The sequence below is a fragment of the Streptococcus huangxiaojuni genome (assembly GCF_040930515.1).
Lineage (GTDB): Bacteria > Bacillota > Bacilli > Lactobacillales > Streptococcaceae > Streptococcus > Streptococcus huangxiaojuni.
In genome coordinates this window covers 1-57,671 of the sequence record NZ_JBFQEG010000010.1, presented here as the reverse complement: position 1 = coordinate 57,671, position 57,671 = coordinate 1, and the positions used below count along the sequence as shown (strand labels likewise).

General features: G+C 43.5%; 44 protein-coding genes and 1 pseudogene. 5 read left to right on the top strand and 40 right to left on the bottom strand.

Features of this window, described 5'->3' with window-relative positions:
* Nucleotides 1-1,189 precede the first annotated feature (1,189 nt).
* Complete coding sequence (locus AB3329_RS06940; RefSeq protein ID WP_368395077.1) at nt 1,190-2,851, top strand: Rqc2 family fibronectin-binding protein; 1,662 nt, start codon at nt 1,190-1,192, stop codon at nt 2,849-2,851.
* A gap of 104 nt (nt 2,852-2,955) precedes the next feature.
* Here the strand turns inward: AB3329_RS06940 and budA are convergent, their stop codons facing one another.
* From budA to AB3329_RS06915, 5 genes are all read right to left on the bottom strand, one after another.
* Nucleotides 2,956-3,675 carry an acetolactate decarboxylase gene (gene budA, locus AB3329_RS06935; protein ID WP_368395076.1) on the bottom strand — a complete coding sequence of 240 codons (720 nt, stop codon included), beginning with the start codon at nt 3,673-3,675 and terminating at the stop codon, nt 2,956-2,958.
* Nucleotides 3,676-4,578: 903 nt separating this feature from the next.
* Complete coding sequence (gene alsS / locus AB3329_RS06930) at nt 4,579-6,255, bottom strand: acetolactate synthase AlsS (protein WP_368395074.1); 1,677 nt, start codon at nt 6,253-6,255, stop codon at nt 4,579-4,581.
* 178 nt (nt 6,256-6,433) lie between these two features.
* A complete protein-coding gene (locus tag AB3329_RS06925) occupies nt 6,434-7,672 on the bottom strand; it encodes a hypothetical protein (protein ID WP_368395098.1) in 1,239 nt (412 codons plus the stop codon).
* Between the two features lies 1 nt (nt 7,673).
* Complete coding sequence (locus AB3329_RS06920) at nt 7,674-8,846, bottom strand: AI-2E family transporter (RefSeq protein WP_368395073.1); 1,173 nt, start codon at nt 8,844-8,846, stop codon at nt 7,674-7,676.
* A gap of 407 nt (nt 8,847-9,253) precedes the next feature.
* Nucleotides 9,254-9,736, bottom strand: coding sequence for an NUDIX hydrolase (locus AB3329_RS06915; RefSeq protein ID WP_368395072.1), 483 nt, complete (start codon nt 9,734-9,736; stop codon nt 9,254-9,256).
* Nucleotides 9,737-10,309: 573 nt separating this feature from the next.
* On the opposite strand from AB3329_RS06915, the gene AB3329_RS06910 reads away from it, so the two are divergent.
* Nucleotides 10,310-11,329, top strand: a complete 1,020-nt coding sequence (locus tag AB3329_RS06910) for a lactonase family protein (RefSeq protein WP_368395070.1) — start codon at nt 10,310-10,312, stop codon at nt 11,327-11,329.
* 201 nt (nt 11,330-11,530) lie between these two features.
* Here AB3329_RS06910 and rfbB read toward each other — a convergent pair whose 3' ends face one another.
* The 15 genes from rfbB to miaA all read right to left on the bottom strand — a co-directional run bounded on the left by rfbB (nt 11,531) and on the right by miaA (nt 27,346).
* A complete protein-coding gene (gene rfbB / locus AB3329_RS06905; RefSeq protein WP_368395096.1) occupies nt 11,531-12,577 on the bottom strand; it encodes a dTDP-glucose 4,6-dehydratase in 1,047 nt (348 codons plus the stop codon).
* Between the two features lie 491 nt (nt 12,578-13,068).
* Nucleotides 13,069-13,662 carry a dTDP-4-dehydrorhamnose 3,5-epimerase family protein gene (locus tag AB3329_RS06900; protein ID WP_368395069.1) on the bottom strand — a complete coding sequence of 198 codons (594 nt, stop codon included), beginning with the start codon at nt 13,660-13,662 and terminating at the stop codon, nt 13,069-13,071.
* A complete protein-coding gene (rfbA, locus tag AB3329_RS06895) occupies nt 13,662-14,531 on the bottom strand; it encodes a glucose-1-phosphate thymidylyltransferase RfbA (RefSeq protein ID WP_368395068.1) in 870 nt (289 codons plus the stop codon). Before rfbA ends, AB3329_RS06900 begins: the two co-directional genes overlap by 1 nt.
* Nucleotides 14,532-14,700: 169 nt before the next feature.
* Nucleotides 14,701-15,798, bottom strand: coding sequence for an NAD(P)/FAD-dependent oxidoreductase (locus AB3329_RS06890; protein ID WP_368395066.1), 1,098 nt, complete (start codon nt 15,796-15,798; stop codon nt 14,701-14,703).
* A gap of 442 nt (nt 15,799-16,240) precedes the next feature.
* The gene (locus AB3329_RS06885) at nt 16,241-17,029 is read right to left on the bottom strand and encodes a Nif3-like dinuclear metal center hexameric protein (protein ID WP_368395065.1); all 789 of its coding nucleotides are present in this window, start codon (nt 17,027-17,029) and stop codon (nt 16,241-16,243) included.
* Nucleotides 17,016-17,699 (bottom strand): tRNA (adenine(22)-N(1))-methyltransferase, encoded by a 684-nt coding sequence (locus AB3329_RS06880; RefSeq protein ID WP_368395064.1) that lies wholly within the window; start codon nt 17,697-17,699, stop codon nt 17,016-17,018. The genes AB3329_RS06885 and AB3329_RS06880 overlap by 14 nt, the downstream gene beginning before the upstream one ends.
* A gap of 320 nt (nt 17,700-18,019) precedes the next feature.
* On the bottom strand, nt 18,020-18,697 hold the full coding sequence (locus tag AB3329_RS06875) for a DnaD domain-containing protein (RefSeq protein WP_368395062.1): 678 nt from the start codon (nt 18,695-18,697) through the stop codon (nt 18,020-18,022).
* A 96-nt stretch (nt 18,698-18,793) separates the two neighbouring features.
* A complete protein-coding gene (gene metA, locus AB3329_RS06870; protein ID WP_368395060.1) occupies nt 18,794-19,714 on the bottom strand; it encodes a homoserine O-acetyltransferase MetA in 921 nt (306 codons plus the stop codon).
* A gap of 105 nt (nt 19,715-19,819) precedes the next feature.
* On the bottom strand, nt 19,820-20,338 hold the full coding sequence (locus AB3329_RS06865) for an adenine phosphoribosyltransferase (RefSeq protein ID WP_067065177.1): 519 nt from the start codon (nt 20,336-20,338) through the stop codon (nt 19,820-19,822).
* Between the two features lie 222 nt (nt 20,339-20,560).
* Nucleotides 20,561-22,765 carry a single-stranded-DNA-specific exonuclease RecJ gene (recJ, locus tag AB3329_RS06860; protein WP_368395058.1) on the bottom strand — a complete coding sequence of 735 codons (2,205 nt, stop codon included), beginning with the start codon at nt 22,763-22,765 and terminating at the stop codon, nt 20,561-20,563.
* The gene (locus AB3329_RS06855) at nt 22,762-23,520 is read right to left on the bottom strand and encodes an SDR family NAD(P)-dependent oxidoreductase (RefSeq protein WP_368395057.1); all 759 of its coding nucleotides are present in this window, start codon (nt 23,518-23,520) and stop codon (nt 22,762-22,764) included. The genes recJ and AB3329_RS06855 overlap by 4 nt, the downstream gene beginning before the upstream one ends.
* Nucleotides 23,517-24,446 carry a ribonuclease Z gene (gene rnz, locus AB3329_RS06850; RefSeq protein ID WP_368395056.1) on the bottom strand — a complete coding sequence of 310 codons (930 nt, stop codon included), beginning with the start codon at nt 24,444-24,446 and terminating at the stop codon, nt 23,517-23,519. Before rnz ends, AB3329_RS06855 begins: the two co-directional genes overlap by 4 nt.
* Before the next feature lie 14 nt (nt 24,447-24,460).
* The gene (locus AB3329_RS06845) at nt 24,461-25,099 is read right to left on the bottom strand and encodes a cystathionine beta-lyase (RefSeq protein WP_368395054.1); all 639 of its coding nucleotides are present in this window, start codon (nt 25,097-25,099) and stop codon (nt 24,461-24,463) included.
* Nucleotides 25,092-26,333, bottom strand: a complete 1,242-nt coding sequence (gene hflX, locus AB3329_RS06840; protein WP_368395052.1) for a GTPase HflX — start codon at nt 26,331-26,333, stop codon at nt 25,092-25,094. The genes AB3329_RS06845 and hflX overlap by 8 nt, the downstream gene beginning before the upstream one ends.
* 125 nt (nt 26,334-26,458) lie before the next feature.
* Nucleotides 26,459-27,346 carry a tRNA (adenosine(37)-N6)-dimethylallyltransferase MiaA gene (gene miaA, locus AB3329_RS06835; protein ID WP_368395050.1) on the bottom strand — a complete coding sequence of 296 codons (888 nt, stop codon included), beginning with the start codon at nt 27,344-27,346 and terminating at the stop codon, nt 26,459-26,461.
* Between the two features lie 145 nt (nt 27,347-27,491).
* Between miaA and AB3329_RS06830 the strand changes: the two genes are divergently transcribed.
* The gene (locus AB3329_RS06830) at nt 27,492-27,668 is read left to right on the top strand and encodes a DUF3042 family protein (RefSeq protein ID WP_116878570.1); all 177 of its coding nucleotides are present in this window, start codon (nt 27,492-27,494) and stop codon (nt 27,666-27,668) included.
* 127 nt (nt 27,669-27,795) lie between these two features.
* On the opposite strand, the gene AB3329_RS06825 is transcribed toward AB3329_RS06830, so the two are convergent.
* From AB3329_RS06825 to AB3329_RS06795, 7 genes are all read right to left on the bottom strand, one after another.
* Nucleotides 27,796-28,413, bottom strand: a complete 618-nt coding sequence (locus tag AB3329_RS06825; protein WP_368395049.1) for a TipC family immunity protein — start codon at nt 28,411-28,413, stop codon at nt 27,796-27,798.
* Between the two features lie 55 nt (nt 28,414-28,468).
* Nucleotides 28,469-29,077: a TipC family immunity protein gene (locus AB3329_RS06820; RefSeq protein WP_368395047.1), complete on the bottom strand. Its 609-nt coding sequence runs from the start codon at nt 29,075-29,077 to the stop codon at nt 28,469-28,471.
* Between the two features lie 53 nt (nt 29,078-29,130).
* On the bottom strand, nt 29,131-29,745 hold the full coding sequence (locus AB3329_RS06815; RefSeq protein ID WP_368395046.1) for a TipC family immunity protein: 615 nt from the start codon (nt 29,743-29,745) through the stop codon (nt 29,131-29,133).
* Nucleotides 29,746-29,760: 15 nt separating this feature from the next.
* The gene (locus AB3329_RS06810; RefSeq protein WP_368395045.1) at nt 29,761-31,395 is read right to left on the bottom strand and encodes a hypothetical protein; all 1,635 of its coding nucleotides are present in this window, start codon (nt 31,393-31,395) and stop codon (nt 29,761-29,763) included.
* A complete protein-coding gene (locus AB3329_RS06805) occupies nt 31,385-31,909 on the bottom strand; it encodes a hypothetical protein (RefSeq protein ID WP_368395044.1) in 525 nt (174 codons plus the stop codon). Before AB3329_RS06805 ends, AB3329_RS06810 begins: the two co-directional genes overlap by 11 nt.
* Nucleotides 31,910-32,081: 172 nt before the next feature.
* A complete protein-coding gene (locus tag AB3329_RS06800) occupies nt 32,082-32,357 on the bottom strand; it encodes a TIGR04197 family type VII secretion effector (protein WP_368395042.1) in 276 nt (91 codons plus the stop codon).
* Nucleotides 32,358-32,659: 302 nt separating this feature from the next.
* Nucleotides 32,660-35,332 carry an AAA family ATPase gene (locus tag AB3329_RS06795; protein ID WP_368395041.1) on the bottom strand — a complete coding sequence of 891 codons (2,673 nt, stop codon included), beginning with the start codon at nt 35,330-35,332 and terminating at the stop codon, nt 32,660-32,662.
* Nucleotides 35,333-35,605: 273 nt separating this feature from the next.
* On the opposite strand from AB3329_RS06795, the gene ald reads away from it, so the two are divergent.
* A complete protein-coding gene (ald, locus tag AB3329_RS06790; RefSeq protein WP_368395040.1) occupies nt 35,606-36,703 on the top strand; it encodes an alanine dehydrogenase in 1,098 nt (365 codons plus the stop codon).
* Nucleotides 36,704-37,786: 1,083 nt separating this feature from the next.
* Here ald and AB3329_RS06785 read toward each other — a convergent pair.
* Entirely contained in the window at nt 37,787-38,431 is a 645-nt protein-coding gene (locus AB3329_RS06785) for an alpha/beta fold hydrolase (RefSeq protein ID WP_368395038.1), read from the bottom strand.
* A complete protein-coding gene (locus AB3329_RS06780; RefSeq protein ID WP_368395037.1) occupies nt 38,422-39,174 on the bottom strand; it encodes a PHP domain-containing protein in 753 nt (250 codons plus the stop codon). The genes AB3329_RS06785 and AB3329_RS06780 overlap by 10 nt, the downstream gene beginning before the upstream one ends.
* A gap of 234 nt (nt 39,175-39,408) precedes the next feature.
* Here AB3329_RS06780 and AB3329_RS06775 point away from each other — a divergent pair, with 234 nt between their 5' ends.
* Nucleotides 39,409-40,554: a cobalamin-independent methionine synthase II family protein gene (locus AB3329_RS06775; protein ID WP_368395036.1), complete on the top strand. Its 1,146-nt coding sequence runs from the start codon at nt 39,409-39,411 to the stop codon at nt 40,552-40,554.
* A gap of 108 nt (nt 40,555-40,662) precedes the next feature.
* On the opposite strand, the gene AB3329_RS06770 is transcribed toward AB3329_RS06775, so the two are convergent.
* The 11 genes and pseudogenes from AB3329_RS06770 to AB3329_RS06720 all read right to left on the bottom strand — a co-directional run.
* Nucleotides 40,663-41,526, bottom strand: coding sequence for an alpha/beta fold hydrolase (locus tag AB3329_RS06770; protein WP_368395035.1), 864 nt, complete (start codon nt 41,524-41,526; stop codon nt 40,663-40,665).
* A gap of 148 nt (nt 41,527-41,674) precedes the next feature.
* The gene (addA, locus tag AB3329_RS06765; protein WP_368395033.1) at nt 41,675-45,310 is read right to left on the bottom strand and encodes a helicase-exonuclease AddAB subunit AddA; all 3,636 of its coding nucleotides are present in this window, start codon (nt 45,308-45,310) and stop codon (nt 41,675-41,677) included.
* Between the two features lie 419 nt (nt 45,311-45,729).
* Nucleotides 45,730-48,972, bottom strand: coding sequence for an ATP-dependent nuclease subunit B (rexB, locus tag AB3329_RS06760; protein WP_368395032.1), 3,243 nt, complete (start codon nt 48,970-48,972; stop codon nt 45,730-45,732).
* Nucleotides 48,973-49,610: 638 nt separating this feature from the next.
* Nucleotides 49,611-52,016, bottom strand: coding sequence for a phenylalanine--tRNA ligase subunit beta (gene pheT, locus AB3329_RS06755; protein WP_368395031.1), 2,406 nt, complete (start codon nt 52,014-52,016; stop codon nt 49,611-49,613).
* Nucleotides 52,017-52,035: 19 nt separating this feature from the next.
* The gene (locus AB3329_RS06750) at nt 52,036-52,551 is read right to left on the bottom strand and encodes a GNAT family N-acetyltransferase (RefSeq protein ID WP_368395029.1); all 516 of its coding nucleotides are present in this window, start codon (nt 52,549-52,551) and stop codon (nt 52,036-52,038) included.
* A gap of 137 nt (nt 52,552-52,688) precedes the next feature.
* Nucleotides 52,689-53,732 carry a phenylalanine--tRNA ligase subunit alpha gene (gene pheS / locus AB3329_RS06745; protein ID WP_368395027.1) on the bottom strand — a complete coding sequence of 348 codons (1,044 nt, stop codon included), beginning with the start codon at nt 53,730-53,732 and terminating at the stop codon, nt 52,689-52,691.
* 327 nt (nt 53,733-54,059) lie between these two features.
* Nucleotides 54,060-54,920 carry a DNA/RNA non-specific endonuclease gene (locus AB3329_RS06740; RefSeq protein ID WP_368395026.1) on the bottom strand — a complete coding sequence of 287 codons (861 nt, stop codon included), beginning with the start codon at nt 54,918-54,920 and terminating at the stop codon, nt 54,060-54,062.
* A gap of 750 nt (nt 54,921-55,670) precedes the next feature.
* Entirely contained in the window at nt 55,671-55,859 is a 189-nt protein-coding gene (locus tag AB3329_RS06735) for a DNA-directed RNA polymerase subunit beta (protein WP_067062834.1), read from the bottom strand.
* A gap of 5 nt (nt 55,860-55,864) precedes the next feature.
* The gene (gene murA, locus AB3329_RS06730) at nt 55,865-57,133 is read right to left on the bottom strand and encodes a UDP-N-acetylglucosamine 1-carboxyvinyltransferase (RefSeq protein WP_368395023.1); all 1,269 of its coding nucleotides are present in this window, start codon (nt 57,131-57,133) and stop codon (nt 55,865-55,867) included.
* 63 nt (nt 57,134-57,196) lie between these two features.
* The gene (locus tag AB3329_RS06725; protein WP_368395022.1) at nt 57,197-57,433 is read right to left on the bottom strand and encodes a DUF1146 family protein; all 237 of its coding nucleotides are present in this window, start codon (nt 57,431-57,433) and stop codon (nt 57,197-57,199) included.
* A 56-nt stretch (nt 57,434-57,489) separates the two neighbouring features.
* A pseudogene (locus AB3329_RS06720) lies at nt 57,490-57,671 on the bottom strand (hypothetical protein); the annotation flags it as partial.

Here is a 57,671-nt window from a genome sequence, read left to right as displayed (position 1 = left end):
TCCCGCAGCGTTTAGCCCGTGTTCAATTCACAAGATACAAAGCCCGTCTAAAAATCCGTATGAAAATAGGGGATGGCAAGTGATGCTGGCATCATGCTGACAGCCATCTTTTTCACTAGGATTTTAGGGCGTGTTCAATTAACAAGATACAAAGGGCGTATAAAACGCAAAAGGAAAATAGGAAACCGACGCTAGGTCGCTAGACCTTAGACGGTTTATCTTTTTCCCGCAGCGCTTAGCCCGTGTTCAATTCCATCAAGATACAAAGCCCGTTTAAAGAGCAAAGCAAAAATGACGGTAAGCTCGAAATCTCCGATTTCGCAGACGCACCCCTGCCAAGACGACTAGGGAGTGGGACAGAACCCCAGACCACAAAGTTCGTTGTCCCACCCCCGCAAAGCCTAGTAGGCAATTTAAAGCTTTGAAAAAGCGAATAAAGTGCCACTAGGCTACTGCGTCTTGCACATAACACTATAAACAAACATTAAAGCCTATTTTTAAAATCATCCTTCAGACGTTTACGGCTGGCGGTAAGTCCGAAATTTGTGATTTCGTCGGCGCATCTCTGCCAGGACGACTAGAAGAGGGCAATGAAAGTTTCCAACTTTCAAATTGTTTCTAATCTGTTCTGCAAGTCTCAGATTTTGCTAAGCAGGCAGAGAAAGATTTGCTGCCCGGAGTGGGCAGAATCCGCAGCAGCTGTCCTTCAGCCTTGCTCCCCTCGGCTTTTGTTTCTTTCTTTTTTCATCAAGAACAAGCCTTTGCCAAAAAGAAAAGCGCTCAGTAAGAAAATCTCACCACGCGCTTCTGTTTTCAGACTAAGACTCAAAGCGCATAGATACCATTTAGAATGTATTCTAAAAGCCGTATCTATGCTGCTACATAAATACAAGCTTACCTATGCCAACTTTGCCACGCTGTTAACGTTTGAACCGCCATTACCTTAGTCTTCCTTTCTGCCTTTTTTATTATTATATCCTAAATTCTGAAAATTGCAAGCGGTTTTTCAAATGTTTCTAAAAATCGGACTAAAGAGAGCAAAATAAGTATTTTAGCTGGTCTTATGATATAATAAGACCAGCTAAATTTTAGAGAGGAAAGATGGTCAGGCCTGATTGTCGTCACTTTTTGTCAGTCAGGACAGATAGCTTTTCACAAGAGCTTTCGCCATATTTTTGGTGCCCCAATTATGTCTTTTGACGGCTTTTTTTTACATCATCTAACAAAGGAATTACAGGAGCAGCTCCTTAACGGCCGTATCCAAAAGGTTAACCAGCCTTTCGACCGGGAGCTTGTCTTAACCATCCGCAATAATCGGCAAAATTATAAGCTTCTTCTGTCTGCTCACTCGGTATTTGGGCGTATTCAAATCACTGGGACAGACTTTCAAAATCCGCAGACTCCCAATACTTACACCATGATTATGAGAAAATATCTGCAGGGAGCGGTTATTGAGCGGATTGAGCAAATTGAGAATGACCGTATATTAGAAATCACTGTTTCAAATAAAAATGAAATCGGCGATGCCAGCAAAACAACGCTTGTGGCTGAAATTATGGGTAAGCATAGTAATATCATTCTGGTTGATAAAGGTCAGAATAAAATCATTGAATCCATCAAGCATGTCGGTTTCTCCCAAAACAGCTACCGGACAATTCTGCCCGGTTCAGCATACATTGCACCGCCAAAATCTGATCAGTTCAATCCTTATGAGATCGCTGATGAAAAACTGTTTGAAATTCTGCAGACACAGGATTTAACAGCTAAAAATCTGCAAAAGATTTTTCAGGGTTTGGGACGTGACACGGCTGAGGAATTGTCAGCCTCCCTCACAACTGATAAGCTGAAAACATTTCATGCCTTTTTTCAGCGCAGTTTAGTTCCTAATCTGACAGAAAAAGGCTTTTCTGCCGTTCTTTTTGCCGACTCAAACCAGACTTTTGCCAGTCTTGGTGAGCTGCTGGATTATTTTTATCAGGAAAAAGCAGAACGGGACCGAGTAGCAAAGCGGGCTGGAGAGCTCATTCACCGCGTCCAAAATGAAAAAGATAAAAATAAGAAAAAACTTCTTAAACAACAAAAAGAACTGGCTACAACCAATGAAGCGGAAAGCTACCGGCAAAAAGGTGAGCTGCTGACAACCTATCTTGGTCAGGTTCCAAACAATCAGGATTATGTCGAGCTGGATAATTATTATACAAATGAGAAAATCAGAATTGCTTTGAATAAAGCTCTGTCTCCCAGCCAAAATGCTCAGCGCTACTTCAAAAAATATCAAAAATTAAAAGAAGCTGTCAAGCACTTAAGGGGAGTGATTCAGCAGACTAAGGACACTATTACCTACCTCGAAAGCGTGGAAACTGCTCTTAATCAGGCGTCTCTAAATGATATTGCAGATATTGAAACAGAATTAGCACAAACCGGCTTTATCAAAAAACGACGGGCTGCTAAGCAGCAGAAGCGGAAAAAGCCTGAACAGTACCTAGCTTCTGACGGCCAAACAGTTATTATGGTCGGCCGGAATAATCTGCAAAATGATGAGTTGACCTTTAAAATGGCTAAAAAAGGAGAGCTTTGGTTTCATGCCAAAGATATCCCAGGGAGCCATGTCCTCATTAAAAATAACTTACAGCCCAGCGATCAGGTTAAAACCGATGCAGCGGAACTGGCGGCTTATTTTTCCAAAGCCAGACTGTCCAATCTTGTGCAGGTCGATATGATTGAAGCCAAAAAACTCAAGAAGCCATCCGGCAGCCGGCCAGGTTTTGTCACTTATACAGGACAGAAAACACTGCGGGTTACACCCAATCAGGATAAAGTTGCTAAAATGAAGCTGAAATCCGACAATTAACAATAAAACACCGGTTTAAGTACTTTTTAAAAAGCAGCTTAAGCCGGTGTTTTAGTTAGCAATATGAGGATTGGTTTCAAAAAGAAACTAATACAGCCAAAAAATTATTCTGATTTATCAATGTCTTCTTTTAGTTCATCCATATTCAGTTTAGCAAAAAGGTATTTACGGTCCTGAACGGGAAAACGCTGGTCCAGCTGGTCAACCGCCCCTACTTCAACCGTTCCTTCAGAAATAACAAAATCAATAACATGACCGCCGAAACTGAAATCATCTGAAATAAAATGCAGATGATAACCGGCAACACTGACACCATGAAACATTTCCGGAGTCCAAAAACCGACAATCGTCCCCGACAAATTTTCCCGTGTATACTCGGGCTGATGGGTTGCTACCTCAGCAAACTTCGTATCAGGAGCAGATTTGGGAATCATCCGAACATGCATTTTAGCGAAGTCACCCTTTATCTTTATCGAGCGGAAAAGATTGACCCCATCATAGTAAGATTCAATCCGCTTCTCAAGCTCTTCAGCCGTCATAGCAAACCGCTGACGAAAGATGACCTCTGCCTGATGCGGAACAACCGCTGCATAAGGAACCGTCACCTCGTTTGACAGCTCGACAACCTTAGGCACACCATCAGACCCCTTAGCCTGATAAGCCTTACCATCAAGGACAATCAATTCACCATCAATTGAGTCCAGAGTCCCAATCCCTAAGTCCCCATGCTCCAGCAGCTCGCCGATAGTCAGGGTGCCGCCGTACAATCCAGCCATCAGAGCTCCTAAGGTATTGTACTGAAATAATTTAATCGCTTCAACCATAAACTCACCACACAAAAATACAAAGCCTGTATAAAACACAAAGGAAAAGAGACAGTCAGTCCGAAATCTTAGATTTCGCAGACGCACCTTTGCCAAGACAGCCAGAAAGCTGCATCAAGCTGTCAAGACTGCAAAGCTTTCAGACATCTGCCGCTCTATTAAATGAAATAGCTAAGCAGAACATTTCCTTTTTCATTAGGATTTTAGGCCGTGTTCATTTAACAAGATACAAAGCCCGTTTAAAGAGCACAGCAAAAATAGGAAATTGACGATGTTTCTTTAGAAACAAGGAAATTTATCTTTTTTGCACAGCTCTTAGGGCGTGTTCAATTCCAACAAGATACAAAGGCCGTTAAAAAATCCGTATGAAAATAGGGGATGGCAAGTGATGCTGGCATCACGCTGACAGCCATCTTTTTCACTAGGATTTTAGGGCGTGTTCAATTCCAACAAGATACAAAGGCCGTTAAAAAATCCGTATGAAAATAGGGGATGGCAAGTGATGCTGGCATCACGCTGACAGCCATCTTTTTCACTAGGATTTTAGGGCGTGTTCAATTCCAACAAGATACAAAGCCCGTTAAAAAATCCGTATGAAAATAGGGGATGGCAAGTGATGCTGGCATCACGCTGACAGCCATCTTTTTCACTAGGATTTTAGGGCGTGTTCAATTCCAACAAGATACAAAGCCCGTTTAAAGAGCACAGCAAAAATGGCGGTAAGCCAGAAATCTTCGATTTCGTCGGCGCACCTCTGCCAAGACGACTAGAAGGGTGCGGCAGGCTGTAAAGACTGCAAAGCCTTCAGTCGTTTACGGCTGTCTAACTGTGAAGTCAGTTCTATACTTGACCATGCTTTTCCCCGCAGCGTTAAGCCCGTTTCAACATAAAATTTCGCCAGGTTCAGTAAAATTCGTCAGGCAGAATCGTTTCTCCCAGCTTGATATTATCCTTGTAGTCAATCGGAACATCAATTAAAACCGGGCCGCTTTCTGAATCACTGAGGGCTTGCCTGAACAGCTCCTCAAACTCTTTTTTGCTGTTAGCACGGTAGCCCTTGGCACCGAAACTTTCTGCATATTTAACAAAATCAACCGAACCCAAATCAACCCCTGATGATCGGCCGTATTTCATTTCTTCCTGAAAGGCCACCATATTATAACTGCCATCATTCCAAATAATATGAATAATCGGCAGCTGCAGCCTAACTGCTGTTTCCAGTTCTTGGGCTGAAAAGAGAAAGCCACCGTCTCCGGATATGGAAATAACTTTGGTATTAGGGCGGACTAAGGCCGCTGCTATGGCCCAAGGGAGAGCCACTCCTAAGGTCTGCATCCCGTTAGAAAAAAGGAGGTGGCGCGACTCATAGGATTTAAAGTAGCGGGCCATCCAGATGTAGTGGCTGCCAACATCAACTGTTACTGTCATAGTATCATCGGTATGAGTCTGCAGTACATCAATGACATCAAGCGGATGAACCAGATTCTCTTTAGAAGAGCGATGAAATTTCACGTCATCGACAACATTGTCTCTCAAACCCTTGAGATAGGCTATTGAACCTTCAGGCAGCCGATAGCCAGATACCGCAGGAAGAAGCAAATCCAATGTATCTTCGATACTGCCAATCAGCTCGCGTTCAGGCTGAAAATAGGTATCAATCTCAGCTTGGGCAACATCTATCACAATGATGCGGGCTGAAATTTCAGCATTCCAGTTGCGGGCTTCATATTCAATCGGGTCGTAACCGATAGCTATCACTAAATCAGCTTTTTTCAGCAGCATATCACCGGGCTGGTTGCGAAACAGGCCCACACGACCAAAAAAGGTATCGGCTTCCAAATCTCGTGAGACAATTCCGGCACCCTGAAAGGTTTCAACAACCGGGAGTTTAACCGCAGTCAGCAGACGCCGGATGGCCGCTGTGACATTCGCTGAAGAAGCACCATTACCCAGCAGTAAAACCGGTAAAACAGAATTGCGGATAGCCTGAGCTAAATAATTGATGTCAGCCACCGAGGCTGATCCCAGCTGCGGATCTGTTAAAGGTTTGATGGCCTTGACGGTCACTTGGCTGTCTGTTACATCCTGCGGAACTGAAATAAAACTAGCTCCGGGTTTGCCTGCTTTTGCTATACGGTAGGCATTGGCAATGGTTTCCGATAAGGTATCTGCATCATGCACTTCAGCAGCGTATTTTGTTATAGGCTCAAGCATAGCCACATTGTTCATAGACTGGTGAGACCGTTTCAGGAGGTCGCCGCGCTTAACCTGACCGCCGATAGCAAGAACCGGATCACCTTCATCAGTTGCAGTGACAAGACCTGTTGCCAGGTTAGCAATCCCCGGGCCGCTGGTAACCAGAACCAGTCCGGGCTCTCCTGTAATACGTCCGATTCCTTGCGCCATAAAAACGGCATTTTGTTCATGGCGGGCAACAATCAGCTCCGGTCCCTTATCCTTAAGCGTATCAAAGACACGGTCAATCTTAGCACCCGGAATACCAAAGACATAGTTGACATTATGATTAAGAAGGCTGTCTACAATCAAATCAGCACCATAATCCACATTTTCTTCCGACATTCTTCATCCCTTCTTTACAAGACTAAATTCATTATATCACAGTTTGGTAAAAAGGGATAAAAAGCATCCCTGAAGCTGTGTTTTAAAGTGAAAGAGACTTCTCCCAGCTTAAACAATCAATGAAATCAACTCTTTTCTTAGCTCTTTCTAATAAATGCTGCTCCCAAGAAAAAATCTGTCAGAGCGATTCATCATCTAAAAAACGGACCATATTGACATCATCAGGAACCAGCTCTAAATAATGTTTAGCATAGTTTACTGCCTGCTCTTGCTGGCCGCATTCTTTCAGCAGATCAATATAATCCTGCAGAAATTCTGGATTATCCCCTAAGTCTCTTGCTAAATCCTGATAAACAGCCAGTGCCTGTTCAAGCTCTTCTAAAGCATGATAGGCCTTAGCAAGATTCCATCTGGTTAATACATTAACAATATCCTGCTCTGCGGCAAGAGCAATTATTTCTGCGAAACGCTCTTCCTCGAGATAGAGATTAGTCAAGCGCAGCAAAACCTCTTCTTGATCTTCTGCTACTTCTTTTGCCTTTAACAAATAGTTTTCTGCCTGAGACGGCTCATGCAGTTCATAAGAAAATTGAGAGGCCGCCAATAAAAGTTCTTCATCAAACTGGTTTTTAGCCAGACCCTGCTGGATAATCCGGAGTGCTTCTGCCGTTTTATGTTCAGCATGAAGAGAAAGAGCATAGCGATATTCATAGCCCTCAAAATCGGGATTCATCGTATCCAGCTGCTTAAAATAAAGACTTGCCTTTTGATAGTCAGATTCTTCATAAAGGATAGAGGCCAGCTCAAAAGCTGTCTGGTCATCGTAGTCAATCTCCAGCGCTTTGTCTAAAAATTCAACAGCAGCCTCAAATTTGCCTAAATGCGCATAAGAACGGCCGATCCGCTGATAGGTAGAAATGCCTGTTTCGGCAAGTATATCACGGTTGTCCAATTTCGCATATTCTTGAATAGCTTGCTGGTAATTTCCTAATTTAAATTCAATTTCTGCCAAAGCTAAAACAACCAAGGGTTCCTGACTTAAACTGCTTGCCTCTAAAAGCTTTTCTCTCGCAACTTCTGTCAGCTCTTCCATATCGTAAAGATCAGCCTTAACCAAAAGGGCATTTACATAGTAATCGCTGTGAGGCTGGATTGCCTCTAGATATAGAAAAGCATCTTCGACATCACCGTCTTCAGCAGCAATTTGAGCCAGATTCAGATAGCTTTCGGGATAATCGTCCTTAATCTGCAGGTAAATCTGCTTTGCCTGCGGTAAAAAACCGATGCTCTCCAAATATGCAGCCAGTTCAAGTAAAACAGCTGAACTGTCCTCTTTTAAAGCTTTTTGTAAATAATTGTCAGCTTCTTGCAGATTTTGCTGTTCAATAGCAGCAAGTACTTTTTCACTGTTTAACATCTTATCCGTCACTGTCCTCCTTATCGGCCGCTTCATCAGCATACAAACCGCTGATTGACTTATACCAGTCAAAAACCTCTTTAACCACTACCTTTAGCGAGGCATAAATCGGAATACCTAAGAAAACACCCCAAACCCCGAACATGGAACCTGCTGTCAGTAAAATAAACATAATCGTAATGGGATGAATATTTAATTTGCTGCCAATAACCAGCGGGGTCACAAAACGCCCTTCAATAGTCTGCTCAACCACAAAAACCAGTAACACTTTAACCAGCATCAAAGGCCCCTGAACCATTGCCATTATCACTACAGGAATCATAGCCAGAAAACTTCCCAAATAAGGAATCATATTTAAGAAACCGGCGATTATCCCAAAAGTAACCGGATAGCGCAGGCCAACTAAGCTGAACATAACAGAAAACATCAGTCCGACAACAACTGCCACAGTAACCTGTCCCTGCACATAGCCCGACAGTTGCTTATTGATATCTCCCATAACACGGGAAATAGGCTGGCGGGTTTTTGTCGGCAGCGCTTTTAGCAGCCCTTCCTTCATTTTCTTGCTGTCTCTGAGAAAATAAAAGAGGATAAAAGGCGAAATTATGATAGCTACCGTAACTCGGGCAATTGTACTGGCAAAATTGCTGGCCCAGTCTAAGGCATTTCTTGAAAAGCTTTCTGCATAATCAATAGCCTTGCTGCTGATGTTGCTGAGCATCTCCTCCAGCTCTGCCTGATAATTGCGCAGCCAAGGATTTTCCAGCAGTTTATTGGCTTCTTTATTCACAGTTTCAACATAATCCGGTAAATTTTCGACAAAAGACAGCAGCTGATCCCGGACAGTCGGCAGAAAACCGGATACGCCCCAGGCGATGAGGGCCAAGACAGCAGCAAATACAATAAAAATAGAACTGGTCCTGCCTATTCCCCTGGCTTCCAGAAAATCAACCATCGGTTTGGTCAGATAGTAAAGTAAAGTCGAGATGACTACAGGCAAAAGCAAGACAGCACCAAATGACAAAACCGGAATAAAAAGAAAAGAAATTTTTGTAAAAACGTAGAGAGTCAGAAAAACTAGTAAGGTAATCAAAGTCACAATAACGGCTTGATTATTTAAAAACCACTTAAAAAACCAGCTATCTGTAAATTTTTTAGGATTTGAATGATTCATAAGAACTCCTTAAATACGAGGAACAGTCGCTTTTCAAAATTTTAAGCTGCCTGACAGCCATCATATACAGACTAAAATCTAAAACACACTGCTGTTCAAATATTATACCATTTTTGCCTGTTCAGACTTATGAATAAACATTTAAAATTAGCAGCCATTTCTATCAGCAAAACAAATACATCTGGCGGTAAGCCAGAAATCTGTGATTTCGTAGGCGCACCCCTGCCAAGACGACTAGAAGGGTGCGGTCGGCCGCTAGGACGACAAAGCCTTCAGACGTTTACGGCTGGCGGTAAGCCAGAAATCTGTGATTTCGTAGGCGCACCCCTGCCAGAACGACTATAAAGGTGCGGTCAACTGTTAAGGCGACAAAGCTTTCAGACGTTTGCGGCTGGCACTAGGAATAACTAGCGATCATAAAAAGTAACAGAACGATCGATTAACTGCTGTTTTTGATCATAGGTAAATTTAGCCGAAAAAAAGGGAACATCATCCAAAATCCATTTAAAAAGCTCATAATCGCCTTCCCAGGTTGGCTTAGTTAAAACCTGATCATAGGGGACCCACTCAAGAGTCCCTTCCCGAGAGTCTTCATCAGCAATCAAATCACCTGTAAAATCCGTTACCTTAAACACATAGGTGTACCAGTCATGACCCGGAGTAAATTCAGGAAAAGTTACAACTCCCTTGAAATCCATCTGTTTGACCAGCAAGTGAGTTTCTTCCAAGATTTCCCGTCTGGCACATTCATCAGGCGTTTCCCCCTGCTCCAACTTTCCCCCGACAGAAATCCATTTGCCAGCATGGACATCATTTTCCTTTTTATTGCGATGGAGCAGTAAAAGCTCCCTGCCATTATCAATATAACAAATCGTTGCCAACTTTGTCATTCACATCCCCCTAACACCAAGATACAAAGGGCGTTCAAGCTCACAGCAAAAATAGGAGCCTGACCGCTGAGTCACTATAGACTCAAGGGAGGGCTATCTTTTTTGCAAAGAGCTTAGCCCGTGTTCAGTTCTACCAAGATACAAAGCCCGTGAAAAAATCCGTATGAAAATAGGGGATGGCAAGTGATGCTGGCATCACGCTGACAGCCATCTTTTTCACTAGGATTTTAGGGCGTGTTCAATTCACCAAGATACAAAGCCCGTGAAAAGAGCAAAGCAAAAATGGCGGTAAGCCAGAAATCTTTGATTTCGTTTGCGCACCCCTGCCAAGACGACTAGAAGGGTGCGGTCGGCCGCTAGGACGATAAAGCCTTCAGACGTTTACGGCTGACAAGTAATGAAGCAGAATCTCAAATGATAGATCCCTCTCCTTCTCCAATTTTCAAGTTCGGGCTGAACTCATTCACTAGATAAGCTCACTCCCGCAGTTTTTCAGGCCATCTTCTGTTTTGACTACTCTTTTATTATAGCAAAATCTTATGGTATAATCTCTTTAAGAATAGGAGGGCGTTTATGGAAACTATCTATTTTGGGACCTATACAAAGCGTCAGTCGCAGGGAATATACAGTGCTGACTTTGATACCAAAGACGGCAGAATCAGTAAGCTTCAGCTAGCCGCAGAAGAAGTCAACCCGACTTATCTGGCCTTCTCTGATAGCAACTGCTACAGTGTAGGGAGCTATGGCGGAATGGGAGGAATTGCTAATTTTGACAGCCGCTTCCAGCTCATTAATCATGTCGTCGAAGAGGGGGCAGCTCTTTGCTATATCGCGGTGGATAAAGGACGACGTCTGGTTTATGGCGCCAACTATCACAAAGGCGAAGTACTCATCTATAAGCAAAACAATCAGGGGCAGCTGATCTTAGCCAATAAAATACACCATCATGGATCAGGGCCTCATAAAAATCAAGCCAGCCCCCATCCCCATTTTGCTGACTTGACGCCTGATAATTATTTAGTGGCATGTGATTTGGGGACGGACTCGGTCACAACTTATGCCGTTACAGATTCAGGTCGGGCAGAGAAAATAGCCAATTACCAAGCCGCTCCCGGTGCTGGCAGCCGGCATTTGGTCTTTCATCCTGATGGCAAAACGGCTTATTTAGTCTGTGAACTTAATGCCAGTGTTGAGGTGCTTAATTACCGCGGTCGGGGAAAATTTGAGAAACAGCAGACTGCTCCTACACTGCCTGCGGATTATAAAGGCTTTAACGCCTGCGGAGCTATCCGCATCACCAAAGACGGACGGTTTTTATATGTTTCCAATCGCGGCCATGATTCTATCGCTGTTTTTGCGATTCTGACAGACGGGAGACTTGAAAACCGGCAAATCATTTCAAGCGCCGGGCAAACACCTCGTGATTTCTGTCTGTCTCCCAAGGAAGACTATCTCATCGTTGTTCATCAGGATTCGGACAATGCCGCCGTTTTTAGACGCGATTCAAAAACAGGACTGCTGGTTGAAAGGAGCCATGATTTTACCGTGCCGGAAGCTGTCTGTGTTCTCTTTAATGACTGGAAGGAACAATAACAGGGCAGTCTTGTCGGCTTTTGAAGCAGGCCACCTAAAAAAAAACAAAACATTTGACAAAGCTGAGGCCACGACAGTCCATTTTTCTTTAGCTTATAAATCGTGAGTTGATCTTTATAAGTTAATTTCATACAAAAAGCACCCCAAAAATTAGATTTGTTGTCTAACTTTTGGGGTGCAGTTCATAGCTCTGTTTTTATATTATTTAATCACTTCCTGTGTTTTAGCATAGTTAGCTTCAACTGCTTCTTTTTCAGCCTGCCACCAATCTTTATGTTCTGTATACCACTTGATGGTATCTTCCAAACCTTGTTCAAAATTAGTGAATGCCGGCTGCCAGCCGAGTTCCTCACGTAATTTTGTCGAGTCGATAGCATAGCGCAGGTCGTGTCCGGCACGATCTGTTACATGATCGTAAGCATCCTTTGGCTGACCCATTTTTTCAAGGATAAGCTCAAGAACTTCCTTATTATTCTTTTCCCCGTCAGCACCGATCAGATAGGTTTCGCCGATACGGCCTTTGGTAAGAATGGCCCAGACCCCTGTTGAGTGGTCATTGGTATGAATCCAGTCTCGGACATTTTTTCCTTCACCGTAAAGCTTAGGCTTGATCCCAGACAGGATATTAGTAATTTGACGCGGTATGAACTTTTCAATGTGCTGATAAGGTCCATAGTTGTTGGAACAGTTAGAAATGGTAGCTTTGACACCAAAGGAACGAACCCAAGCCTTTACAATTAGGTCTGAGGCAGCCTTGGTTGAGGAATAAGGTGATGAAGGGTTATATTTGGTTTCAGCAGTGAATTTTTCACCCGGACCATCACCGTGACCCGGCAAGTCCTCACGCAAAGGCAAATCGCCATAGACTTCATCAGTTGAGACATGGTGGAAACGAATACCGTATTTGCGTGCGGCTTCCAAAAGCGTATATGTTCCGATGAAGTTGGTATGAATAAAAGGACTCGGATCATTGAGGGAATTATCATTGTGGCTTTCTGCTGCGTAGTGGACAATCGCATCTGCTTGGGCAGCCAATTTATCAACTAATTCAGCATCAGCAATATCACCAACAACTAATTCCACACGGCTGCCGAGGATTTCTTCAATATTGGCACGGTTGCCGGCATAAGTAAGCTTATCAAGGACAGTCACATGTACGTCCGGATGGTTATTGTAAATATAGTGAACAAAATTTGAACCGATGAAACCGGCCCCGCCAGTTACGATAATATTTTTAAATTCTGACACGGTTATCTCCTGTAATTGTCTTTTTAAATAGTCGATTTTTACAAAATCTTTGTGGTTATTTTTATCTGCCCGATAGGAATCTTTGGATGAAGCTTGGTAGATTTTCAAGTATTGCTCAAGTGTCGGTAAATAATAGCGGACAGCTTGAGTTTCAATTTCTTCTAAATTTTCTAACTCCACCTCCGCAAATTCAGGGAGGGAATGAAGCCCGCCAAATTCAACAGACAGGCCATCCTTTTGAAACTCATGTTCATGGCGGTCAACTAGCTGAAAACCGAGTCTTTCCATGATAGCATTGAGTTCATCAAAACGGTAAATTCGCTCCTCGTCTGGGGCTTCCCAACCTCTGGGATCACTGGGGACGTGAATGTCCAAGTCCTGTGCCTGCCAATCTCGTCCAGTCCGCCTTTCCAAACCAACAGAACCCATTAGCAAAGGCGTGATTCCTAGCTTATTTAACTGCTCTGCGATTTCCAAAAAAGCCTGGAACATTAGAGGTCCTCTTCCCCCAAAGGCTTGACATCCTTCAAGAGCGGATGATTTTTATCTGCTTCTGACACTTCCGCTTGATCCAAGTTTTCCCATTGGATATCAAGATTTGAATCAGCAAAATTGACAAAGGCATACTTCGGCTTAAGCTCCAATGCCCAGTAATCGTTAACCAAATAACTATAGGCGACGTTATCGGACAGGACTTGAAAGCCGTTGGCTACACCGCGCGGTACAAAAATACCCTTGGACGCATCAATAACTGTTTGATATGTGTGGCCAAAAGTCGGTCCCTGACGCAAATCAACCCAAGCTCCGAGCACTTTACCGTCATCAGCTACAGAAATATACTTGTCCCATGGTTCAGCGTGAAGACCGCGCAGAACATTTTTACGCGAAAAGGACACATTATTCTGCAGTTTTCCTTCTGCAAAAAAACGTTCAGGGAAACCGAGAGGCAGCATTTTTTCCTTTTGGAAATTTTCTTTAAACCATCCTCGGCTGTCCCCGTGAACCGGAATATCAAATTCAATCATTCCGGGAATTGCTTCAATCTGACGGGCTGCTAATTCTTTTTCAAAAAACTGTTCTGTCATTAAGCTTCTCCAATCAAACGGAGCAAATACTGTCCGTATTCATTTTTCTTAAGCGGCTGTGCTAGCTCACGAACCTGTTCTTTTGTAATGTAACCCATGCGGTAGGCAATCTCTTCAAGGTTGGCTACTTGCAAATTTTGCATACGCTGAACGGTTTCAATATATTGAGATGCTTCCAGCAAACTTTCGTGTGTCCCCGTATCCAGCCAGGCAAAACCGCGCTCCATCACCTCTACTGATAAGTCCCCACGCTCCAGATAAGCTTTGTTAACATCTGTAATTTCAAGTTCACCACGAGGCGACGGTTTGATATTTTTGGCAATAGCCACCACATCATTATCGTAAAAATACAGACCCGTCACGGCAAAATTAGATTTAGGCACTGTCGGTTTTTCCTCAATAGAGACAGCATTCATATTCTCATCAAACTCGACAACCCCAAAACGCTCTGGATCTTTAACCTGATAACCAAAGACAGTTGCACCTTTTTCTTTGGTCGCTGCTTTCTGCAGCATTCTTGACAGACCCGGCCCATAGTAAATATTGTCTCCCAAAATGAGAGCCACACGGTCATCTCCGATAAATTCTTCCCCGATAATAAAGGCCTGAGCGAGACCGTCCGGACTGGGCTGTTCAGCATAGGACAGTTGAATCCCAAATTCTGAACCGTCTTGCAGCAGTTCCTGAAAACGCGGCAAGTCCTGCGGTGTTGAAATAATCAAAATTTCCTTGATTCCAGCCAGCATCAAAGTTGAGAGCGGGTAGTAAATCATGGGCTTATCATAAATCGGCATGAGTTGCTTTGAAGCCGCACGAGTCAGCGGATAAAGACGTGTCCCTGAACCGCCGGCAAGAATTATTCCCTTCATAAAAGTTCCTCTCTTTGTCATTTCTGTCACTTTATTCTAACATAAATAAAAAAGGCTGTCACTCACTATCTGACTGGCCGGTCTACTAAACAGATAAAAAACACATTAACTGTTCAATCTTGAGAAAACCGGACCTTTTGAGCCAAGCCTTAATTTTATAAGTGGTCGATCAATGCTTTTTGACAATATAATTCTCTGCAGCATAGTCTTTGGGATGCAAAAGCAGTTCCTGGCCTTGAAGCAGCCGGGCCAGCTGACAGCCAAGCAAAGGCCCCGTTGTCAGGCCTGTTGAGCCAAGACCGCTTGCGGTGTAAACATTTTCCAAATTCGGCACCGAGCCAAAAAATGGCGAAAAATCGCTCGTATAGGCGCGAATCCCCACCCTCTGGTTAAAAAAGGAGGCTTTTTTGAGATGGGGAAGATAATTTTGTGCCTGAACCCGGAAATCATCCAGCAAAACCCTATCAACTGATAAGTCAAAACCCTTATGATTTTCATGTGTCGCTCCGACACTGATTTGACCAGCAGGAAAGGGAATAATGTCCAGTTCTCCTTCTGGCATGACCACCGGATAGGGATCGGTCTCCAAACCGGTGAAATAATAATCGCGAAGCTGCCCTTTTTGAGGACGTAAATCAAGTGTATAGCCTAATGGAGCCAAAATGGAACTGAGCCAAGCTCCAGCAGCAAGAATGACCGCATCAAAATTCTGCCCGCCTAATCTATACTGCCTGCCAGCTAACTCCAAGCTGACTTTCTCTCTAATCACTTCAGCCTGACTAGCCTCAAGCAGAGTTTTGACCAACCCTGCCCCATCAACACGGGCACCTCCGCTGGCATAGAGCAGGGTTTCAAAACCTTGCAGACCCGGGAAATACTTGGCCGCCGCAGCTTTTGACAGTAAAGCCAGTTTGCCTATCAGCGGAGCTTCCTCCCGGCGTGAAAGAGCTAAGTCATAGAGTTCCTGCAGCTTACTATCATCTTTTCTAAGGACATAAACGCCTGTCTGCTGGTAAAAATCCGTCCGATAGCCATCTGCCTGCAAATCAGCAGTTAAATCCTGATAAAAATCCGCCCCCAACCGAGCCAGACGGTACCAGGCCCGATTGCGCCGCTTGGAAAACCAAGGGCTGATAATACCGGCCGCTGCCTTAGTAGCCTGACCCGTCCCTTCATCAAAAACCGTCACACTGATATGCTTATTTTTAGCCAGATAATAAGCAGCCGCAGCTCCAACTGCCCCGGCACCAACTACAGCAACTTTCAAACCTCTCTCCTTTCACCAAGATACAAAGACCGTTTAAAAATCCGTATGAAAATAGGGGATGGCAAGTGATGTCTTGCATCACGCTGACAGCCATCTTTTTCACTAGGATTTTAGGCCGTGTTCAGTTCATCAAGATACAAAGCCCGTATAAAACGCAAAAGGAAAATAGGGGACTGACTGACGAATCGCTAGATTCTAAGTCAGGACATCTTTTTCCCGCAGCGTTTAGGCCGTGTTCAATTCACCAAGATACAAAGGCCGTTTAAAAATCCGTATGAAAATAGGGGATGGCAAGTGATGTCTTGCATCACGCTGACAGCCATCTTTTTCACTAGGATTTTAGGCCGTGTTCAATTCATCAAGATACAAAGACCGTTTAAAACGAAAAAAGGAAAATAGGGGACTGGCCGATGAATCCCAAAAAAATTCTAAATCCTAAATCCTAGATATGGCTAAATGGATTGGTGTCAGCCTGACTGTCGATAACAGTAATATCCCAATTGTTTTCATTCTGCCAAGCTTGAAATTTTTCTGTCAGCTTCTCTACAAAAAGAACTTCAATATGGTGCCCTGGATCAATAGCCAAAAGACCGTTTGTCAGCATTTCCTGAGCTGTGTGGTAATAAATATCGCCGGTAATGTAGACGTCGGCACCTTTTGCCAAAGCATCATGATAGAATCCCGATCCGCTTCCGCCGCAGATGGCCACTCGCCGAATACGTTTTTCAGCGCTGCCGTAATGAATGAGACGGACCGCATCCAAATGAAAAGCTTTTTTGACCTTGCTGGCTAATGATGCCAGTGTCTGCGGTTCAACTGATCCGATACGGCCGATTCCATAGCCCTTATCAGTAGGAGTAAGAATATCTGTGTCAAAAATCCCAAGCGCATCACAAAACCAGTCATTCAGGCCATCAGGAACCACATCAATGTTAGTATGGCTGACATAAACAGCGATATCATGCCTGATTAAGTCCAGATAGATTTGATTTTGCGGACTGGCAGTCAAATCGGTCAGCGGCTTAAAAATCGGTGCATGTTTAACAATAATTAAGTCAACTTTCTTAGCTATCGCCTCGGCAACCGTAGCTTCACGAATATCCAGAGCCAGCATCAGTATTTTAACATCCTTATCGGGACGTCCCATCTGCCAACCTGAGATGTCACCTTCTAAGGAAAGCTCCTTTGGGCAATATGCTTCATAAAACGCTGTAATATCACTTGCTTTCATTGACAACCTCCTTAATAGCCTTTATTTTTTGGCTGACAGCCGCCCTTTCAACATGTTCTTCCGGAAGTTCTGATAAGACAGTTTCCAGCTTTCTTAGTTCAGTCAGCCATCTTTCCTTAAACATAGCCGGCTGCTCGCGGCTGAGAATGGGGCCAAATCGCAAATCCTTTGAAGACAGTTCCATTTCTCCCGGTTCAGCCACTAAAATTTCATAAAATTTTTGATTATCTTTGATAAGTTTCTCGGCTTTTAGCAGAAAATCATTTGCCGCAAGCCAAGAGCGCACAGTATCTTCACAATTATTGGGCTGCAAAATAAGCCGGGATATAGGGGCTATTTCCTGCTTTCCGGCCTCCAAAATAGAGGTAATGAGACGGCCTCCCATACCGCAAATGGACACAACTGAAATTCGATCGGAAGCGTCTAAAGCTGCTAAACCATCCGCCAAACGAACAGCACCCTTATCCGCTAAGCCATATTCTGTCATATTTTTCAAAGCTGCTTCATAAGGTCCGGCAGCTACCTCACTGGCGACTGCAAAATCAAGCTGGTGATTTTGCAGCAGAAAGATTGGCAAGTAGGCATGATCGCTCCCGATATCCAAAAGCCTGCTGCCCTGAGGAACGAACTCAGAGACTGCTTTTAAACGCGGTGATAACCTTAATTCCATCCTTAATCCTCATTCAATGTATTTGTCTGCACAGTAAGAAAAAGTCCCAAACAGCTATAGCCCAGCACTTGATCTGCTGCCTGCCACAGTTCAGCCAAAAAACAGCTGCTGAAATTGGCTTTGTCATAATAGTTTTAAAATATGATAAGTCAAGCCGAAAAAGAAAGCACTAGCAGCAGGTAAATAGGCATTGACTAAAATAGCCTTTCTAAACAGATGACTCTTAAATCAGTGAAAAGGAGCCGTCAGCAGATTGCTTTGAACCCGAAGACAGCTCCTTAATAATAACCAGTCTCAAGCAGAAACCGCTGCTTAGCCTGCTAATCGCCCCAAAGATCCATGGCCTGCAGGAAATCATCAGAAACAGCGACATCCGTCTCATTGTTTTCCTGACGCTTGCGGCGGTGCTCCTCGACCTGTCGGACTGTTGTCAGGCCTTCGCGGCGCCAATTGCGCAGAATGGCATTGATATAGTTCCAATTAGTTTTCCCATTGAAGACAGCTTCCCGCAAAGCGGCCCGCACCAAATCAGGATCTGTTTTATCTTCTTCAATCGTCTTTTGCAGATCCTCCAGTTCAAAAGGACTGAGGAGCCGGCCCAATTCACGCTCAAAGTCCTGAATTAAATCTTTAAGTGCATTGACAGGCTGAGCCTGCTTCTCCGGTTCAGCATTTTCCTGCAGCAGGCTGTCCAGCTTAGCAAAGGCCGGACTGGTATCAAAAATGACTTCAATCTCTCCGTCAAGCTCTATGGTTTTCATATCCAGCAGTTCCTGAGCGGTTAAAGCAGAGATGGAGCGGTTAATTTCAGCAACTGTTTTTCCTAAAGCTGAAGCAATCTGACTGGGGGCTAAGTCATCCATTTTACTTGTATTTTGCAAATAAAAAAACTGCCAAACCACAAAATCATCAGCCTTGGGAAAGATATCCTTAAAATGAAATAATAAGGCCCCAGGCAAAACTAAGTTCCCCGTTTTATAATATTCTGAAAAACCCATGGTTCTCCCCTCCTGCTTTAAAATGAAAAAGAACAGGGACAGTGCAGCTTGACGGCTATTGACCTCTTTCATTCCAGACAGCCTGATTCCTTCTCATTATTTTTTCAGTTCTTCTAAGCGATAAGGTGTTTCCTGATAGACCGCATAATTAATCCAATTACTAAAGAAAGTAGTTGCTGCTAAATTCCAGGTCATGACAGGTTTTTTTTCTGGGTTGTCATTAGGAAAATAATGTTCCGGTACAAAAGCCGGTTTGCCGGCCTGCACATCACGCTGATACTCTTTTTGCAGCGTATCCCTGTCATACTCCAAATGGCCAAAACTATAGACCTCACGCAAATCTTTGCTGGCTAAAATAGACAAGCCGACCTCTTTGCCGGCAGCTAAAACATCCAAATCTGTCTGGGCCGCGATTCCCTCAGCTGCAACCTCTGTATAACGTGAATGCGGTGAAGTAAAGACATCATCAAACCCGCGCATAAGCGGATTTTGTGCTTCCAGTACCTCCTGCTGATAAATACCGGATAATTTCTTTTTCAGCATCACTTTATCAAGACCGTATTTATAATAAAGACCGGCCTGCGCCCCCCAACACAGGTGCAAGGTAGAATAAACATGCCTTTTCGCCCAGACAAAAATCTGGCAGAGTTCCTGCCAGTAGTCCACCTCTTCAAAGGGCAGTGTTTCTACAGGTGCGCCGGTGATAATTAAACCATCATAATAGTTGTGCTTAATATCGGCAAAGGTTTTGTAAAAAGCCGTCAGATAGTCCGCTTTGGTGTTTTTGGACTTATGGCTGGTCATATGCAGAAAATCAATATTTATTTGCAGGGGGGTGTTGGCCAGCAGACGCAGAAGCTGTGTTTCAGTCGCTTCTTTAGTCGGCATTAAGTTAACAATAACAACCTCTATGGGCCGGATATCCTGCTGAAGAGCCCTTTTATCATCCATGATAAAGACGTTTTCGGAACGTAGGGCAGCGAGCGCTGGCAAATCTCTATCAAGTTTAATCGGCATAACGGCATCTCCATTTCTATAATCTGTTACTTAAGATTATAAGATATGCCGATATAGTTTTCAATTATGTTATTTTTCTAGTCAGATATAGCTTTAGGCTATAACCTAGCTGGGGAATTTCATCAAAACCTTTGTGTCATAACCGGAAATCGCCTCACGGCCATTCAAACCGTCCAGCTCAATCAAAAAAGCACATCCTGCCACGACACCGCCCAGCTTTTCAATCATTTCAATCGTCGCTTTGACTGTCCCTCCGGTTGCCAGCAAGTCATCAACAATCAGGACACGCTGTCCCGGTTTAATGGCATCCGCATGCATGGTCAACGTATCCAAACCGTATTCTTTCTGATAATCCGCAGAAACCACTTCACGCGGGAGTTTTCCGGGTTTACGTACAGGCGCAAAACCGATACCTAGCTCAAAAGCAACAGGACAGCCGACGATGAAACCGCGCGCTTCAGGTCCGACAACCATATCAATTTTCTTATCCGTAGCATACTGAACAATCTCGCGCACAGCATAACTGTAAGCATTGCCATCAGCCATCAGGGGGCTGATATCACGGAAAAGGACCCCCTTTTGCGGGTAATCCTTAATTGTTGCAATATAATTTTCTAAATCCATTATCTTACTTTCTAGGGCATCTGCCAAAAAATCATTTACTCTTTATTATAGCACGAAATCTTTTTTTACACATCTTTAATGTAAAAAATCCCTGCCCTTTTCTGTTTTCAGTGCAGCCCCGTATCAAAAGCGCAGGGCAGGTTTGAAATAGCTCAGCAAATGATTTCAGCACAGATCTGGAACCTGAAAGAGGAAAAGCTGCAGCCTTCTTGTTTCTTCAGTTTAGTCATCTTCCTTTAAAAAGGCATACATTTCCTGCGGCGTTCCTAAGGCCATCAGTTCCTGAAGTTTGACAAGTTTTTTTAGGTCCTGATAAATATGGCTGTCAGCAATCTCATGTTTTTCTGCCTTCTTATTGACAGTCATCACACCGTCTGTGATGGTTACAAAATGGAGTTCCGCAAAAATCTGAATCATTTTAACCAGAAGAATGTCTGGGATCTTAAGGTAGTCAGATAATTCTTTTAACTTGTAGCGGATATCAAATTCAGGGAAACGGTAAATTGTCTTATAAAGCTTAGCAAATTGTTCCCGAGTGCCGTAGCCGGTCAGGTAGTACTGATGCTTTATTCGGTTTTTAAAATAAATGACATTAAACTCTTTACCAGCAAAAAGAGCTTTCAATTCTGCCGGATTTTCAGGTATTTCCAGCAGAACGACTTCTTTGCTGCGGCTGTCAGCAGTCAAAATAGGAACATCAGAAGGGAGCGGGGTCTGATTTGAGCGAATATCCAACAGCTGGATACCTTCTACTCTTGCATCCTCCAGCATAAGCTGCAGGCTGGTCTGACCGTTCCATTGGTTAACCGATAAGGTTACAGCCAATTCTAAATTCTGAGCCTGCTGAAACTCATGCAGGAGATTGCCCCTATTAAAAGCCACAAGGTCAATCTCTTCCTTGCCTTGAGCAATTTTAAGCTTTAAATGCTGACTCTTTTGTCCCATCGTCCGTGCCTGTTTAACAGAAAAATCAGTCAAATGAAAAACAGGCTTTTTATTATCCATACCAAAGGGTGCCAGTCTGGTTAGACTGGTGACTGTTTCAAGGTTTAAGGCTGATAAATCAAGGGAGGCGTCGAGCTGTAAGACCTTTTTTTGACTGAGATCAATAGCTTTAGCAGCAATATAATCCCTTAAAACACCAGCCAGCTCCTGGAGCTTGTCTGCCTCTAAAGTCATGCCGGCAGCACCGCTATGTCCGCCAAAGGCAATAAAAAGATTACGATGCTCTGTCAGAGCCTGAAAAATATCGAGTGCCTCTACACTTCTGGCACTGCCCTTAGCTATCCCGTCTTCAATATTAAGGACTATAACCGGCTGATTCAGCTCTTTTGCTATCCGGCCGGCCACAATCCCCAAAACTCCGGGATGCCAGCCGGATTTTGCCAGAACCTGAACAGGCTGAGTTTTGTCTGCCATTTGCAGCGCTTCATGAAAAATCGTCTCAACAATCTCTTTGCGTTCTTCATTTTTCTGATAAACCATAAGAGCTAAATCCTGTGCCTCTTCTTCATCGAAACCAGTCAAAAGCGCTACAGCAGGATTGGGATCATCTAAACGTCCGAGAGCATTGAGCTGAGGAGCTAATTTAAAAGCAACTGTTTCTTCATTGATTTGTCCGCTGTCCGCCTGTGATAAGCGCAGGAGTTCCTGCAGGCCAAAGCGTTCGCCAGACTTTAAAATCTGCAGGCCCAGTCTTACCATAATACGGTTTTCACCAGTCAGGCTGACCATATCTGCTATAGTGCCTATAGCAACTAGGTCCAAAAGTTCTGCCGGAACAGACTCCAGCAAGGCACAGGACAATTTAAAAGCGACACCGCAGCCGGCCAAATCTTTAAAAGGATAGGTGCTTTTGGGATGCTGCGGGTGGATGATAGCATAAGCTTTCGGCAGCTCATCAGGGATACTGTGATGATCGGTCACAATGACATCAATTCCTTGCTGCTTTGCATATGCAAGAGCCTCATGACCAGCCACACCATTATCAACTGTAATAATCAGAGAAATCTTTTCCTGCTCAATAAAATATTTATAAACTGATTGGTTGGGACCGTATCCATCTGTAAAACGGTTCGGCAGATAGACTTGAACATCGCCTCCCAGCATTTCCAGAGCTTCTTTGAGTACAGAACTGGCTGTCATGCCGTCAGCATCATAGTCCCCATAAATCAGAATAGACTCCCCGTTTTCAATTGCCTGACGGATTCGTCCGACACTTTTTTCCATATCATAAAGCAGATAAGGATCGTGAAGTTCTGACAAATCAGCACTTAAAAAAGCCTTCAGTTTTTCAGCACTGTCAATACCTCGCCGATAAAGAATTGTGCTGGCTTCTTTGCTTAGCTTTTCTTTTTGCGCCAGCTTCAAAAAATCAGCATCAGGTTCTTGAACAGCGATTTCCCATTTATACTTTGCTGAAATCATTTATAATTAAACACCTTTCTGGCTAAAAAATCTGACATTCTGGGGAAAAGAACATAAAGTTTGTAGGTGAGCGCCAAAAGCCAGGGTAAATTGAGCTCCCGCTTATTTTTCCCGAATGACTTAACCATTTTTCCAGCCACAGCAGCAGCCGGCAGTGTATACTTTTCGACACTTTTCAAATAAGTGCCTGTGGGATCGGCAAAATCAAAAAATTTCGTTGCCACAGGTCCGGGATTAACTGTTGTGACATAAACATTCTTGTCAGCTAATTCTAAACGCAGTGCATTGGAAAAACCGATAACGGCAAATTTACTGGCAGAATAAACACTGGCCTTGCTGGTTGCTATCAGTCCGGCCATGCTGGCAATATTAATCAGATGTCCCTGGCCGGCCTCTGCCATCCTAGAGCCGACTAGGCGCGAAAAAGCCATGGTCGCAAAGGTGTTAACAGCAAACATCTCCCTGATCTCTTCAGATTTGTATGATTCAAATGGCTTAAAGTCACCAAAACCCGCATTATTGATAAAAACATCAATCTGCCCGAATTCCTGATAAAGGTAATCGACCATCTGTTCTATAGCGTAATCATCTCTAATATCCAAAGCCAGGCAAACACAGTTTTTCCTCTGCTTATACAGATCCTCCAAGCGCTCCTTGCTGCGGCCTAAAAGAATCAGGTAATCGTCAGCAGGAATCCGGCGGACAAGCGCCTGAGCCAGGCCGCCGCTCGCTCCTGTTATCGCAATTGTCCTCATACCGTTACCTCTTCAAAGTCCTTCACCAAATGTGTATTTTTAAAAATTGTTTTGGCATCTGCTTCCAATTTGCGGCAGTCGCGGGCCAGAAAGCGGGCACTGATATGATTGAGCAGGAGGCGTTTGGCAAAAGCCTCCTTAGCGACATCTGCTGCCTGCATGTTAGTAGAGTGCCCGTGAGCCTTGGCCAGCTTTTCATCCCCTTTGCCATAGGTTGACTCGTGCACAAGAACGTCAGCTCCCAGTCCCAGACGGACACTGGCATTTGTCTTGCGGGTATCTCCTAAAATGGTAATCACCTTACCTTTTTTAGGAGCCGAAATATAGTCACTGGCAACAATTTTACGGCCGTCTTCCAGGACAATGTCCTGTCCTTGTTTCACCTTGCCAAAAAGCGGTCCAAAAGGAACACCGGCAGCTTTCAAGGCTTCTGCGTCCAGACTGCCCTCCAAGTCTTTCTGCATAACCCGATAACCGACACAAAAGATACTGTGGTCTAATTTTTCAGCATAGACCGTAAATTTTTCAGTTTCCATAATTTTTCCAAGTGATTTTTCACCCAGTTCGTGAAAATGAAGACGGTAAGGAAGGCGGGTTTTTGCTGTCTTTAAACTGGCCGTCACATAACTTTTAATTCCGACAGGTCCGTATATATCGATAGCTGTTTGTTCATCATTGGCCTGAAAAGCCCGGCTTGACAAAAAGCCCGGCAAACCAAAGATATGATCACCATGCAGGTGGGTAATAAAAATTTTTTTAATCTTACGGGGTTTTATGCCTGTCTCTAAAATTTGCCGCTGCGTGCCTTCGCCGCAGTCAAACATCCAGATTTCATTAATTTCATCCAATAATTTAAGCACCAGGCTTGATACATTGCGCATCTTAGCCGGCTGTCCTGCTCCTGTTCCTAAAAATTGCAATTCCATACGTTCTAAACTTTCTATTTTTTGATATGAATAATGGCTTGATGCTGAGCAAAGCCATAGTATCTTTGTCCTGAAAAAGGAGCTGCCAACTCTAAAAGTTCTTCTTGATTAAAGCCGGTCAGTTTAATTACCTTATCTGCCAGTTCTAATATCTGGCTGAGCTGGCTGGACTGAGGGGTCAAGTCTCTGCAGACAGTTTCTGAAAAGGCAAGAGGTGCCATCTTTATCCGGCCGGCATCAAAATAAATGCTGTACTGAGGAAAAATCTGTGCTAATTCAAAAAGGAGTGATTCGCTTATCTTTTCTGACTTCTCCGAAAAAACAAGGGCCTGTTCTGCTTTGTTTTCATAAACGAAACCATAAGACTTCCCCGATAAATTCAGACGGACAAAAGGTTTTTCTTCTTCAAAAGAGGGGCTGTCTGTCAGCAGACCTAAGGCCTTTGACAATTCAAAATAATAGTCAGTAGCCGCTTGAGGAGACTGCTTTTGGTAGATCTCCGCAAAATAGGCGTTGATAACACTGGGCGGAGGCGTAATAAAAGCCATTTTTTCCTGATGAGACGAAAAGCGAGACAGCACATTGTTCAAGTAAATGCGGTCCAGCTGCGTAAATCCTCCGTATTTCAAGCCTAAAGCAATATAGTCAGTCATAAAAGTCTTCTAATCTCCATTTATTTTCTGGGGCAATATAGCCGCGGACTGTTTGGGAGCCGCTGCTATCAGCAGATCCATAATTCAAAAGAGCATATTTGCCCAGCTCGTAAAGCTTGCCATGACGATCAGCAGAAAGGTCCAAATCAAAAGCTGTGAACTGTTTTTTGATTTCTGCTATGAGCTGCTGCTGCAGTTTCTTCTTGCTCTTTTGTTCCCTTGCTGAAAGCTGGATATAGGGAAAAAGAGTGGGACTGAAGTGTTCTGCTAAGTCGATTTTATTATAGACCGTTAAGCGCGGAATACCCACCATATCTAATTCTTCCAAGAGCTTTAAAACAAGGCTCTCCTGCCTCTCATGCTGCGGATCGCTGGCATCAATAACATGCAGAAGCATATTGACATGCCGGCTTTCTTCTAAGGTTGACTTAAAAGCTGCAATAAGTTCTGTCGGCAAATCCTGAATGAAACCGACAGTATCCGTCAGAGTTGCCTGAAACTGTCCCTGCAGATAGAGCTGTTTTGTTGAGGAATCCAGAGTAGCAAACAAACTGTCAGCAACATATTCGTCTCCTCTGGTTAAAAGATTCATAATGGTTGATTTACCGGCATTTGTATAACCGACTAAACCGATTTTAAAGGTGTCAGCTCCTAAGCGCTCCTCCCGAAGAAGCTGCCGGTTTTGGCTGATTTTTCTGAGTTCTCGTTTAATAGTTGTCATTTGGCTGCGAATCAGACGGCGGTTAAGCTCTAATTGACTTTCTCCCGGCCCGCGGCTGCCGATTCCCCCAGCCTGCCGGCTTAGAAAGGCACCTTTCCCAGTCAGTCTGGGCAGCAAATAATCCAGCTGTGCCAGCTGAACCTGAAGCTTGCCTTCATAACTCCGGGCATGTAAGGCAAAAATATCTAAAATCAGCTGCATCCGGTCAAGAACCTTCAGATTAAGGACTGATTCTAAATTGTTATGCTGTCTGGGACTGAGCCGGTTATTAACAATCAATGTGTCAATATGCTTTGCCTTGATTATGGACTGTAAATCAGCTAATTTCCCAGAACCAAGCAGAAACCTGCTGTCATACTGAGAACGCTTTTGGCTGCTTCTTGCTGCTACATAGGCCCCTGCAGTCTGAGCAAGTCTGGCTAATTCATTCATAGAGGCAGCAAAATGACGCGATTCCGGCAACTCTACACCAAAGAGCAGTACACGTTCCTGTTTCGGCGCTGTTGCAAGCATTTTCCCACCTCTTTTCCAGCCTTTGTGACAGCTTATATTATACCATAAAACACAGCGAAAAGAAGACTCTCAGCTGCCAAAAATCACAAGCAAAAAAGACTGAAAAAGGCAGTCAGTCTCTATCATCAGCTTTCTAAAAAATCTGTTACAGTTTGGTTAATTTTAGCTTCAGTACCAGAGACAGATAAGTCATAGAAGGGCACTTGCATTCTGTTTCTAAACCAGGTTAGCTGGCGTTTAGCGAAACGGCGGCTGTTTGTTTTAAGTTTATCGACTGCCTGCTCCAGACTCTCTTCTCCGGCAAAATAAGGAAAGAATTCTTTATAAGCAATGGCTCGGCTGGCCTGGACATGCGGGTAATTATCATAAAGCCACTGAGCCTCAGTCAGCAGGCCCCTCTCCAGCATATCATCCACCCGCTGATTAATACGGCGGTAAAGTTCTGCCCTATCGGTATTTAAACCGATGAGCAGGACATCGTAGTCAGCCGGTTTATTTTGCAGCTGCTTCTGTCCAAAGCGCTTTAATTCCAGAGCACGAATAGCCCGCCTGCGATTAAGCTGAGGAACAGTCAGTTTCTGTTCAGCTGTTTTTGCAAAGAGAGCAGCATCAGATAAGCTTTCCAGCTCTTTACGATAAGCCAAAAGGGCTGTTTGATTGAGGGGACCGCCCAAGTGGTAGCCTTCAAGGAAACTTTGAATGTAAAGCCCTGTCCCGCCGACAATAAAAGGAATTTTTCCGCGTTTTGCTATATCTCTGACCGCAGTTTGAGCCTCCCTGACAAAGTCATAGGCCGAATAGGTCTGTGCAACATCACGCACATCAAGCAAGTGATGCCGAACCTGTGCCTGCTCTTGAGGGCTGGCCTTAGCTGTTCCGACATCGAGCTGACGGTAAACCTGCTGGCTGTCGCCGCTGATAATTTCCCCTTTAAAGGCTTGGGCCAATTTAATTCCCAGAGCTGTTTTTCCCACTGCTGTAGGACCAACAATGGCCAGCAGTTTTTCTGACATTTTTCTTTACTCCTCTTAATCTTTTACGCAGCAGCTAAAAAGCTTTTCACTTGCTATTTCCTTTTTTTTTCGCTAGTATATATTATAACATATTGAGAGGGTCTTTTAGGTTGGCCTAAGCTCATAGATAAAAGGAGACATTATTATGGCTAAAAAATTTGCGTTTGCTAAAGGTCTTGCTACCGGAGTGCTGGCGACTGCGGCCACTGTTGCCGGTGCTGTTTTTGCAGTGAAAAAGACTATCATTGACCCTGAAGAGGAAAAAGCAGCTTTCATTGAAGAAAACCGTAAGAAAGCAGCACGCAAGCGTGTCGCACACTAATATTAACTATCTTTAAATCAAATAAGAGCCCCCGGAAAGCCAGATTGTTCTGGCTTTCCGGGGGCTCTTATTTTAATTAACCTTTCTCTGTCTTAACTGTGCTTTTTACTGCTTCAAATGCGGCTCTTTACCACTTCTCCCACTCTGTCATGACCCTAACATAACCGTAATCAGCAGGAGAATAGTTACTGTCATAGATTGTACACCAGTCAGTCAGAACTTTTTGATTGATAATCTCATCATAGTAACGGTCCAAATCGGCTGCCGTGATGCCGTAGTCAGCCAAATATTTCCTGACTTGTGAGGCTTTATCAATATATTTGTCAGGGTCACCTTGTTTTAGAGCTATTTTAACAGATTTTTTCAATGTTCTATCTTTATGAGTATATAATCCCCATATTCTTACGCTAATCTTAGAATTGATGTCCTTTTCAAAAGTAAGAGAAATAAGCTTAGCATCACTTTGAAAATTAAAACTGATAGCAATATCAGAATACCCATTAAACGTGGTTTCTTCACTATATGTTCCGAATGGTGCTCGCGCAATGTTGGGATCATCACTCGGCCAAGAACCTCTGATATCAAAACCTTCAATATTTTCCAAAATATTATGACTGCGGTAAGTCTTTTTCGTTTCTTGATACATTTCGTCAAATATATTTTGCGGCTGTCTCATATAGTGATAGTAGAGCCCCGCTGAGAGAACCATCAAAACAAGAGCTGTCATTAAGATTGCTTTTTTCATTTGTAAGCCTCTTTGCACTCTCACATCGCTTGTCATCTATTTTACACAAGCACCTTTACCACTTCTCCCACTCTGTCACGACCTTGACATGGCCGTAATCAGCAGGAGAATACTTACTGTCATAGATTGCACACCAGTCAGTCAGCACTTTTTGATTGATAATTTCATCATAGTAACGGTCCAAATCGGCTGCCGTGATGCCATAGTCAGCCAAATATTTCTTGACTTGTGAGGCTTTCTCAATATATTTGTCAGGATTACCTTGCTCGATGATTTGAACACTTTTTCGGAATCTTTTTTCTTTCAAAGAATATCTGCCAAAAATCCAAATTCGTATATCTGGTGCCAACTCTTTTTCAAAAGAAAGAAAAACTGTCCTAGTATCTTGAGTAAAATGAAAAATTAATTCGACATTTTTATAAGTATCGGGAAGGTATTCATTACTGTATACAATATCAGAGTAAAAATGAGAATCATCGTACTCTTGATATTTTCGTACATCTACACCATTCAAACTGCTAAAAATATTTTTATTTTTATAGCTTTTTTTCGTTTCTTGATACATTTCGTCAAATATATTTTGCGGCTGTCTCATATAGTGATAGTAGAGCCCCGCTGAGAGGATCATCAAAACAAGAGCTGTCATTAAGATTGCTTTTTTCATTTATAAGCCTCTTTACACTCTCACATCGCTTGTGTCTGTTTATACAGGCATCATTACCACTTCTCCCACTCTGTCATGACCTTGACATGGCCATAATCAGCAGGAGAATAGTTACTGTCATAGATTGCACACCAGTCAGTCAGAACTTTCTGGTTGATAATCTCATCATAGTAACGGTCCAAATCGGCTGCCGTGATGCCGTAGTCAGCCAAATATTTCTTGACTTGTGAGGCTTTATCAATATATTTGTCAGGCTCACCTTGCTTGATGATTTGAACTTTTTTTTCAAATGTTTTTGACTTTGCGATATATTTGCTAAAAACCCATATTTCTACACCTGTTCCTATTTCTCTTTTAAAAGAAATGGACATTGTACGGTACCGCCTTTCAAAATTAAAACCGACCCTTATTTCAGTATACTTATTTGGTAAACTTTTTTCATTGTATCTTCCAAAAGGAGTATATTTAGAATATTCTCCATCACTCGGCCAAGAACCTCTGATATCGAAACCTTCAATATCCTCCAAAATATTATGACTGCGGTAAGTCTTTTTTGTTTCTTGATACATTTCGTCAAATATATTTTGCGGCTGTCTCATATAGTGATAGTAGAGCCCCGCTGAGAGAATCATCAAAACAAGAGCTGTCATTAAGATTGCTTTTTTCATTTATAAGCCTCTTTGCTATTTAGCGGCCGCTTCTAAACGATCCAAAAACTGTGAAACATCGCTGTAATGCTCGGCAATATAGGCCCTGCTTTCTGCCTCGCCTGCTGTCAGAATATCTGTCGGAACCAGACTGCTGTATATCGTTTGTTTGACTTCATTCCAATCCTCGTTTTGAAGAAATTCTTTTTCCCTTACAGTATCATCTTTTGCCACATCCCTATAGTAGGACGACATAGCCTTATCATAAGACTGCCCTTGTTCTATCCGGCCGGCAATATTAACGGCATCCAAGTCAGCCTTATAGTCATCTTCACCGATACTGGGAGTCATATCGTTAGCATTATAGGTAGTATCACCTTCCCAGCCGGATAAATCTTTAACATTCTCCCGACCGCCGTAAAGATCAGATAATTGGAAAAATGCTGGATTTAGATGGGTGGCCATAGTGATAGACTGATGGGTGAAATCCGCATTTCCCGCGCCATTATTGGAATAAGCCTGAAGCTTTTTATTCCAGAATTCATCAAAGCCTTTACCTGTCCCATAAGCTTCTTTGTAGGCTTTTTTTGCATTTTTATAGAAATCAGGATTATCTTTTATCATTTCTTCTGCAATGTCTAGTGTTCCCCCAGCCATTTCGTGTTGCAGTCTCAGATTATAATTAAGCTGTTTGGCTTCTTTTTCTGTAAGGCCTAAGTCTTGGTAAATCTCCAAAAGTGGTTTGCCGAGTTTTTGCGGTTCTCCTTTAATAGGATTACCAGTAATCTCCGTATAAAAATAAGTTGATAAGTAGCCCGCTGTTTCGTTCCATTTAAAGTCATCATAGCTAGCTCCCCCTAAAACTCTCAGCAGGAGGTAGTCTCTCTCTTTCTGGGACAGTTTAGGAAATTTTTTGTCCAATCCTCGTTTGATTATCAAAATCTGTTCAGCTGTGGTCTCATCAAAGCCGTATTCCGCTTGCAGATTCGCCATGAACTCCTGTTCTGTTCGATTAAAGGCAGTAGAAAGGGTGGTTTTATTGGATAAAACCTGAACCCAAGAACGGTTTTGCGGTAAGGTGAAGACACCTTTCTGCGGCTGCCATGATTGTCGGAGTTGCCCGAGACCAGTTTTAAATGCGGCGCTCAAACTTTCCACCTCGGCAAACAGTTGAGGAGAGCTAGCGTGAAAGGCTCGCAGACGGGCTAGTTTTTCTTCTAAATCCGCCTGCAGGCTGCGAAAGCTCTGAACTTGATTCTGTGTCGTCTGTAAGCGATCCTTGCTATGCTCACCAGCTGGATGGACTGTCAATTCAGCAATCAAACTTTCCCCCTGCTGCACTAAAAACTGGCAGCGCTGAATATGTTCTTCCAACAACGATTCTTTTAAGTCTTCTGCAGCTACTTCTTCCTGGTAAGCTTCTGGAAAACGGCTGACAGCCGTCTGGGTCTCCTCCAACAAACGCCGGCCACCTTCCAATAGCGGTTCTAAGATTTCAGTAATTAATAATCTAGCTGAATCATAGGCCTTGCCTTTTAGTACATCACTGCTTTCTGCAAATTGAGCAGCAGCCTGATCCAGTTCATCATAAGCTGCTAAAAGCTGGCCAACCATCATTTTTGTGTTTAAAGCTTGTTGTTGAGATTCACTGACATACATATCAATGCTCATGACCGTACTCCTCCTCACTTTGCCAAATTGCTCTTCTTTCTCCTTCTATGGTATCCAGACGGTCTATAGTTTTCTGCTTTTGTTTATTAAGTTTTTCTCGGTCACTGTCAAAATCTGCTAAAAGAGCATTTTTTCTGCCAGAAGTATCCAAACTTAACTGCTGCCAATTGGAGTAGGAAGAAGTAACCTCATCAGCCAGTATTCCGCTTTTTTGGTAAAAATCAAACAAACCTTCTTCCTGCTGTTCCAACCGCTTAAGTGACTGATCTAATTGAACTTCACGTTCTTGAAGTTGTTCGGTTTCTGTCTGCAGAGCAGCTAATTTTTGGTCATTCTGTTTCTCCAATTCCTTTTTGCTTAGCTTAGGCTTGGCTGAAGCTGAATTTTTTGGGGCAGAGGAATGCTCATAATTATGGCTACGAATCCTCTTTCCCAAGGCATCTAACTCCTTAGTCAGCCAAGCTTGATAAGCATCAAGTTCTTTTTGGCTAGGCTTACGTGTCGTTTCATCCATCTAAAAATCTCCTTTTTCAATAAGATACAAAAGCGTGAAAGTTCACAGCAAAACGAAGAAGCTAATGAGAAATAGCTGTAATCACTCATGGGTCTGCACTTCCTGTAATTGTGTCTCATTTTGCAAACGGCTTAGGGCATATGCAGCCCACTCAAAGCTGTTAAAAATATCCTTATTTTTGCGCTATGGTTCGAGCTTGAGCCTGGTCAATCGCTTCAAAATCATCGGCTACTGTTTTGATATTAGCCGTTAGTTTATTTAAGGCAACTGCTAAGTCACGCATACTGCTGATAGTTTCACTGATAGCGGTATGAGCATGGCGGTTACCAGCTACAGTCGTTTGATGATCTTTTTCACTTTCAGTGACACTACTTAACTGGCTCTGAACGGTATTGAATCCGGCTGTATAACTTTGAACCTCATTGACATCGCTACGGATTTGTGGCATTTTGCTACCCCCTTTTATTATTTTTTCGTATTATAACATATACACGGATAAAAGAAAAGTGGAATCACAGTTTGGGATACTGAAAATCAGTTAAACAAAGTTCAAACTGACGTAATAATTAGACTTCCGCTGCGCTATGAGAAATAGAGCACCCCACAAACGCTAAGGATTGTCTTTGTTTTCCGGAAAGTCTGCTCTTTGCTATTATCTGTAACAACTGCCGAAATAGCTGCTAGCAGTTTCGACAGCTGTTTACAGACAGGGTCAAAAATAGGGGTGCAGTAGCTGTAATTGAGCAGGCTTTAAGAACGGCTTCTCTTGTTTTCTTGTTTCAAGACTTGAATTTCTTTGTCAGCAGTAATAAGAATGCGGTCTCCTCGTTTTATGTCGCCATTAATCAGCATACTGGAGAGTTTATCCTCGATCAAGCGAGTAATACCGCGTTTCAGCGGTCTGGCACCGTTAATAGGATCTGAACAGGTGCGGGCAATAAAGGCTGCAGCTTTTTCATCAAAACAAGCATCAATCCCTTGATCAGAAATGAGAGCTTCCTCTTCTTTTAAGAGGAGTTTGGCAATCTCAAAGAGTGCCTGTTCATCAAAAGGCTTGAAGGTGACGATTTCATCAATACGGTTTAAAAATTCAGGCCGAAAATAACTTTTTATGGCAGACTGAGCATTATTATTAATGTAGTCATAATCCAGCTGTGAAGCCAACTGACCAAAACCGATTCCTGAGGTCTGCTGACTGTCTCCCATGCCTAAATTAGAGGTCATAACAATAATAGTCTCTTTAAAATCGGTCGTCACCCCATTGCCATCGGTCAAGATGCCATCATCAAAGACCTGCAGCAGAATGTCAAAAATTTTCGGATGAGCTTTTTCAATTTCATCGAATAAAATCACCGAATAAGGTTCTTGACGCACTTTATTGGTCAGCTGTCCGCCGCCTTCAAAACCGACATAGCCGGGCGGTGCGCCAATCAGTTTAGATACTGTGTGCTCTTCCTGAAACTCCGACATGTCAATACGGATCATGCGATTGTGCTGGCCAAACATCTCAGCTGCCAGTGTCTTGGCTGTTTCTGTTTTACCAACACCGCTCGTCCCTAAAAACAGATAAACACCGACTGGACGGTGGGGATTGCGAAAGCCGGTTTTGGAACGAATAACGGCTCTTGAAATGGCATCAATCGCTTCTGCCTGACCAATAATTTTTTGGGAAAGGCGTTCCGGCAGCCGTTTCAGTCTGTCCAGTGAATCGGCTCTGTCTGCTTCTTTGGTGGATACCTTGATATCTTTAAGGGGAATGCCTGTTTTTAAAGCTACCGCTTTTTTAACATCTTTGACACCAACCCGCAGATTGTTTTGAGGATTGGAGGTCATTTTGTTTCTTGATTTTTGAAAATCTGCCTGAAGGTCTGACATTTTTTGCCGCACTTTGTTAATCTGTTCCCTGTCAGGAAATTCTACCGCTTGAAGCTGTTTTAGCTTATTCTTTAATCTCTTTAGCTTAGCGTCATAAGCCTGATTAGCCTTTGAGACTGTCCCGCCCTCAATACTGACCAGAGCACCGGCATTGTCAATAACGGTAAAGGCGCTGTCAGGCAACCTTTCCTGCAGCAAGTAGCGCTTGGCCAGTTTAACAGCTCCGCTGATAGCTCCTTGGCTATAGCGCAGGTTATAATGATTTTCGTAAACCGGAATTAAGGCTTTGATTATTTTTTGAGTATCTTCAAGTGACGGCTCGGCAACCATTATTTTTTCAAATCGCCGAACTAAGGCAGAATCACGCGCAATGTAATCCTGCCACTCTCTGGGAGTGGTAGCGCCGATAATCCGGAAATCACTGCGGGCCATAACCGGCTTTAAGGAATCTGTCAGAGATTTTCCTTCCCACAGCATATGAATTTCATCAATAAACAGGATAACATTTTTCTCCCGCGCCATCTCGTCAATAAATCTCAAAACACCTCGATTATATTCCCAGCGAAGAGCTGCATTTAAATCTTTAAGACTGAACTGCAGAATTTTTTTCCCTTTTAGCGAAGGGATTTCCTGATTGACGATTTTTATCGCTAAGCCTTCAACAATGGCTGATTTACCAACACCGCCTTCACCCAAAAGGGCGACATTGTTTTTATCCCGCCGAACCAGAGCCACTTCAATGCTCTTAAGTTCTTTTTCACGACCGATAACCGGCTGCAGCAGGCCTTTTTCCGCTTTTTCTGTCAGATCCGTAGCAATATCCTCTAAGATAGAATAATCGGGATTATCCAGTTTATGAGAGATCTGTTCTGACTCCGCCTCTCTTTTTTGCTGTTCTTCTTCAGCACGTCCATCACGAAAGTCACTCCAATGGTAATATCCCTCACGAACCGAAAAACGGGACTGAATATCTTCCAGTGACAGCATCAGATGGGGGTCATATTTCAGCATTAATTTTTCGATAACCTGACAGGCATTGGAGGTTTCATCCTGCACCATGCCAATCAGTATCCAGTAACTGTCAATACCGCCTTCCGGGACATTCTGAAAGCGCATCTCTTCAGCGAACTCAAGGATTTGTTTAACATTCTCGCTCAGAAAAAGATCCTGGGCATACTTCACTCGCGTCTGCGTTGCTGCTTCCTGTAGGAATTGCACCGGATTAGCCTTCAGCCATCTTGCCCGGAGCTGCCGCCGACGCCGCTCTGGATTGCTTAAATAATCGTCACGCTCATCCAGAACGATTTCCATCCGCTCCTTTACTAAATCAGCCGCTTCAATTTCTTTTAGAATTTTGGTTTTTGTAATTGAATAGCGCCCCAAAGCATAATTAGCCCCTGAATCAACAGTCGAAGCCAAAGCGGACAGTAAATCCTGCGACGTCATCAGCTCTCTCTTATCTGCTTTAACCAGTTCAGCCGCTGTTTCTAAAGCTTCTTTTGTTTGTTTGGTCAACTTGTATTCAATAATATGGGAATTATTGGACATCAGACTTCCTTTCCATACCATGATTTTTTCGTTTTTTTCATTATAACAAAAAGAGATTCTTTTCTCTTTATTTTACAGTTTTATTCTTTTTAAAGCAAAAAAACACTGTTACTCTTTACTGTCAGATAAACTGTTAACGAATTGTAAAATTTTTTGTCTTTCTTTTATTTATCAGTTTTCTATCGCAACAGCAGAATGAAAATTCAGACTTTTTCTTGACTAGCCAAAATCTTTGTGCGAAAATATTAGCATATAATGAAAGGGGTTACACTTATGATTATCGGTATACCTAAAGAAATTAAGAATAATGAAAACCGTGTGGCTATTACACCTGCGGGAGTTTTGGCCTTCAAACAAGACGGTCACGATGTTTGGATTGAAAAAGACGCCGGCAGCGGTTCAGGTTTTACAGATGCACAGTATGAAGCGCAGGGAGCTGTCATCAAAGATAAGGCACAGGACGTTTGGCAGGCTGAAATGGTGCTGAAAGTCAAAGAACCGCTGGCAAGCGAGTACCCTTATTTCCGCCCCGGACTGCTGCTTTTCACTTATCTGCACTTAGCTCCTGCTCCTGAGCTGACTCAGGCTCTTATTGACGGAGGAGTCATTGCGATTGGCTATGAAACGGTTGTCGATCACGGAACACTGCCGCTGCTCAACCCTATGAGTGAAGTAGCCGGCCGTATGGCAACACAGCTGGGAGCACAGTTTTTAACTAAAATTGAAGGCGGATCCGGTATTCTCCTCGGCGGTGTCCCCGGAGTGAAAAAAGGCCATGTTGTTATTATCGGCGGCGGTAATGTCGGTGTTAATGCCGCTCAAATGGCTGTCGGACTCGGAGCAGATGTCACTATTCTCGATGTCAATCCTCAGCGGCTGGCAGAATTAGACACACAGTTCGGCGGTAAAGTTCAAACCCTGATGTCCAATGCGCTCAACATTGCTGAAAGTGTAAAAGATGCAGATCTTCTGATCGGCGCGGTCCTCATTCCAGGAGCCAGAGCTCCAAAATTAGTCACAAAAGACATGGTTGCTCAAATGAAAACAGGATCAGTCGTCATTGATGTTGCAGTCGACCAAGGCGGTATCATCGAGACAGCTGACCGCGTGACAACACACGACCAGCCAACCTATGTCGTTGACGGAGTGGTTCACTATGCTGTAGCCAATATGCCCGGAGCGGTAGCGAGAACCTCTACCTTAGCTCTGACCAATGCTACACTGACCTATGCTTTAGAATTAGCCAATAAGGGAGCTGATAAAGCAGTCGCTGAAAGCAAAGCACTGCGTACAGGCCTAAATATCTACCGCGGCAAAGTCACCAACAAAGCAGTCGCCCAATCATTAGGACTGACCTACACAGACATCTAAAAACAAGATACAAAGGCCGTATAAAACGCAAAAGGAAAATAGGGGACTGACTGACGAATCGCCAGATTCTAAGTCAGGACATCTTTTTCCCGCAGCGTTTAGGCCGTGTTCAGTTCAATCAAGATACAAAGGCCGTTTAAGCTCAAAGCAAAAATAGGAGCCTGACCGATGAGTCATCAAAGACTCAAGGGAGGGCTATCTTTTTTGCACAGAGCTTAGGCCGTGTTCAATTCATCAAGATACAAAGGCCGTTTAAAAATCCGTATAAAAATAGGGACTGGCAAGTGATGCTGGGCATTACGCTGACAGGCATCTTTTTCCCGCAGCGTTTAGGCCGTGTTCAATTCATCAAGATACAAAGGCCGTTTAAGCTCACAGCAAAAATAGGAGCCTGACCGATGAGTCACTAAAGACTCAAGGGAGGGCTATCTTTTTTGCACAGCTCTTAGGGCGTGTTCAATTCACCAAGATACAAAGGCCGTATAAAACGCAAAAGGAAAATAGGGGACTGACTGACGAATCGCCAGATTCTAAGTCAGGACATCTTTTTCCCGCAGCGTTTAGGCCGTGTTCAATTAACAAGATACAAAGGCCGTTAAAAGAGCACAGCAAAAATGACGGTAAGCCAGAAATCTTCGATTTCGCCAGCGCACTTCTGCCAGAACGACTAGGGAGCGAGACAGAAACACAGACCGTAAAGTTCGATGTCTCGCCCCGCAAAGCCTAGCAGACATTTTAAAGCTTTGAAAAAGCGGCTAAAACGCTGCTAGGCTACTGCGTCTTGTTTATACTACAAGCAATGACTTGGGAGGCTAGGATTTTTGTCTGCTTTCAGACGTTTATGGCTGACGGTATCTAGGTAACGATACAGACTTCCGGCCCCCTCACTCTCCCTTTTCTGGGTTCGGGCTGAACTCATCCACTGGATAAGTTCACTCCCGCAGCGTTTAGGCTTTATCTAAAGGGCAAATTAAGAGGCTAGGGACAACTGTCCTGCCTCGTTTTAGTTTTTTAGAGATATGCGTTTGACGCAGTGGTTGATTGAAAGTTCTTATCCCTTGTCAGGCAAGGATAGCGACCTCCCTAATCAACTGTCCCACTCTCTTTTATCTGTTTGAGAAACTTTCTGATAATCACCGCTAATTCCTCGGGGCAGTCACGATTGAGCTCATGACCGCCCTGTGGTATAAGTGCAAGGTCAGCATCTTCCGGCAAGGCTGACATGGCTTTAGCCGCCGGCAGATTGAAGGTATCTTTTTCCCCACAGATAATCTGGACAGGGAGTTTGGTTTCTGTCAGTTCCCGACTGAGGTCAAAATCTGACAAACTGCTGTAAAATGAATTAAGATCTTTCTTATCCATCCCTTGTTTTTTCAGAATAAAGGCAGGCATGACTTTAAAAATTAAGCGCTGAAGCTGATAAAGGCAATTATTTTTCAGTTTATACTGACCGGCAATAAGTACCAGGCCTTTTAGATTAGGCAGATTATATTTAAGCATAGCAAGTGCCAAAATGGCTCCTAGTGACAGACCAATTAAAATAATACCCTGATCCTTTTTATGCTCCAGTTCCTGCTTTAATCTGCTTTCTATTTGATAAAAATCAGTCGGCAGTCCCTCATCAGCAAATAAATCAACAGTTACAGTCTGATAGTTGGGCAGAGCCTGAATAACCGGCTGCCAGACTTTTTGATTCTGTCCCAATCCGTGTAAAAAAATCAGCTGCATGACTTCCCTCCAATTAACTGGTCAGCGGAGATATCGTATTCGTCCAATATCTTTTGAATGTCTGAGAAGTGCAGTCTAAAGTGCTCCAGACGGTGCCCGTCTGAACCGACAGAATATCTGTCACAGCCCATTTTTTTAAGCAGCCCCAGCGCGTAGCGGTAGAGCGGCTCGTGATGGTAAAGATACATGCTTTTAGCGTTCAGCTCAAAAGCTAAACCGCAGTCAATCATCTTTTGGAAAATGCGGCAGAGCTGGACTTCATAGGCTTTTAGTTCTTCAGCTGTAATATCAAACAGACGAAAACCGTAATCAAAATGAGCCAGCACATCTGCTTCTACACGGCCAATGGCATATTCCAGCCGGTCCAAATAGTCCTGGATAACAGTAGGTCTGTCCATATGGGCTACTTCATCATCAAGATAATCATTGATGCCATTATGATGGACTGAGAGAAGCTTTAAATCATAGTCCTTATCAGCTAAATAAGCCAGAATATCGGCTTCACGAGGCTGATAATAGCCAATCTCAATGCCCCGCCTGATACGGTTGCCATAGCGTCGCTTAAGTTTCTCTATTTCCTTAGAATAGGCTTCATAATCAGGGATATCATCTTGCTGGCTGTAAGGATTGGATAAGTCATAATGCTCAGTCGTTACAATTTCACCATTATAATGTTCCAAATAATCACGAAAATCTGCATCAGAATCGTAAGAAAAATGAGTGTGTAAATGATTATCGCGCATATTTCCCTCCCACAAAATATAAGAGTTTAGGCCGTACTGAGTTCCATTAAGATACAAAGCCCGTGAAAAAATCTATTGCGGTCTTTACTTTATTTTATCATACGACATGGGCAAAAACATCTGAGTTTTAGATATAGTTTTAAACTATACCTCCTTTGCAAATTTAACTATTTTTCAAACAGGCTTTCTTTCGTTAAAATGGTAGCAACATACTATAGGACTGAGGTGTTCATTATGAGTCAATCGAAATTTCAACTGGTAGGGTCTCTTCTGAGACCGGCTGAGCTCCGCCACTATAAGACGGCTATTGAAAAGCGGGATGATATTACCTACCCTTTTTATGACCATTTTACCGGTTATCAGGAAACTGAAAAAGCGGCTATTCAGGCTGTTATTGCCCAGCAAAAGGAAAACGGTATCGATATACTGACTGACGGCGAGTATTCTAAATCGATGTGGCATCTGGATTTTATCTGGGGGTTAAAAGGTATCGAGCGCTATATCGCAGATCATGGCTATACTTTTAAGGATCATGACGGAGGGCAATACGAAACACGTAAAGATATCGGGATCCGCATTACAGAACCGCTCTCGGGCAAGAATCATCATTTTCTGGATATTTACAAATTGCTCAAAGCTGAAGCCGGAGAGACTGATACCAAGCTGACTGTCTGGGGACCGGCTCATGCTTATACAGAACTGGCCATTTTTGATGGTTTGGCTGGACCTGGTCAGGTTTATGAAAGCAATGAAGCTCTCAAAAAAGGATTAATCAAAGCTTATAAAGAGTTTTTAACAGAATATAAAGCAGCAGGCGGCGAAATTATCCAATTTGATGACTGTTTGTGGGAACTGTTTGACCAAAGCAATCCAGCAAGCTTTTTTGCAGACGGCAATGCTGCTTTAACGGATTTGGCTGATGAATTTATCCAAATCAATAATGAAGTAGTCGACTTCGGGCACCAATTAGGCCTTAAGGTTTGGACCCACAATTGCCGCGGCAATTATGAAAGCCGTTCTGCTTCAGGCGGAAGCTACGAGGCGATAGCAGAGAAATTCCTGCATGATCAGCATTATGACCGCTTCTTTTTGGAATGGGACAGCGATGTTTCCGGTGATTTGAAAGCTCTTGCCTCCCTTAAGGATTCTGATGCCGAAGTGGTTTTAGGTCTGCTTTCCAGTAAAACGACTGATTTAGATGATGAGGAACGTGCTTTGCGTCTGCTCGAAGAAGCCAGCCAAATCTTGCCTAAAGAACGGCTCCTGCTTTCGCATCAATGCGGTTTTGCTTCCTGCGATTCTGGAAATGAACTGGCTATCCCGCAGCAATGGGCCAAAATCAGGCAAGGACAAGAAATTGCCGAAAAATTCTGGACTTAAACAGGATTGCTGCTGATTTGCGGCTTACTTAAAAGAAACAGAGACAGTTCTCCATAATTGCTTGGCAGTCATGGAGAAGTGGCTCTGTCTTTTTTATTAAAACAAGTGTCAGGAGTTTTGCAGGAAACGAATCAGCATCTTCTTTTCTCTATCCGTCAAATCATGAAGATGTCCTCTGCTTTTCAGTTCATAGCAATTACAGTGGGGGAGAAGAATTTTTGCCTGAGGAAGGATGTATTGACTTGGGAAGAAACAGTCCTTCTCAGCTGCAATGACCAGAACCGGAGCCTTATAGTCTTTTAAGACGGCTTTACTGATATTTGGGGGCATCTTGACTTTCATTTTGACGTGGTCAAAACTATCTTTCAGAGAAGCCAAAAAGGCCGCGTTCTTTGAAAAGCTGCTCTGGGTCATGATATGAGCAGCTTTTTTAAGATAGCTGTCTTTTTTTGTAAACTGGTACAAGCTCAAGGGCAGAGCCATTTGAAAAAGAGCGCCGCTCATTTTATTATTAATAGCTGAAGGTACTTCTAAAACAGTTTTTTCCACTTTTTCAGGACTGACTGACATCAGCTGAATCAGAATTCCTGCTCCAAAAGACAAACCATGACAAAGGACCCTGTCAAAGCCTAACTGCTCTATCACTTCTGCAGCCCACAATCCGTATGTTTTATGGTAATGCCTGCCTTTAACATCATCGCTTTTTCCGGGCTGGCCTATAATATCGACAGAATAGATATGAAAGTCCGAGAATAAATACTCCTGCAGCAGCAGATTAAAAGCAGCTGACATGTTTCCGCCGTGAAAAAGCAGAAGGGGCCGGCCTGAAATATTGCCCGTTTCAATAACATGCGTTCGGCCGTAAGATGTAGAGATGCTGTAGTCCTGTATGCGGCTGCTAAGAAGGGTCAGCTGATAATCATACAGGTCATGTGAGAGTTTACGGCTTAAGGCATTTTTATAGACAGCCATCCCAAACCTCCTTTAAACAAGTTACAAAGCCCGTGAAAAACGCAAAATAAAAATAGGAGACTTCCCCAGGGTCACCAAAGACTCTAGGGAAGTCTATTTTTTACACAGCGTTTGGGGCGTGTTCAATTCAGGCTGCTCAACCTTAAAATTAAAGTTTAAGTACCTCCAATTTTTCTCCGCCCAGCAAAACCAAATATTGATCAACACATTCCATGCTGTAAGATCGGCTCAAGGCCTCTGCATACAGAGCCATCTGGCCTTGGTAGCGCTGCTTGATGGTCTGCGGATTTGTGAATTTATCTGTTTTATAATCAAAGAGCACCAGACGGTCTGATAAAAGGATATAGCCGTCAATAATTCCGCGGACAACAAACTTTTCTTGACTGGCTGGATCGTCTTTAAGCATAGCAAAAGGAGCTTCTCTATGCACCTTGTCGGCATTTTTTTGAATGAGCTGACCAAGTTCTGTCTGTTCGAAGAAGGCTAAAATTTTATCAACTTGAATGCTGTCCTTTACCGCCTGATCGGCATTTAATTCTGCCATAGAAGCTGTAATATCGGACATAGTCACTTTTTTAGAAAGAGGCAGGCGCTGCAGGAGTTCGTGAACAGCAGACCCAAGCACAGCAGCATCTGCTTTCTGCCGCTGTGAGAAATTGGGGAGCTTAAATGCAGGAGAGGTTTGGTAAAGACTATCAGCCACAGCCACTCCTTCTCTGTCCAAGACCGGCTCATAGAGTTTTTTAATCTGACTCGGTGTCCGAACCGTCGGCAGTGTAATGGCAGCTTCATAGCGCTCGTTTAATTGTTCAACGTTTTCTAACATGGCTAGAGCTTGCTGCAGCTCTTCAAGCCGGTTGCTTTCTGCCTTTTTCGAAATGAGATCTGAAGATGATTTTTGAAGCCTTCCAATCGGCTCCGTTTTTAGATCCTCATCTGTTACAAATCGTATTTTCAGGTACAGATCTTCTTGACTGTAGGCTGCCTGAACAGCAAGAACCCAGTCCTGAAAACTTTTTGCCTGTTCGCGATCAGACACTGGTAAAAACTGTCCTTGAGGGCTGTCAGCTGACCAGCGGCTGTCCCATTTCTCCTGACTGCCCTTGCCGACCAAATAAAGTTTCTGCTCTGCCCGAGTCATCGCGACATAGAGAAGCCTCATTTGTTCTGACAGTGCTGCGAGTTTTAGTTCCTGCTGATTTATTTGATAGGGTAAAGTTTCCATGCGAACTCTGACAGAGGGCAGGCTGCTTTCTTCTAACTCTTGCTTCATGTCCGCAGTATATTTGATACCGGCCCCATTTTGACGGCTGAGTATAATAGGGGAGCGGGAATCAGCCGGACTGAATTTTTTGTCCATGTTGAGCAGAAAAACATATTTGAACTCCAGCCCTTTACTCTTGTGGATAGTCATCAAATTCACAGCTTGTTTAGGGGCCGCGACTTCGACATCAGCCAAATCATTATCTGTCTCCAAAATTCTGTCAATCATTGTGATAAAGCGGGACAACCCTTTGAAACCATTTTTTTCAAACTGGTCAGCTCGCAAGGCCAGAGCATATAAATTGGCCTGAGCCTGCCTGCCGTTTGGAGAAGAAGCAACATAATCATAGTAAAAACAGTCATTATAGATTTTCCAGATTAAATCATAGAGCAGATGAAGTCTGGCAAAATCCCGCCAGCTGCGAAAGACTTTGAGAAAGGCTTCCACTTTCATCTGCAGTTCAGGATGAATAAGCTCCATGTGCTGACCGCGCCTGCCGAAGACATTTTCAATTTTTTCATAGAAGTTCTGCTGGTGTCCGTCCTTAAGTGTCTGTAAGGAAAGACGCGCCAGTTCATCCTCATCGAAGGCGAACATTGGGGAACGCAAAAGAGCGACTAGGGCATAGTCATTAAGCGGGTTGTCAATACTGCGCAAGGTGTCCAGCATAACCATGACTTCGACAGATTTCAAATAATTCTGCTCCCCGCCGTCAGCAACCAAAGGAATACCAAATTTGTTAAAGGTCTGTACAATATCATCATTGCGTGTTCTGGCAGCGACCAGCAGACTGATATCTTCAAAAGCAACCTCCTGCTCATTATGCAGACGGATAATTTCCTGAGCAACCAATTTAACTTCTCCAGGACTTATCAAATCATCTGACAGCTCTTCTTCTGCTTGTGTTTGACTGTCTGTATCATAAATCAAAAATTCTGTCTCATTCTGCGGACGCAAAAGCTGTTGTCCTGCACTGCCGGCAACCAATTTGTGGTTTTTATCATAAAGAATATCACCGATCTGTTCATCCATCAGATGGCTAAAAAGACTGTTGACAGATGCTAAAACGTTTACGTGACTGCGGAAATTTTCTTTTAGAATAATGAGACGCCCTGCGTCCGGATTTTCCTGAAAATCCTTAAACTTTTGATTAAAAATTTGGGGATCAGCCTGCCGAAATCGATAGATAGACTGTTTCATATCTCCTACCATAAAACGGTTGCGACCGTTAGATAAGAGCTCCAGCAGCCGCTCCTGCATATGATTGGTATCTTGATATTCATCCACCATGACTTCGTAATATTTATCCTGATAGGCATGGCGAATCGTTTCATTTTCTTCCAAAATAGCAATAGCAAAATGGGCAATATCAGTAAACTCAAAAACACTTTCCTGAATTTTAGCCTGCAGGTATTGCTGAGAAAAATCAAGGACAAAAGCCTGCAGCAATTCCAGCAAAGGCTGACTTTCAGCTTGATAACTTAAGACAGTCTCCAAGTGCCGAAAACTGTTCAGTCGGCTGTGCAAATTCTTAAAAACCGGGTACTTTCTGCCGGCAACCGTTACGGCAGAACCGGCAGGAAGAAGGTCAGTAACATCGCCTATAAAATCAGAAAGACTGCCCTTGCCGTAATTCTCAGCAAAATGCAGAGCCCAATCCGATAGATTTTCTATAATACGGAGATGCTTTTGATAGGCCGCAGTCAGCTTTCCTTTGCTTGTATACTTTTTATAGTCTTCTAATTCTGTCACATCTCGCAGACTGTCTGCAGCTTCCTGCATCGCAGCAAGCAAATTGCTGATAAACAGCTGGGGGACAGAGTCAGTATCGGTATAAGTCTGAGATCCTTTTAAAAAGACGTTCTGCAACCATTTCTTAGGATTGCTGGTCGACTGACTGAAAGCATGAATCTGATAGACAACCTGTTTAAAGGCCTGCAGATCTTTACGATAGCCGGAGAAATTTTTAACTAATTTGCGGAAAAGATGAGCCTGCCTGCCTTGGCTGTAGTCGCTGAAAAGGTCGCTGAAGACTTCATCTTTAAGAATATCCTGCTCGCTTTTATCCTGTATAATCCGATAGTTAGGTGCAATCCCCAATATATAGCCATAGCGGTTAAGAATTTGCTGAGTAAAAGCATCCATTGTTCCAATATCAGCAACAGGAAGACTGGAAAGCTGTTCACTCAAATACTGTTTAAGCGCCTTATCATCTGTTTCCTGCAAGGCTTCTCTCAGTTTTTTTTCCAAACGTTCTTTCAGTTCTCCGGCAGCTTTAACTGTAAAAGTGGAAATAAACAAACGGTCTACACTTATCCCGCATAAAATTTGGCTGATAATCCTCTCAACCATTACGAATGTTTTTCCAGAACCTGCAGAAGCAGAAACAAGAATATTGCTGCCTTGTGTATAAATAGCCTCAATCTGCTCAGCTGTACGCTTTTGACTGCGCTGAGACTGAGCTTCCCTGAGCTGCAGCTCTTTAATCTCCTGATCTGTCAAAAATGACTTAAAAGACATTCCCCCTCCTTTTACACACAAGATACAAAGCCCGTTAAAAGAGCAAAGCAAAAATGACGGTAAGCTCGAAATCTCCGATTTCGCCAGCGCACCTCTGCCAGAACGACTAGAAAGGTGCAGTCGACTGTTAAGACGACAAAGCTTTCAGACGTTTACGGCTGACGGTAAGCTCGAAATCTCCGATTTCGCCAGCGCACCTCTGCCAGAACGACTAGAAAGGTGCAGTCGACTGTTAAGGCGACAAAGTTCGTTGTCCCATCCCCCAAATTTAAAGCTTTGAAAAAACGAATAAAGTACCGCTAGACGACTAGCGTCTTGCACATAACACTATAGCAAACATTAAGGCCTATTTTTAAAATCGTCCTTCAGACGTTTACGCTGGCAGTAACGCAGCCGGCCCATTTAACATGGGGCAGAGTCTATTTCTTCTCTATTTTATCCTTTTCATCTCGCATTAATTTCAGAAATCCTTCCCGCTTTTCTTTCTGCGGTAATTTCAGAAGCCGTCTGGCATAGCCTAAGTCCTGATCAGCACTGAAACGTGTAATTGCCTTGAGCTGATCACCCTGAACGGTGCGGCCGTCCTCACTGTAAGGATTAATGAGAAACTTGCCTTGCCGGATTCGGTCAGCAGCTTTAAGATATAAGGATTTATTATACTGAAGCAAAAGAGCTAGCTCTGACTGACTGTAAAGAGACTGATGCAGGTGGTAGAGATTTTTAGGAAGTTTTTCACTTTCACTATCTAAAAAAAGGCCTCTGTAGGTTAATTCCTTATGCAGTTCCCCCACAATACCACCAATAACTTTCACCTTGTTCAAATCAATCTGAGGTTCCTGCATTTGAAGATACATAGCCCCAAAAACAGACGGATCTGCCGACAGCTGCTGATTATCATATAAAGCCGCCAGATAAGTGACCAGCTGAGGACTCAGACCATTATAAAAACGGCCGATATCAAAAGAATTTCTACTGGACTTATAATCCACAATCCCAAGGCTCCCGTCTGCCAGAGCATCAATTCGGTCAATGATACCCTGAACAGTGACCTGTCTGTCCAGTGTAAAACTAAAGCTCTGCTCCTCGCTTTGAACGCTGAAAGGACTGATCTGTGCCAATACAGCACCTGTGCTTTTGGCAATATCTTCTAAAACAGTCAGAATATAACGGCTCTCCGCATTTTCTTCATAAACGTCCCGGAAACGTTTATCTTGATTAACGGCTGTCAGCGCCCCTTCTAATTTTTGGTCAAAAGAACGGTCTGTTCTGTCCTGCATCAGCAGTTCAAAAACTTTGTGCAGGTAAGTGCCATGATAGCGCACATCTGGGTGAATGCTGTCCTGCTCCTGCAGTCCCAGCACATACTGTAAGAAATACTTATACTGATTATTATAAAAAACAGTCAAAGCTGACGCCGATAGATTAAGCGGCTGACTGTCAGGAAAACGCAGCCGCATCACTTCATCAGCAACTGTCTTAGTGCTCAGATGATGGACCGGTTCTGGAAGAGTCAGATTATCCTGATCCAGCTCTCTCTGTAAATATTGGGCGGCTTTTGACCAAAAAGAGGGGGTCTTCTCAAGAAGATCTTCCTTAATCATAATGTTATTAAAGCCAAGCAGGCTGGATAAGACTCTTTTATGATGACCGATATCAGACGGACCGGTTAACTGCTCTGCCGGTCCTTTTTCCACAATTGGGACACCCATTTCCGCTAACTCAAGCAGGTAAGGCGATATGTCATCTGCAGCTTCATTTAAAATCTGCGGCATACTGAGGACCAATTCCTGCTGAGCCGCTGCAAAAAGCGACAAGGCAAGAAAATGGTTTTTCTTCATATTTTCCTGACTGACAATGGCAAAATGCCGACCTTCCGGCGCAGCCGCATTAACTCTTTCTCTTTCTTCATCTGAAATAAGACTGAAATTGCGGGACATTTTAGGAAAATTTGTCCGGGTCATGCCCAAGGCAAAGACAAACCTGTTGCTGTGGGGCTCAATTAAGTCATAAGATTTAACATGAACCACATCAAGAGTTGCCGGCACTAAGCGGTATTGGGCAGCCAGTATACCGCTTTTCAGCAGTGTCAAAAATTCCGCTACGCTGAGTTTTTCCTGACCGAAAACAGTCTGAAACTGCTCTAAGATATTGGTAAAAGTCTGCCAGACCTGCTCATGCTGTTCTGCTTCTGCTTGAGGTAAATCAACCGTCAGTTTGGTAAAATTATCAGTAAAACGGGCAGTATCCAGCAAAGACAGAAATTTTTTCAGAAGCGACTTTCCCAGCTGCTTCTGACTTTTGAAAAAGGTCTGCAAAGGCGCAGTAAGCTGCTGCCGCACTGCATTTAAAGCAGCTAAAGAATATTTTCCCTGATTATTGCTGGTGAAGTCTTTGGTAAATCTGGCCTGCCCTTTAATATCAGCATAAAGCAGGTACTGGATAAATTTATCAGAAATCTCCTGACTCAAAGTTCCGAAAAGTCTCGACTGAAGCAGATTAATCATATCTTCTGTCCGCCAATTATAACGTTTAAGACGCTCTAAGGATTCAATAAAGCGAACAAGCGGGTGGCTGCTCATGGTCTCTGCCTTGCCAAAATAATATGGAATTTCATATTTGTCGAAAATCTTGCCCAGCTGCAAACGGTAGGCATCAACATCGCCCAGCAACACAGATATATCCTTGTAGCGGTAACCCTCAGATAACTTCTGCCGGATAGCTCGGGCCAAATGTTCGACTTCCTCTTTTTGGTTAACAGCCTGCCAAATGCTGATATGCTGCTTATCTTTCTCATTTAAAACAGATGAAGAACTTTCAGTAAAATCATGTTTTGCTTCAAAGAGACGGGAAAGACGGGTTAAACTGTCCAGACCCTTATCAGGTCCTTCAGTATAAACCGGCCTGGTCTGAAATTTCTCTGCTAAGGCAGCAAAGAAACTCAAACTGGCTTCATACACATTACCGGCTGTAAACGAGGCTTTATAGGCCTTTTGGCTGATGTAAGTTCCAATAAGGATGTCGTCGCATCTACCATGCAAGAGTTCAATTAAGTGCTCTTCTTCTGCTGAAAAACGAGTAAAGCCATCTATAATCAGCACAGTGTTCTTCAGGCTCTCATCTATAATTCCGGATTCTACTTTTTGAGCAAAATAAGCCAGAGGGCTTTGATTAGTATAGCCGCCAAGCTCCAAAAGGGTTTCAGCAGCTGTTAAAATCTTCCGTAAATCATCCTCTTTCTCCGGTGAATCCAAGTCTCTTAAATCTGAAGCAGCCAAGTTGGCTGTCTTTAATTCTTGATGCAGCTCCACCAGCTGCCGGATAAAATTGGGATCCTGCCGCAGACCGCCATAAACATTTAAATCTTCCGGCGCAAAGGCCGCTAAAGCGCGGTAAAACAACATAGACAGGCCTGTGTCATCAAGTGTCTGCCGGGATTTATAATCATTTAAGGTAAAATAACGAGCCATTTGCACAAAACGCGTGACTGTAATAGCAAAGGAGGCCTGAGTAGGCAAAACCTGCAAAACAGCTCTTTCTTTTTCAAAAGACAGCGAACTGGGAGCAATGTAAAAAACACGCTTCCCTTTTTTTGAAAAAGCATAGGCCTTTTGTGCCAGAATATCTGTTATATTATATTGAATATCTGTATAAAGCAGCTGCATAATACTCCTTTGCCCTGAAATCTGTTTTGCTTTTAAAACATGCCAAACTATCGCTTAAGACAGGCCCTAGCTTAAAAGAATAAACAGATATATTACAGGTCACCAAACAAAAGTCTGAAAATCGCTTGAGTCTCATTTAAGAACAGAAGTTAAATAAAGAGACAGCTCTTTTCGGCCCTATCTCTTGAAAAAGGTAAAATTTTAAGGTTTTCTTGTCTTTTTATTATATCAAAAAGACAGCCTGACTGCTTTGTTTTAGCTGGGGCAAGTCAGAAAAACTCTGCAGGACAGCCAAATAGCCAAACATTGCTGACCTTATACATTAACTCTCCAAAAATTAACAGCTAAATTAAACAGCCCTAAGAGCTGCGAAGCGAGGCAGGACTTTTGTCCCAGCCTCGCTTCACTTTTTTAGATACATGCGTTTGACGCAGTGGTTGTTTGGAGACTCTTAGCCCTTATCAAACAAGGGACAGCGACCTCCTTAATCAACTGTGCGGAGATGGGACAGATGGGACAAGAAAAGCAAATCATCATTTTATGACGATTTGATTTACCGATTTGTGTCCCACTCCCTTTTTGATAGTTGCAGATAAAGCCTTAGCACGGTCTCTTTTTGCAGTCTTGCAGGGTTTGTTTTAGCGAATCTCTGCGCCGATACGATCAGTCAGGGCTCCTGTGATTTTTTCCATATATTTGGCAACATCATCATCGGTTAGATTAGCTGCAGGATTTTGGAAAGTCAGATTGTAGGCCATCGATTTCTTATTACCTTCAATATGGCTTCCCTCATAGACATCAAAGAGTTTCACTGCCGATAAATATTTGACATTTGCTGACGCAATTGTCTCAAGCACTTCTTTATGGCTGACGGTTTTATCCAGTAAAAGGGCAATGTCCCGAGAAACACTTGGAAATTTGACAATCTCTTGGAAGACTTTAGCGGGCTGAATTTTAGCCGAAACAGCGCTTAGACTCAATTCAGCGACATAGGTTTCCGGGATTTCATAGGCTTTAGCGGTACGTGGATGGACCTGACCTAAATAGCCTATTGTCTGACCATCTAATAAAATCAAAGCTGTACGGCCGGGATGCATACTGCTGAACTCCTTGCTGGCTGAAAAATCGAAATGAAGTCCCAGTTTATCGGCCAATGTTTCAATAATGCCTTTTATATAAAAGAAATCAACGGGAAGAGCGGGCGTTTGAAAATCTTTTTGAGCAACTAAACCAGAGATCGCCACCGCAAATGTGTCGACCTCATTTGGCAGCTCTTCCGTAGGGCTGCCGGTTTGTTCAAAGATCTTGCCAATCTCATAAACAGCAATATTGGTATTTTTACGAGCTGCATTATAGGCGATAGTATCAAGCATTCCGGCAACCATATTCTGCCGCAGGGCAGACCGCTCTGTACTCATCGGCCACATCAGTTCTGTCAGCTGACTGGGCTGAAAAGTAAATTCCAGAGCCTTATCAGGCCTTGTCAGGGCATAAGAGATAATTTCTGATAAGCCGGCCCCTTCGGCAATCGTCCGTACCTTGCGGCGCAGTTTCTGCGCTTTGGTCAGCTCTCCAAGCGTTCCAGCTGTTTCCGGCAAGGTTGTAGGCAGTTTATCATAGCCGTAAATACGAGCGATTTCTTCTACCAAATCAGCTTGAATCTTAATATCCCAGCGCCGTCTGGGAACAGCTACCGTAAAGGCCTCTGCTCCGCCGCTCACAGTAAAACCAAGCTGGTCAAAAATGGCTTCAATATCACTGAAGGTCAGTTCTGTTCCCAAACGAACATTAACATAGTCAAGGCTGCTGGAAACGGCTACCGTATCTGTCGGAAGAAAGCCTGCTTCAACACGGCCGTTAAGCACTGTCCCGCCTGCAATCTCTGCCAGCATAGCTGCAGCAAAGTCAAGGGCTTCAGCAACAGTGGCATAATTAACCCCTTTTTCAAACCGAGCGGAAGATTCCGAACGCAGATTCAGCCGGCTCCCTGTTTTCCTAACAGCTCCAGCATCAAAAACAGCCGCTTCAAGAACAACACGATTTGACTGCTGATTAATTTCGGTAGCAAGCCCTCCCATCACACCGCCAAGTGCAACTGCCTGGTCAGCTACAGAGATTACAATATCATCAGAGATTAATTCACGTTTTTGACCGTCCAAAGTCACCAAGGTCTCACCATCATGTGCATCACGCGCTACAATTTCTCTGCCTTTAAATGTATCCAAGTCAAAGGCATGCATGGGCTGACCAAAATAAAGCAGGATATAATTTGTTATATCAACGATATTATTAATCGGACGGATACCTGCATTCATCAGCAGATTTTGCAGCCACTGAGGGCTGGGGGCGACTGTTACATTTTCAACTACCCGCGCCTGATAGCTTAAGACCTTATCAGATTCAATAGCGACCTTAATCAGATCTGCGGCTTTTTTTTCTGTTTCAATCAGCCTTTTTTCTGGAAAATGAACTTTCTTGTTATAAATAGCTGCCACTTCGTGAGCTACACCGCGCATAGACAGTGCATCTGCCCGGTTAGGTGTGATGGCCAATTCGATAATCTCGTCGTCCCAGTCTAAATAAGGGAAAACACTGCTGCCGGGAACAGCATCCTCCGGCAGATAATAAATACCGTCAGCATAAGCTTTGGGGACAACAGAAGCAGAAATCCCCAGTTCTTGAAGGGAACAAATCATCCCTAAAGATTCCATACCGCGAATCTTGCCCTTTTTAATTTTATAGTTGTCAGCAATACGGGCACCGGGAAGAGCTACAATGACCTTAATACCGGCTTTAATATTAGGTGCACCGCAGACAATCTGGCGCAGTTCATCTTCTCCAACATTGATCTGACAGCGGTAAAGATGGGTTTCAGGCACCTTTTCACAGCTGATAACTTCGCCAACCACAATTTTCTTAAGACCTGCGGCTGGGCTTGTAACACCTTCTACTTCAATGCCTGTCACCGACATTTTATCCGAAAGTTCAAGGGCTGTCACATCTAAATCAACAAGTTCCTGCAACCATTTATAACTAACTAACATAATAACCTGACTTTCTTTTTTATTTTAACGCTTTTTTCAATAACCAGTCTTTATCCAGCTTATCTCCTACTGCAAACAGATGCTCAGAAAATTTGACAAAACCATACTCAGCATATAAAGACTGGGCTTTTAGATTCTTTTCCCAGACACCCAGCCATGCCCAGTCGCAGCCGGAAGCCTGAGCCAGCTCAAGTGCGAACTCAAAGAGTCTTTTTCCTAATCCCCGGCCTTGAAATTTCTGTAAAATGTAGAGACGCTGAATTTCAAAAGCTGAAGGCAGAATTTGCTCAGTCTGAGCTGATCCCCAGTTCACCTTTAAAAAACCGGCTTCCTGACCGTCAAGCAGAAGAAAATACGTGTCAGACTCATGACTTTGAAGCTCTTCTCGCAAGACCGGCAGGCTGTAGGCCTGATTAAAAAAGACTTGGAGCTGTTTTGGACTGTTATCAAAAGCAAAGGTTTGACAGAATGTTTCAATCGCTATTTCCTGCAATAAAGGCAGTTTATCCGGACTGACTTTCTTTATCTCAATCATCTTACACCTCCACAAGGTCTGTTTTGACCGGTTGCGTCTGCTGCAGTTTTGCAACTCTTTCATCGACCGATCCGGCGGAACCAGAGCACACTTATTATATAAATTCTCTCTTAACCGTTTTAAGACAGAGAGCTGCCCTACTTAAACTGCTGGATGAAACGGATATCTCCTTGATAAAAGTCGCGGATGTCATTGATACCGTAGCGCAGCATGGCAATCCGCTCCTGCCCCAGACCAAAAGCAAACCCTGAATATTTCTCAGCATCCACACCGCTCATTTCCAGGACAGACGGATGGACCATACCGGCGCCGAGAATTTCAATCCAGCCCGTTTTCTTACAAACATTACAACCCTCTCCGCCGCATTTAAAACAGGAGACGTCTACCTCAACTGAAGGTTCGGTAAAAGGGAAATAAGACGGACGCAGCCGAATACGGCGATCCTGTCCAAACATTTTTTGGCTGATTAATTCTAATGTTCCCTTTAAATCTCCCATTGAAATTTGTTCACCGACAACCAGCCCTTCAATTTGATGAAACTGGTGTGAATGGGTCGCATCGTCAGTATCCCGGCGAAAAACCCGGCCAGGCGAGATCATCTTCAGCGGTCCCTTGGAAAAATCATGGCTGTCCAGCGTCCGAGCCTGAACAGGACTGGTATGGGTCCGCAGCAGGATATCCTGACTGATATAGAAGGTATCCTGCATATCACGTGCCGGATGGTCTTTGGGCAGGTTCATGCGTTCAAAATTATAATAGTCTTCTTCGACCTCAAGACCATCAACAACCTGATAGCCCATACCTAAGAAGATATCTTCAATTTCTTCACTGATCTGACTGAGAACATGCCGGCTCCCCAGTTTAATCTGCCTCCCCGGGAGCGTAACATCCAGACTTTCAGATTCTAACTGAGCCTGGATTTTAGCTGCCTCAATTATTTTAGCCTGCTCTTCAAAGGCTTTTGTCAGCACATCGCGCACTTCATTTACCTGCTTGCCGACAATCGGACGAGCCTCAGCAGATAATTCTTTCAGCCCCTGCAAGAGTTCCGTCAAAGATCCCTTTTTCCCTAAAATCTGAACGCGCAGTTCCTGCAATTCCTTAGCGTTATCACCGCGCATTTTTGCCAGCTTGGCTTGTGTTGAATTTTTTAAATCTTCTAATCGTTCTTGTAATTCCATCGTCTTTCCTTCCTGTCGGTTAAGTAGGATTGTGCTGCAGCATTTTGCCATCAGCAGCCGGACAGCCTGCTGCCATAAAAAAATGCCAACGCTCCTTCATTTCTGCGGAGCGTTGACACGCGGTACCATCCGTTTTCTGCCTGATATTTACCAAGCCTTAATTGCTAAAGTCCCTGTCTTTGAGTGAATTCACCTTATTTTCATTTAGGAGGTTTCCAGTCGCAGCCCCCTTTCCCTGTCAAACTGCCATAAGGTTACTAGTCTCAGTGACTTCGAATCCTATTCAATTACTATTTATTCTAACAAAATTTTAAAACATTGACAAGATTAATTCACTAGGATTTCACCCGAATAATAATTGACAGTCAGACCGCTTTGGACATTAGGGACAAAAACATTAAATTCTAAACTGCCGTCCGCTGATTTGGCTTCAAGCTGTGTTCCGCTGGCCAAAATATTATCTCCATCGTAAATCAAAGTCACTCGGTAACGAACACGTTTATTACTGTCCAGAGCTTTTCTGACAAGACTTTCATAATAGTTTTGACCGGTTGCGTCTGCTGAGGAAGCCTGATTAGCCCAAGCAAGCTGTGTGGCAATATTATCTGGATTGCTTGTCGAAGCATCATAGCCCCGAAGTCCTCCCACCAGAGAATAAGCCAGCAAATGCCCCCGGTCGACAGCATGATCGTAAGGACCAGATAAATTTTGAATTTGATGCCAGCCCGGAGGTGTCCAAGAATTTGTGCGATTGCCAGTTTCCTGCCGGCTTTTATACTGTCTGGTTGATTTTGCTAAAAGAGCATTGGCAACTGTCGGAACCTTTTCTCCCTGAACAGTCTTTGTTTTATTGTTAGCATAAGGGGCGCTTGAAACCTTGGCATTTAAATCGGTCTGATTATTATTGATAATATAGGCGCCTGCGCCATTCCATTGGATGGAAGGGCCGAGCTGCTTTTTGACATTTTCTGTTAAGACCGTTTCTGCTAAAGACTGATCCGGTCTTTTAGCCTGCAGGTCTGAACCGTTAGAAGAAGGTGCAGAAGACGGTTCAGCAATAAAATCTGTGAGCTCCTTAACAAGCGGATTATTGGAAAGCGGTGTTCCGCCAGCTAACAGGCTTCCTCCCAAAAGAAGCAGAAAAAGTAAGAGAGAAAGGATAGATTTTTCTCTTCTCTTATTCTTCAATGCAGTCCCTCCTCCATCAAGATACAAAGCCCATTTAAAAATCCGTATGAAAATAGGGGATGGCAAGTGATGCTGGCATCACGCTGACGGCCATCTTTTTCACTAGGATTTTAGGGCGTGTTCAATTCATCAAGATACAAAGCCCGTGAAAAACGCAAAAGGAAAATAGGGGACTGACTGACGAATCTCCAGATTCTAGGTCAGGCTATCTTTTTCCCGCAGCGTTTAGCCCATGTTCAATTCATCTAGATACAAAGGCCGTTTAAAAATCCGTATGAAAATAGGGGATGGCAAGTGATGCTGGCATCACGCTGACAGCCATCTTTTTCACTAGGATTTTAGGGCGTGTTCGATTCCATCAAGATACAAAGCCCGTGAAAAACGCAAAAGGAAAATAGGGGACTGACTGACGAATCTCCAGATTCTAGGTCAGGCTATCTTTTTCCCGCAGCGTTTAGCCCATGTTCAATTCATCAAGATACAAAGCCCGTTTAAAAATCCGTATGAAAATGGCGGTAAGCCAGAAATCTTTGATTTCGTTGGCGCACCCCTGCCAAGACGACTAGAAGGGTGCGGGCGGCTCTTAAGACGACAAAGCCTTCAGACGGCTACGGCTGGCGGCAACTAGGTAACGATACAGATTTCTAGCCCCCTCACTCTCCCTTTTCTGGGTTCGGGCTGAAATCATCCACTGGATGATTTCACTGCACAGAGCTTAGTTGCGTTCCAACAAGAAAAAGCAGGACCGTCCTACTTTCCCGTGAATTTACTGATCAGTTCCTGCCATTTGTCAGGCGACAGCAGAGCAAAAGGATTTTCTCCGTCTCCTATAAAACTGTAGCCAAGCATCAGACCGACAGCAAAACATAAAAGACATAAAAGAGCAATAAAGAAAACAAGCAGTAACTGTTTAAGGACATATTTCCAGCCGCTATTCATAATGATTAACCTGCAACTCGTTGAATTTTAGCACCTAACTGAGCTAATTTTTGGTGAAAATGGTAGTAGCCGCGATCCAGATGTGTCAGCTTACCTACAGTTGTTCTGCCGTTAGCAACCATACCTGTAAGAATCAAGGCAGCACTGGCCCGAAGATCTGTTGACATCACAGGTGCCCCCTGCAATTCTTCACCGCCGTGAATCATCGCTGTATCGCGTAAAATTTCTGAATGCAGCCGCATCCGACGCATTTCTTCTAAATGCTGGAAGCGGTTTTCAAAAACAGTCTCAATCATAGTAGACTCGCCTTTGACAACAGCCATTAAAGCTGTAAACTGAGCCTGCATATCTGTTGGAAAACCGGGATGGGGCATCGTTTTAACAGTCACCGGTCTCAGTTTTTTGACATCGGACTTCACCCGAATACCTTTCTCCTCATCTGTCACTTCCACTCCCATCTCACGAAGTTTCGAAATCAAGGGCCGATTATGTTCCCAGACAGCATCTCTGATTAAAACATTGCCTGAGGTCATCGCTGCTGCGACCATAAAAGTACCAGCCTCAATCCGGTCCTGAACCACATCATGATCGGCACCGTGAAGGCGGTCAACCCCTGTAATCACCAGAGTTTCTGTTCCGGCTCCTTTAACATTGGCTCCCATTTTATTCAGTAAAAGAGCTAAATCAACAATTTCGGGTTCCCGTGCAGCATTCTCAATAATGGTTACACCTTCAGCCAAGGTTGCTGCCATCATCAGATTCTGCGTTGCACCTACAGACGGAAAATCCATATAAATCGTTGTGCCATGGAGTCTGGAAGCCGTCGCAGTGATATCTCCTCCTGACTGGCGAATCTCTGCTCCCATCGCTTCCAAGCCTTTCAAATGCAAATCAATCGGCCGGCTGCCAATGGTACAGCCACCAGGCATCGACACTTTAGCATGCCCGTTTCGGGCCAAGATAGGGCCGAGAACGACAATCGAAGCCCGCATCTGACTGACATACTCATAAGGAGCAACATCTAAAATATCTCCGGAAGCATCAACAGTCACCATATTCTGATCTTCATCAAAATCAACAGAAATATTCAAACCTCTGACGACATGATTCATGGTAAAAACATCTGAAAGAATGGGAACATTTGTTAATCTCGTTTTGCCTTCCGTCGGTAAAATGGTTGCAGCCAGCAAAGGAAGCACAGCATTTTTGGCCCCCTCAATGACGACTTCACCTTCTAAGCGGGTATGACCGCCTTCAATTATTATCTTATCCAACTTTTTCTCCATTTCTTAAGACCTAATACTTAAAATTATATCATAGTTTGGAGAATTCTGCCCTTATTGTAGTATAAAAAAGAGGTTCTGACTGATTTCAATAACTTCCAGCATTAAGTGGCTGACCAGATAGCCTAAGGCGGCGCTTAACAAAATCACAAAGAGCCTGAGACGCCTGATATTTTCAGGAGTCATTTTAATGGCCTTATGCCAGTCAAAAACACTGGTCAGCAGCTGGAAAAAAAGAATCGTAAAAAAAAGATGCGACGCTAAAGCGATAATATTATTAATGATTTCCATAAGAGTTATTATAACAAAAAGTCACACTTACTGCAGTAGCGTGACTTTTTGAAATTTCAAATCTTATCATAATCATTTAAATGATCGGACAGAACAGTTTCAATAGCCTTACGCCCTGCTCCCTTTATCGCCTTGTCCAGCTGACCGCCTAAAGCCTCTATCTCACTCTTGGCCTGCAGCGCCCGCGCACTTATCTTCTCATCATAATCACTGACCAAACTGCGCCGCTCACTCTTTA

What these genes read in the sequence shown, in the direction of transcription:
- AB3329_RS06785 (WP_368395038.1), bottom strand. Translation starts at nt 38,431, where the DNA reads ATGCAGCTGATTTTTTTACACGGATTGGGACAGAATCAAAAAGTCTGG.
- AB3329_RS06940 (WP_368395077.1), top strand. Translation starts at nt 1,190, where the DNA reads ATGTCTTTTGACGGCTTTTTTTTACATCATCTAACAAAGGAATTACAG.
- AB3329_RS06910 (WP_368395070.1), top strand. Translation starts at nt 10,310, where the DNA reads ATGGAAACTATCTATTTTGGGACCTATACAAAGCGTCAGTCGCAGGGA.
- rnz (WP_368395056.1), bottom strand. Translation starts at nt 24,446, where the DNA reads ATGGAATTGCAATTTTTAGGAACAGGAGCAGGACAGCCGGCTAAGATG.
- AB3329_RS06810 (WP_368395045.1), bottom strand. Translation starts at nt 31,395, where the DNA reads ATGAGCATTGATATGTATGTCAGTGAATCTCAACAACAAGCTTTAAAC.
- hflX (WP_368395052.1), bottom strand. Translation starts at nt 26,333, where the DNA reads ATGCTTGCAACAGCGCCGAAACAGGAACGTGTACTGCTCTTTGGTGTA.
- AB3329_RS06915 (WP_368395072.1), bottom strand. Translation starts at nt 9,736, where the DNA reads ATGACAAAGTTGGCAACGATTTGTTATATTGATAATGGCAGGGAGCTT.
- ald (WP_368395040.1), top strand. Translation starts at nt 35,606, where the DNA reads ATGATTATCGGTATACCTAAAGAAATTAAGAATAATGAAAACCGTGTG.
- AB3329_RS06845 (WP_368395054.1), bottom strand. Translation starts at nt 25,099, where the DNA reads ATGACTGACTATATTGCTTTAGGCTTGAAATACGGAGGATTTACGCAG.
- AB3329_RS06920 (WP_368395073.1), bottom strand. Translation starts at nt 8,846, where the DNA reads ATGAATCATTCAAATCCTAAAAAATTTACAGATAGCTGGTTTTTTAAG.
- addA (WP_368395033.1), bottom strand. Translation starts at nt 45,310, where the DNA reads ATGTCTTTTAAGTCATTTTTGACAGATCAGGAGATTAAAGAGCTGCAG.
- recJ (WP_368395058.1), bottom strand. Translation starts at nt 22,765, where the DNA reads ATGATTTCAGCAAAGTATAAATGGGAAATCGCTGTTCAAGAACCTGAT.
- AB3329_RS06780 (WP_368395037.1), bottom strand. Translation starts at nt 39,174, where the DNA reads ATGCGCGATAATCATTTACACACTCATTTTTCTTACGATTCTGATGCA.
- metA (WP_368395060.1), bottom strand. Translation starts at nt 19,714, where the DNA reads ATGCCGATTAAACTTGATAGAGATTTGCCAGCGCTCGCTGCCCTACGT.
- AB3329_RS06805 (WP_368395044.1), bottom strand. Translation starts at nt 31,909, where the DNA reads ATGGATGAAACGACACGTAAGCCTAGCCAAAAAGAACTTGATGCTTAT.
- AB3329_RS06775 (WP_368395036.1), top strand. Translation starts at nt 39,409, where the DNA reads ATGAGTCAATCGAAATTTCAACTGGTAGGGTCTCTTCTGAGACCGGCT.
- rexB (WP_368395032.1), bottom strand. Translation starts at nt 48,972, where the DNA reads ATGCAGCTGCTTTATACAGATATTCAATATAATATAACAGATATTCTG.
- pheT (WP_368395031.1), bottom strand. Translation starts at nt 52,016, where the DNA reads ATGTTAGTTAGTTATAAATGGTTGCAGGAACTTGTTGATTTAGATGTG.
- AB3329_RS06725 (WP_368395022.1), bottom strand. Translation starts at nt 57,433, where the DNA reads ATGGAAATCATTAATAATATTATCGCTTTAGCGTCGCATCTTTTTTTT.
- miaA (WP_368395050.1), bottom strand. Translation starts at nt 27,346, where the DNA reads ATGTCAGAAAAACTGCTGGCCATTGTTGGTCCTACAGCAGTGGGAAAA.
- AB3329_RS06875 (WP_368395062.1), bottom strand. Translation starts at nt 18,697, where the DNA reads ATGGGTTTTTCAGAATATTATAAAACGGGGAACTTAGTTTTGCCTGGG.
- AB3329_RS06865 (WP_067065177.1), bottom strand. Translation starts at nt 20,338, where the DNA reads ATGGATTTAGAAAATTATATTGCAACAATTAAGGATTACCCGCAAAAG.
- AB3329_RS06885 (WP_368395065.1), bottom strand. Translation starts at nt 17,029, where the DNA reads ATGAAAGCAAGTGATATTACAGCGTTTTATGAAGCATATTGCCCAAAG.
- AB3329_RS06820 (WP_368395047.1), bottom strand. Translation starts at nt 29,077, where the DNA reads ATGAAAAAAGCAATCTTAATGACAGCTCTTGTTTTGATGATCCTCTCA.
- AB3329_RS06830 (WP_116878570.1), top strand. Translation starts at nt 27,492, where the DNA reads ATGGCTAAAAAATTTGCGTTTGCTAAAGGTCTTGCTACCGGAGTGCTG.
- rfbA (WP_368395068.1), bottom strand. Translation starts at nt 14,531, where the DNA reads ATGAAGGGAATAATTCTTGCCGGCGGTTCAGGGACACGTCTTTATCCG.
- AB3329_RS06900 (WP_368395069.1), bottom strand. Translation starts at nt 13,662, where the DNA reads ATGACAGAACAGTTTTTTGAAAAAGAATTAGCAGCCCGTCAGATTGAA.
- AB3329_RS06825 (WP_368395049.1), bottom strand. Translation starts at nt 28,413, where the DNA reads ATGAAAAAAGCAATCTTAATGACAGCTCTTGTTTTGATGGTTCTCTCA.
- AB3329_RS06800 (WP_368395042.1), bottom strand. Translation starts at nt 32,357, where the DNA reads ATGCCACAAATCCGTAGCGATGTCAATGAGGTTCAAAGTTATACAGCC.
- AB3329_RS06925 (WP_368395098.1), bottom strand. Translation starts at nt 7,672, where the DNA reads ATGTTAAACAGTGAAAAAGTACTTGCTGCTATTGAACAGCAAAATCTG.
- budA (WP_368395076.1), bottom strand. Translation starts at nt 3,675, where the DNA reads ATGGTTGAAGCGATTAAATTATTTCAGTACAATACCTTAGGAGCTCTG.
- AB3329_RS06880 (WP_368395064.1), bottom strand. Translation starts at nt 17,699, where the DNA reads ATGGAATTAAGGTTATCACCGCGTTTAAAAGCAGTCTCTGAGTTCGTT.
- AB3329_RS06855 (WP_368395057.1), bottom strand. Translation starts at nt 23,520, where the DNA reads ATGAGGACAATTGCGATAACAGGAGCGAGCGGCGGCCTGGCTCAGGCG.
- pheS (WP_368395027.1), bottom strand. Translation starts at nt 53,732, where the DNA reads ATGGAATTACAAGAACGATTAGAAGATTTAAAAAATTCAACACAAGCC.
- AB3329_RS06735 (WP_067062834.1), bottom strand. Translation starts at nt 55,859, where the DNA reads ATGAATAGCGGCTGGAAATATGTCCTTAAACAGTTACTGCTTGTTTTC.
- AB3329_RS06815 (WP_368395046.1), bottom strand. Translation starts at nt 29,745, where the DNA reads ATGAAAAAAGCAATCTTAATGACAGCTCTTGTTTTGATGATTCTCTCA.
- alsS (WP_368395074.1), bottom strand. Translation starts at nt 6,255, where the DNA reads ATGTCGGAAGAAAATGTGGATTATGGTGCTGATTTGATTGTAGACAGC.
- AB3329_RS06750 (WP_368395029.1), bottom strand. Translation starts at nt 52,551, where the DNA reads ATGATTGAGATAAAGAAAGTCAGTCCGGATAAACTGCCTTTATTGCAG.
- AB3329_RS06770 (WP_368395035.1), bottom strand. Translation starts at nt 41,526, where the DNA reads ATGGCTGTCTATAAAAATGCCTTAAGCCGTAAACTCTCACATGACCTG.
- AB3329_RS06795 (WP_368395041.1), bottom strand. Translation starts at nt 35,332, where the DNA reads ATGTCCAATAATTCCCATATTATTGAATACAAGTTGACCAAACAAACA.